This is a genomic window from Novosphingobium aeonii, assembly GCF_052279045.1.
Lineage (GTDB): Bacteria > Pseudomonadota > Alphaproteobacteria > Sphingomonadales > Sphingomonadaceae > Novosphingobium.
On sequence record NZ_CP176833.1, the window covers coordinates 1,341,381 to 1,399,051 of the forward strand.

Below are 57,671 nucleotides of genomic sequence, written 5' to 3' on the forward strand. Positions count from 1 at the left end.
GACGCGATCGTCGTTACCGGCGCCACCGAAACGACGGGCCTCAGCCTCTCCTCGCGCGAGACGCCGCAGTCGGTCACGGTCATCGACAGCGAGCGGATGCAGGAACAGGGGCTCTACGATATCTCCGAAGTGCTGGAGCAGATCGTCGGCATCCAGACGAACCGATCCAGCGCGCTGGGTACGGACGGCACGAACTACACCGCGCGCGGTTTCGAGGTGAAGAACTACCTGGTGGACGGCGTTGCGCGCCCGAGCAACCTCTACGGCTTCACCGAAGACACCGCCGACATGATCGCTTACGAGCGGATCGAGGTCATCCGCGGTTCCGCCGGCATGATGACCGGCACCGGCCAGCCTTCCGCCGCGATCAACATGATCCGCAAGCGCCCCGGTGAAACCACCCGCGCCAGCGTCTCGGCAACGCTCGGCTCGTGGGACATGTACCGGCTCGAAGGCGATCTTGGCGGCGCGGTGACATCCGATGGACACGTCCGCGCCCGCGTTGCCGGGGCATGGCAGGACAACCAGACCTTCATCGATCGCGAACACGCCAAGCGGCAGGCGCTCTATGGCGTGGTCGAAGCGGACCTCGGCCCGAACACGCTGCTGACCGCGGGGGTGGAATACCAGAACTTCCGCAACGAGGGCGCTTCACGCGGAGGCGTTCCGCTCTACTTCACGGACGGCACCCGGACGCACTTCTCGCGCTCCACCAACGGCGGCGCCAACTGGTCCGACTTCAGCCGCAAGAGCGTGAACCTGTTCGCCTCGGTGGCGCACGATTTCAGCCCGAACTGGCACCTGCAGGTCGATGCCGAGCACAAGTCCGGTTCCTACGACGAGACGATCGGATATTTCTTCGGCACCGCGATCGACAAGGACACCGGCCTTGGCGGCACGCTCTATTCCACCCGGTGGGCATCCGACCTCACGCTCGATGCGATATATGCCAACCTTCGCGGCACCTTCGAGGCATTCGGCCAGGAACAGCATGTCGCGCTGTCGCTCAGCCACGCGCAGTTCGACGACGACCAGACCCCCTACCCCGGCTGGTGGTATGGCGGCGACTACATGAAGTCGGTCAACGCCTTCGAATTCTTCGAGAACGGCGAGACCACCAAACCCGACCTGACGCCCACCGGCGACCTTGCCGGCAACCGCATCCGGACCAGCGCCGCCGCCGGTGTCGCCCGCCTCAAGCCGATCGCCCCGCTCTCCGTGATCGCGGGCGGCCGCCTCACCTGGTGGAAAGGCGACAGCTATGCCGAGGACACGTCCGGCATCCGCACCTGGACGCGGGAAACGGATGAAAAGGCCGTCTTCACGCCTTATGCGGGCCTCGTGCTGGACTTCAGCAAGACCATTTCGGCTTATGTAAGCTACGCGAGCGTCTTCGAACCGCAGACCCAGCGCACCGTCGACGGCGACGTGATCGCCCCGCTCGAAGGCAATACTTACGAAGCGGGCCTCAAGGCGGATTTCCTCGACGGCAAGCTGAGCGCCAGCGCGGCGGTCTTCCGCATGAAGCAGGACAACTATGCCATGGCCGATGGCCCCGGCATCTTTGCACCCGACGGCAGCGCCGCCTATCACGCGGTGTCGGGCATGAAGTCCACCGGCTTCGAACTGGAAGTGAACGGCGAGATACTGCCCGGCTGGCTGGTGGCGGGCGGCTTCGCCAATGCGAAGGCGAAGGACCGCGACGGCGTGCGCCAGTTGCCGCAAATCGCCAAGGACAGCTTCAAGATGTTCACCTCCTACCGCCTGCCAGGAAACCTGGAAGGATTGACCCTGGGCGGCAACTTGCGCTGGCAGGGCAAGACCACGGCGGAAGGTGAAGGGCCCAACGGCGAAGTCTACACGCAAGGCAGCCTTGCGGTCGTCGACCTGCTGGCTAGCTATCGCTTCTCGCAGCGCCTGTCGCTTGCGGTCCACCTCGATAACGTCTTCGACAAGACGTATTATTCGGGCCTGTTCCTCGGCAGCGCCCGCTACGGCATGCCGCGCAACGTCACGGTGACCCTGCGCGGCAAGCTGTAACCCGTAACCTGCAAGCGGGCGCGCGACTGTCCCGAAAGGAACAGGGACGCGCCCGCAAGAAGGCCTAACCGCGTTTCCTCAAAAGCGCATCGTCAACGATCCGGTGACAGAACGCGGTGCGCCCGGGTAGATCCACAAGGCGCTGTAGCTGCTCTGCGCGTAAGTCTGGTCGAGAATGTTGTCCACCTCGATCCGTGCCGTAAGCTGCCGCGTAATCGGGTAAGCAAGGCTTGCCTTGGCCTTGAGGTAGCCGTCCAGCCTCAAGTCGCCGCCATCGAGCGCCGCCGCGCGCGGGCCGACATAAGTGCCGCCCGCGCTCAGATCGAGGTCGCGTCCGGCCAGAGGCAGCTTCGCGAAAAGCTGCACGGTTCCGGAATGACGCGGAACGTTGAGCACGTCGCTGCCGGGAAACGCCGGATCGCGCGCCTCGGCATCGGTGTAGGCGTAGTTGCCGATCAGCCGGATGCGGGACGTAAGATCGATCTCGCCATCGAACTCCACCCCTCGCGAACGGATGCGGCCCACCGTGGCGAGATAGTTTGCATCGGCGGGATCGGCCGCCAGGATATTGCGCTTCGACACACTGAACCAGCTTACACCGGCGCGGAAGGCGGTAAACACCAGCTTTGCGCCGATCTCATAGCCCTTCCCCGTTTCCGGCGCGAAGGCGTTGCCGTCCCTGCCCACGCTGGAGTTGGGCCGGAAGCCCTCACCCCAGTTGGCGTGAAACGCAATGCGACGATCGGGCCGGAAACGCACACCTCCGCGAAACTCCAGCGGCTTGCGCTTCATCCTGCTGGACTGCCCGGTCAGCCGGTTGTCGATGCTCTGCGAAAGACGCTCGTAACGCATGCCCGCCACGAAACTGAGACTGTCGGTCGCCTCCCACATGTCCTGTGCGTAGATGGCGCTGGCCTGCCGGTGCTCCAGTGTCGAAGTGAAAGGCGTCAGCAATCCTGCCGCGCCGCCATAGACGGGGTTCCAGACATCGATCGGATAGGAATTGTCGGCAGTGGGGCGGAAGCGGGCCTGCCAGGTGTCGAAGTCAAGATCGTACCACGTCACCCCCAGGCTGGACCGATGCGTGCCGAATGCCTCGAACACACCGCGAAGCTCCGCCCGCGCGGACCGGTCTTCAAGATTCCAGTCACGCAAACGGCGCTGGCGGCGCACCGTACCATCGGCAAGCAGCGTCGAGGCTTCCGAGGAGAAGCCGTGGATGCGCGCATCGCGGTAGGCACCCCCGCCGACCAGCGACCAGCCCTGCCCCAGATCCTGCTCGACGGTGAGTTGATGCCGCCAGTTGGTCGATGAGACACGTCCGTCGCCAGGCTCGCCGAGAAAACGGTCACGCGGCACTGCCTCGGTATCTGTGCCGATAGCCGGGATGCCCCGGTCAAAGGGGGAGCGGAAGGCGATGTACTCGCCCTGGTAGATCAGGGTCGTGCCCGGCGCGAGGCGCCAACCGATCGAGGGCGCGAAGAGACGGCGGCGCAAATCCACATGGTCTCGGAAACCGTCGCTGTTCTCGATCGCGCCGACCAGCCGGATGGCAAGGTTTGCGGCAAGCAGCGATTCCACGTCGCCCTCCAGCCGCCAGGTGGCGAAGGAGCCCGCGCTCGCGGTCATCGTGCCGCCCTGCTCGAATTGCGGCTTCTTGGTCACCACGTTGACCACGCCGGCCGGGTCCACCGAACCGAACACCGCCCCCACCGGGCCTTTCAGCACCTCGATCCGCTCGACATTCGCGGGATCGCGCGGCGGGCCAAAGCCGCGATTGGCAAGAAAGCCGTCCACGAAATACTCCGCGCCCGTATCGGGCGTGCCTAGAAATCCGCGGATCGCGTAATTGTCCCGCAGCCCGCCGAGATTGTTCTGCTGGGAAATGCCGCTCACCAGTTCCAGCGCATCGGCGAGGCGGCGGACGCCGTAATCGTCAAGGATCGTCCGGTCGAGGGCAATGCTCGCCTGCGACATGCGCTCGGTCACGAGGTCTGAACCGTTTACCCGGTCGATCCGGCTGCGACCAAGCACCACGATCTCGTCCACCGAGGCGTGGTCGTGATCGCGATCCTCTTCCCGGGCACGCGTCTCTTCGCGATCGGTTTCGGCGGCAAGGACCGGGAGAGGCGCCGTGGCAGCACCAAGCATGAGAGCGGCACCAAGCACGTTGGAAACCGGACGATCGGGCATTTGCGGGGTCCGCATGGTCGAAGCGCTTTCTGACAAAGTGTTGCCCGCGGCCGATTTTCGGCGGGAGCAATTGCGTAATGATATATTGTCACATAAAGCCGGCGCCGAGCTACGCAAGATCAAAAAGGCCGAAATCGCCGTGCACAAATCGTCTACCCCATCGCGACGCCTGCGATGCCCGTCTCGCTCCCTGAGAGGGGCGGCAACGGGCGTGATCGGCCTGCTCCTTGCCATCGGCCCCGCAGCCGCGCAGGAGCGTCCTGCGCTCCCGCCGGTGCTGCCCTGGTCGGGGAAAAGCGAAAGGTCGATCGCCCGGATGGACGATCCCTGGATCACCCCCGCCGAATGGGCCGGCTTCCGGAAAACGCCCAGTCACGAGGAAACGCGGGCCTGGCTGGAGAAACTGGTCGCCGCCTCGCCGCTGCTGGCGCTGGAGAACTTCGGCAAGAGCGCCGAAGGCCGGGATCTCTATCACGTCCGCGCCAGCAGCGGCAGCAACAGGCCGGTCGTGCTGATACAGGCAGGCATCCACGCTGGCGAGATCGACGGCAAGGACGCCGGTCTCATGCTGCTGCGCGACATTGCGCTGCGCGGCAAGGCAGACCTGCTCGACAAGGTCGATCTTGTTTTCGTTCCGATATACAATGCCGACGGCCACGAGCGCGCCAGCCCGCGAAACTTCCCGCACCTGCGCGGCCCCGACAATCCGGGCACGGTCGCCACGGCGCAAGGTCTCAATCTCAATCGCGACTATGCCAAGGCCGATGCACCGGAAACGCAGGCGATGCTGTCTCTCTTGCGCCGGCTGGACCCAGTTCTCTACATTGACATGCACGTCTCGGAAGGCTTCGACCACGCCTATGACGTGACGTACACTTCGGCAGGCTGGGGGCGGCATTTCCAGTCGCAGGCGATAACAGAATGGCTGAACGGCCCGTTTCGCAGCGGCGTGGATGCCTTCCTGCGCGGGATGGGACACAACCCCCATTTCTATCCGAGCGCCAATGACGACCGCGATCTCGACAAGGGCCTGCGCATCGCCGCCGAAGGACCGCGCTATTCGACCGGCTATGGCGACTTCGCGCGCATACCGACGGTCCTTGTCGAAATGCACAACCTCAAGCCCTACCGCCAGCGGGTGCTGGGCGCCTATGCGATGATGGAAGCCGCACTGCGCCAGACCGCCCGGGACCTGCCGCACTTGCAGGGAGCCATTTCCCGCGACCGTGCCGAGCGTCCCGAAACGCTCGCCCTGCGCTGGCAGCGGGATGACAGTCCGCTGGAATGGATCACGTTTTCCGGCGTGGCGCACGAGACCTATCGCTCCCCGGCCACGGGCGAGATGGAACTGCGCTACCTCGCCAGGCCCCACCAACTGCGAATACCGGTGTTCGGGCAGAAGCCCGTGCTGACCGTCACCCTGCCCGAAGCCTGGTGGGTTCCTGCGGGCGCCACCGAAGTGATCCGGCGGCTAGACCTGCACGGCATCGCCTATGAACGCATCGAGGCTCCGCGCACCCTGGATCTCGACATGGTGCGGCTGATCCACGCCCGGCCCGGCCCGGTGAGCGAAGGACGCATGACGGTAGGCGGCGAGATGATTCACGAGACCCGCCGGGAAACGATGCCTTCAGGCTCCCTGCGCATTCCGCGGGATCAGCCGCGCGGGCTGCTTGCCGCCGAATTGCTGGAACCCGAAGCAGTGGATTCGTTTCTCGCCTGGGGCTTCTTTCCCGGCATTATCCAGATGCCGGATACACCTGACCGCCTTGCCAGCCTGTCCGTGGCGGAAGAACTGCTCCGAGCCGACCCCCAGGTTCGCGCCCAATTCGAGAGCAGGCTGGCGCAGGACGCGCAATTCGCGAACGATGCCGATGCCCGCCTTGCCTGGCTTGTTGCCCATACGCCGTTCGGCGACGACCGCGCAGGGCTCTATCCCATCGGACGCGAATTGTAGGCAGAGCGCCGTACCGTATCCGGGCGGCTGTCAGAGCATGCGATCCGCATCCTCCGGCAGGGGCAACCAGCACGTCTCCCGGCGGCCGAAGATCCGATAGCGGTTGCGCGCGATCAGGCGATAGGCGCGGTCCCGCACGAAACGAGGGACGAAGCGGGCCGCGCCGGCGATGCGCCACGGCCATCCCAATCCCGCGTAGATGGAAATGACGGCATCGCTGTCCCGAAGCACCTTCTTACCGTCGATCACCAGAATCGTGTCAGGGTCGAGAGGATCGACGCCGTGCTGCCGGAACAGCGCGGCCCCGATCTCGCCCTGCATCGGCGCCAGAAGGTACCGCCGCGCCCGGTCGTGCTTCAGGACGAACTGCGCATTGGCGGAGCAAAGTACGCAGTTCCCGTCGAACAGGATGATCGGGTGACCTTCAGGCATCGCGCCGTTCCATGCTGCCCGTGTAGCGAATGACACGGCCCAGCCAAGGAAGACTGACCGGCACGTCGAATATGTAGCGCCCCCGCTCCTCCCGCTCGCTGGCGTGGCAGCGAGGCCGCATCCAGGAAGGCAGGGCCAGGCCGAGAAACCGGAATTCCTCAAGGTCCAGCAGCAACCGTCCGTCCTTCACCGACAGCCGGAAAACATTTGTGGCCGGTCCCATCCGCTCCACCACGCGCCCGCCTTTGACGGAGAGATCACTTCGATAGCTGCGGCCAGCGAATGTCCGCAGCCAGTTCTCATGGCCCTCACTTCTCTCGAAGATCACCATAACCGGCACGCCCCGGCCCCGCGCAGGCAGATTCATCACTCGGCACAGCAGCCAAGCGGCGGGATTACGGCTGACCGTGATGTCGGCAAGCCCCTCCCAACGCTGTCTGTCGGAAGCGTCATGCGCCTCCTGCAGCAGCGGCGGCAGTGCATCCATCTCTTTTCCGAGCAACTGGCGAAACAACGGCGGGCTCACAACACGATCTCCGGTTTGGCTACCATCAGCCAGAAGATGACGATCACCCCGGCGAATGCCGGCCAGCCGAGCGCGAACCACCAGCGCGAGAGACGCAAGTAGCACGCCGGCAGCGCTTCGCCATCAGGGGTCTCGTCGGCGATCCGGCGCATCGCGATCTGGATGAAGACCACCGGTACCCAGCAGGCCCCCACAACGACATAGAGCGCCATGGCCAGCACCAGCCAGCCGCTCGTCAGCGGAAAGCCCGCGATCCGCGCCAGCCACACGCCCGTCACCGGTTGGACGATAACGGCGGGTGTCGTGAACAGCCAGTCTGCCAGAACCACATTGCGGTTCACCGCCCGACGCGCGGCCAGCGGTCCGCTCCGGTTCACCATCCAGCCGTGGAACGCGGTGCCGAGGCCGGTCCCGAACAGCAGCGTGGAACTGAGAATATGGATCAGCTTGAGAAGCAGGTAATCATCCACGGCGCATCTCCAGAACATGCACGACCAGCGAAAGGCCGAGCACGGCAAGGTTCTTGACGAGCGGCCCGAACGGGTCCGCCCAGAGTTCGGGGGCGATCGTGGTGAGGATCGCGGTATAGACGCCCATCAGCGCCACGCCCGCAAGCGCGGCACCGTGCCGCCGGGCCGCAATGGCCAGTCCCACCGCAATGTCGGCCAGCGATCCGGCCCAGAGCACGGCGAAAGCAGCCGCGCCGCCCAATCCCAGCTTTGCGAGCCAGGCATCGATCGCGAAGCCCGGCGCCGCTCCGATCGAGACCAGTCCCCCTGCGAGCCAGACCAGCGCCAGCAACCACCGCGCCACCGGGATCACCGGCGCCAGCCGGGCTGCCGCCACGTCGGCCGCCGTCGCCGGATGCAATGCAAGCATCTGCTCGACGGGGCTGGGCCTGCCCTCCGTCGCTTCAAGAAGGTGCGCCATCGGCGCGGTATTCCCCGCCTCCAGCATTGCCAGGCTCTCCGGTGTCGCCGGACCGATCCCGAGGCGAGCGGCCAGCGCCAGCAGATTGCGGGGGACAGCAAGCTGCGGCGCCCTGCCCCGGCCCAGCCAGCGCCGGATGACGGCGGTCAGTTCATCGGTGGTCATCGGCTCAGGCCCAACGGCATCGAGGCGATGATGCAGCGGGGCAGGCGCTCGAAGCAGACGCAGCAGGATATCGACGAGATCGTCGACATGGATCGGCTGCACCTGCCATTGCCCGGTTCCGAGACGCGGAACGATGGGCAAGGCGGCGAGCGCCGCGAACAACGCCATGCTCGCGCCCCCCCTGCCGAGCACCAGCGACGGCCGCACGACCGCCCAGCCCATCACTGTCCCATCCGCTCCGAGCCGCGCGAGATAATCGTCCGCCGCGCGCTTGCTGCGATGGTAAGGCGTGACGCCGGTGTGGTCAGCCCCCAGCGCCGAAACCTGGATCACCCTGCCGACCCCTGCCGCGAGAGCCGCGTCGAACAGCGCTGTGGCACCGTGTTCGTGCACGCCGGCATAGTCGGCTCCCCGTCCGATGATCCCGGCGCAGTTCACGATCGCGTCGACCCCGCGCAGCCTTTCGGCCCATTGCGCGCGATCGTCGCGGGCGAGATCGCAGGCGATGGTTTCCACACCTGCAAGCCTGCGCGACAGGCTCTTCGGTTCGCGCCCGGCAGCGACGACCTGCAGTCCTTCGACTACCAGCCGTCCTACCAGATGCCGCCCGATGAAGCCTCCGGCTCCGACGACGAGTACCCGCATCCCTTCCTCCTCAGGCGTCATGGAAAGCGTGGCGGGGGGTGCGGCTCCATACCGCGAAGCCCATGCCGACGAGCGCCAGAAGCACACCCATGAGAGCGCTCGTCATGGTGCCCTGCACAAGCTCGGTCGGATCGGTTGCGACGCCTCTCAGCGAAACGAACAGCAGCGGCGTGGCCACCATCATCACCACCGACCAGACTGCCCAGAACCGCGAGCGCTGCTCCGTCCCGCACAGTTCGGCCAGCAGGATCGAGAGCGGTCGCCACAGCACTACCGCAGCAAGCGTCGCGATCAGCGCAGTCAGCGCATAAGTCAGCAGAAGGGCGGCAATCGGTATCAACATGGCAGTTTCCTTCGGAATCGCCGCTCCGGCTTGGCGCGGCGTCGGCAACCCATTCGCAAGTGGCATGCCAATTGCTCGATCATTCCGTGAATGCCCGGAATCCGAGCTTTTTCGAGGGCCCGGCCCGCGCAGATGTTAACGACGTGAACGGAAAACGATGATAGAGCCGTCAACGATGGATACAGCGATCGGCATCACTGCCTACGTCGGCGCGCTCACGCTGACAGCGATTGCCAGCTTCCTGCTGGGAGGCTTCGTGCTGATGCGCGCCCGAAAGCTGCCGGGATCGTCACTGCTCGCCGCCTTCCTTGCCGGAGTGGGCATCTGGAGCATCGCGCAAGTGGCGCCGGCCGTCATCGGCCTGCGGGCCGGGCCGTTCACCGTCCCCCTCATCGCTCTCTCGCCCCTGCCCGCTGCTGCCTTCGTTCACCTTGTCTTTGCATTCGCGCTATGCGGATCGTTGCGCCCTGTCGCGCTGGCAAGCTATGCCCTGGCAAGCTTCGCCGCCTTGGTCGGGCTCCTCTTCGGGGTCGGCGAGGTCATACCCTGGCACGGGTTTGCGGGCTTCTTCGTCCCTTCGCCGGTGGGATGGGGTGTGCTGGGCGTGGCGGCCATCCTGTCGGTCGCGGGACATCTGCGGCTCCTCCGGGTCTGGCGGCGGCAGGCCGGGCTGCAGGGACAACAGGCCGGCGCCGTATTCGTCTCCAGCCTGCTTGGCCTCGCGGCTCTCTCCGGCTTTGCCTTTCCCGCGTTCGGGATCGATGCCTACCCATGGCCGGTACTGCTCCTGCCCCTCTATTCGGTTGCGCTCGTCTACGGCATCGTGCGCCACAACTTCATGCTGGCCGATGTCTGGGCACGCCGCGCCCTGGTCTGGCTGCTGCTCATCGCGGGGGCCGGAGGGGCAAGCGTGTTCATCGCCGCATTGCCGCTGGCCCTTGCGGATCGTCCGGTGGGTTTCCTCGCGACCTGGACCGCACTGGCCGCCACGCTCATGCTGGGACTGGCGATCCTCACTCCGCTCAAGCGCATGGCCGATCGCTTCGTCTTTCCCGGCGCGCGGATCGAAGAAGCGGACATCGCGGGATGGCGCGACCTTCTGGCACAGGCTTCCGACGAGACAGAACTGACGGCCATGGCCAATGAGCTGCTGCAACGACACCTTGCGCTTCCTGCAGGGGGGCCCGACCTTCGGATAGACGGGGATTCCGTCTCCCTGCGCGGTTGGGAAGATGCCCCCGCAGCCACCCGCCACGCTGCCGAGCGCTTCGCCGAGATTGCCGCCGAAAGCGCAAGGCGCCTGTCCTCCGCACGCCGCCTCGTCGATGCGGAACGCGAAGCGCGCCTTGCCGAACTGGGCGCTCTTGCGGCAACGGTGGCGCACGATCTGCGAAACCCGCTGGGCATCGTCCAGATGGCCGCCACAGCCGCACCGCCCGGCGTCCGCGCCGAAATCGGCGAGCAGGTGGCGCGGATGAACGCGCTCGTCACCGATATTCTCGACTATGCCCGCGCCTGGACGATCGCCCCCCGGCCGCTGCGTCTGAGTGAACTGCTCACCTCGTTCGGGGTGGATACCCAGGTGCCGCCGGACCTAGAAGTGATGGCGGACCGGATGGCCCTGGTCAGGGCACTGACGAACCTGATCGACAATGCCCGCGCCATGGGGACACAGGTATCGGTGATCGCCGAGGATGGTCGCGCCGTCACCATCGACGTCTGCGATGATGGCCCGGGCATCGCGCCCGAAATCGCGGCAAACCTGTTCCGCCCCTTCGTGTCTCGCCGTCCGGGAGGGACGGGCCTTGGCCTCGCCATCGTCCGGCGGATCATGGAGGCACACGGCGGCACCGTGACACTCGCCGACCGCCCCGGCTGGTCAACCTGCTTTCGCCTGACTTTCGAGAGAGCCCTATGATCCTGCTGGCCGATGACGAACCCGCATTCCAGCGCCTGACCGCCGGATGGCTGCGCTCGCTGGGACACGAGGTGATCACCGCAGGTGACGGCGACACGGCGCGGTCCGCCTTCGAGGCCCATGGAGCCGACGTGGTCCTGCTGGACCTCGCAATGCCGCCTCACCACGATCCCGAAGCCGGTCTCGCCCTGATCCGCCAATTCGCGCCCTCTCCGGTCGTGGTGATGACAGGCCACGCGGACCAGCCCCTCGCGCTCAAGGCGATCGAGGCGGGTGCATGGGATTTCCTCGCCAAGCCAGTCGACCCGGACATGCTCAAGGTCGTCGTCGAACGCGCGCTGGAACGCGCGCGTCTGGCCCGGGAACTCGCCGCGGCCCAGGCCCGCGAACATGCCGCCGAAGACATGGGCCTTATCGGCCAATCGCAGGCCATGGTGTCCTTGCGCGACCTGATCCGCCGCGTGGCCCCCACTGCCTTGCCGGTCATGGTGCTGGGGCCGAGCGGCACCGGCAAGGAACTCGTGGCGCGGGCGATACACGCTGCCTCGCCGCGCGCGGCGCGCACGCTGGTCCCGGTCCATTGCGGCGCGGTTCCGGCGGACCTGCTCGAAAGCGAATTGTTCGGCCACCTCAAGGGCAGCTTCACCGGGGCCCACGCCGACCGACCCGGGCTTGTCGAAACCGCGTCGCACGGAACCCTGTTCCTTGACGAAATCGGTGAGATGCCGGCGGCGATGCAGGTCAAGCTGCTGCGCTTTCTCGCCGATGGCAGCTACCAGCCGGTCGGCGCACGGGACGTTCGTCATGCGAATGTCCGGATAATTGCCGCCACGCACCGCGACCTTGCCGCCGCCGTGGCCGAGGGCAGCTTCCGCGAGGATCTCTACTACCGGTTGAAAGGCGTCGTCCTCAAGGTGCCGGCCCTTGAGGACCGAGCCGGAGACGTGGCGCTGCTGGCCAGGGTGTTCCTGCGGCGCATCGATGGTGCTCCCGCCCATTTTGCGCCCGGCGCACTGGAATGGCTGGAAGGCCATGGCTGGCCCGGAAACGTGCGCGAACTGCGTTCGGTAGTCGAATGCGCCGCCGCGCTGGCCCCCCAGAGCCCCGGTGGCAGGGTCATCGGCATCGCCGACCTCGCCTTCGCCATGGGAGAGGATGCCGCAACGGCCGTCGCCGAAAGCCCGCCGCCTTCCTCCCGCCAGTCGTTGCAGGAGGAAGTGATGGAACTGGAACGGCGGCGCATCACCGAAGCGCTGGAACGCACGGGCCACAATCACACGCATACCGCGCGTGAACTGGGCCTCTCCCGGGTAGGCCTGCTCAAGAAGATGGACCGGATGGCACTGCGCTAGGCGGCGAAGTTTCCACGCAGCCTAAGGCCGGCAACACTGTTGCGAACCGGTCGCAAATGCCCTAGCGGCTATCTCTCTGTAATGCATGAACGGGTGGCGAGTCTTGGCGGATCGGGCGCTGAAACGCCTGTATCTGACGCATAAGCGCTCGGTGCAGGATTATCTTACACGGAAGCTGCGAGACCCGGTTCTGGCCGCAGACCTCACTCAGGATGCTTTCGTGCGGATCGCGGAGAGCGGACGGCTGGATACGATCGGCAATGCCCGGTCCTATCTCTATCGCACCGCGCACAACCTCGCGATAGACCACGTCCGCAAGCCGGAACGGCGCTACACCGAACACGCGGATGACGAGCGTATTGCCAATGTCCCCGAAGACATCCCCGCGGTGGACGACACCGTCGCGGCCCGGCAAACGCTGGAACGCCTGCATGACGTAGTAGGCGAGTTACCGGAACGAACCCGGCATGTGTTCGTGCTGAACAAGATCGAGGGCCTCAGCTATGCCGAGACGGCAGACCGCCTCGGCATTTCGGAGAGTTCCGTGCAAAAGCACCTGCGTATGGCGCTGGCCCATGCGATCAAGCGCCTGAAGCTCCAATAGACATGGCGATGCAGCGAAATTTACTCCCGATGGACGCGCCGACCGTCCTCCATGGTGATCGCACGAAGCGATCATCCGTCAGGGGCGGGCGATCATGAACAGCGAAACACCTGCCGACGGGCAGCGGATCGACGATATCGCGGTGGAATGGATCATCCGGCTCGGCGGCGAACCTCTCGGCGAGCATGAAAAGCAGGCGCTCGATGCCTGGCTCCAGGCAGATCGTCGCCATGCGGCGGCCTTTGACCACGCCAGATCGACCTGGGCCAGTCTCGGCGCCCTTGCCGAACATCCCGGCCGCCTGCTGGAAGACTTGCCCCCCGCAGCTCGCGCGGTGGCTCCCAGCTTGCGGAACCGCGCCTTGCACCGGATCGTGAGCGCGGGTGCAATCGCCGCCTGCGCGGGCCTCCTCATCGGCACGGGCTCGCTGTGGTACGGCGATCCGCTGACCATGTTGCGGGCCGACTATCGCACCGGAACCGGAGAAACCCGGATGGTGACGCTGGCGGACGGATCGCGCGTGCAACTCGGCCCGGACAGCGCCATAGCCGCGCGGTTCAGCGGAACGGAACGCCGCGTCGATCTTCTGGCGGGGGTCGCAGCCTTTGCAGCCGTTCCGAAAGCACGGGCGGGGAATCGTCCCTTCATCGTGTCGGCCGCCAACGGCGAGGCACGCGCCCTGGGCACCCGCTTCATCGTGGACCGCGTTCCCGGATCGGTGAGCGTGACCGTGGCGCAGCACCAGGTCCGCGTTTCGGCGAGCGGCGGATCGACGGCCCGCGCGGCCGTCCTGTCGCCCGGACAGCAGGTCGAATATGGCGCAGGCGGTCTCAGAGCAGCGAGGCGGATCGACGTGGATCAGGCCCTGAGTTGGCAGCGCGGACGCCTGATCGTCAATGCGGCGCCGCTGGGAGATGCGGTCGCCCGGTTCAACCGTTACCGTCACGGCCGCATAGTGGTGGCGCGGTCCGCGCTGGCAACGCGCAAGGTCAGCGGCGTCTTCGATACCAACGACATCCAGGGCGCAGTGGCGACGATCGCAGGCGAGCTCAAACTCCGGACCATGCGGGTGGGTCCGCTCCTGACGCTTCTCTACTGAGGTTCTCTTTTTTCCGCGCCTGACGAATTTCTCGAATATTTTTACCGGACCTGCCCCACTCCCCCGTCCTTCCCCTTGAGAGACGCTAATGCATGTCATTCGCGCAATTCAATCTGGCAAGGGAATGATCGAATGGGGGTTGGTTACATGGGGACCGCAAACGGCGGGTACCGGGCCGCGAGTCTTGCAACGGCAAGCGTTCTGGCGCTGCTTGCCGGGGGCTTCGCGCTTCCCGTGGCAGCGGGTGCGCAGGCCCCGGTCGCTGCGCGGCAGGGACAGGTCGCGTTCGACATTCCGGCGCAGGACCTGAACAGAGCGCTGCTCACGCTTACCGACAAGGCCGGGCTCCAGATTTTCTACGACCTGGAAAAGGTCTCCGGAAAGCAGAGCACGGCCGTTCGCGGCAATTTCGCGCCGGCAGAGGCGCTCTCGCGGCTGCTGTCGGGAACCGGCCTGACGTTCCGCTTCCTCAACGGCAACCGGGTCCAGATCGAACCCGCGCCGAAATCGGGCGACGGCGCGGTGCAACTCGGTCCGGTCCGTGTCGAGGGCGCTGGAGACGCCGCAACCGGACTTGCCGCCAGTTCCGCATCGGACATGCTCTCGTCGGAAGGGTCGCGCTCCTATACGGCCCGCGGAGCCGTCACGTCCTCCAAACTGCCGCTGACGCTTCGGGAAACGCCGCAATCGGTCACGGTCATCACCCGCCAGCAGATCGAAGACCGCAACTTCATGACGATCGACGACGCGGTCGAGGCGGCAACCGGGATGTCCGCCACCACGGCCAACCTCGGTTCGAACACCTTCAACGCGCGCGGTTTCTCGGTCGGCGCAACCCAGATCGACGGTATCCCCGGCGCGGGCGGAACGACGGGCGGATACACGCCCAATTCCGCGATGTTCGACCGGATCGAAATCGTGCGAGGCGCGGCGGGGCTGGTCACGGGCACGGGCAACCCCGGCGGCGTCGTCAACCTCGTGCGCAAGCGTCCGCTGGAAGAACAGCGATACGGGCTCGTCCTTCACGCCGGCAGCTGGAACCAGTTTCGCGCCGAAGCGGACATCAGTGTCCCGGTAACCGACTGGCTTCGCGTGCGCGGGGTCGCGGCTTACGAGGACCGCAAGTTCTTCGTGGACCTGCAACACGCCAAGCGGCCGCTGTTCTACGGCATCGCCGAGGTCGATGCGACCTCGACCACGCTTGTGACCCTGGGCGCAAGCTATGAGGAGAACCGGACCGACAGCTTCTTCAACAGCGGCCTGCCGCTCTATTCCGACGGTACCGACCCCCATCTGCCGCGCTCCTCACGCGGGCTCGCTCCCGGATGGAACTTCTTCGATGTCGAGGCGAGCAACATCTTCGGCAGCGTCGAACAGCAACTCGGCGGCGCATGGAAAGCCAGGGTTTCGGCGAACAAGCAGCACTGGATGCAGGTCTACGTCTCGCCGAACATCAATGCCGCAATCGATCCCGTCACCGGAATCGGTCCGCGCCTGACCAGCAGCATCTCGAAGATCTACAACCCGCGCGACCGCCTGGGCTTCGACGGTCAGGTCAGCGGCGATGTCCGGCTGTTCGGCCGATCGCACGAGGTCATGCTGGGCGCGTCCTATGCCAGCGAGACTGTCAAGAAACCGAAGACGGCGGTGGGAACCGTCGTCCCGGTGGTGCAATCCATCTTCGATGCCGATCCCTGGGCGACGCCGGAACCGGACTTCCCCGAACCCACGCCCACCGGTCGGTACAGCAAGACCGAAGAGACTGGCATCTACGGCGTGGCCCGGCTGAACATCGCTGATCCGCTGAAGATCATCCTCGGCGGGCGACTGAGCACCTACAAGACCGATACGCGCGCCAACCTGACCTCGGCCCATGCGCTGACCAAGGAGAGCAACGTCTTCACCCCTTATGGCGGGATCATTCTCGACGTAAGCCGCAACTGGTCGGTCTATGCCAGTTACGCCGATATCTTCCGGGTCCAGAACACCCTCTACACCGCGGATGGCACGACGCTGGAGCCCGCTGTGGGCGCGAATTACGAGTTCGGCGTCAAGGGCGAGTTCTACGGCGGCAAGCTGAACACCTCTTTCGCGCTATTCCGCATCGTCGAGAGCAACCGCTCGCAGCAGGACCCGGACAACCCGGCACCCTGCGCCGGTTCGCCGACGGGGGATGCCTGTTATGTCGCCGATGGCAAAGTGCGCGGACAGGGCTTCGAAACCGAGATTTCAGGCGAAGTCGTTCCCGGTCTCCAGGTCATCGCAGGCTATACCTATACCGACACGAAATACCTGCGCGATCGCACTGCAACCGGCGCGCCAAGCGCAAACGAGGGGCTCGCGTTCAACACCACCACCCCGAAACACCTGCTTCGGGTCTGGTCGACCTATACCCTGCCGGGCAAGCTGGACCGGCTGACCGTGGGCGGCGGCGTCAACGCGCAGAGCCGCATCTACCGCCTGTCCGGCATCTACACGATCGAGCAGAAGGCCTATGCCCTCGTCAGTGCGCGGGTCGCGTTCGACGTCAACGAGCACGTGAAGCTCGCCGTCAATGCCAACAACGTGTTCGACAAGCGCTATTACCAGCGCATCGGCACGCTGGCCTCCGACAACCGCTATGGCGAACCCCGCTCGGTCCTGTTCAACGCCCGGTTCACCTACTGATGCCGGAACGCCGGTCATGCACCCCGGAGGCGGGACGATGAAGGAAGGCTTTCGCCAGTCGATGGCCTGGCTGCATACCTGGACCGGCCTGCTGGTCGGCTGGGTGCTGTTCTTCGTGTTCATGACCGGCACGACCGGCTACTTCGACGATGAGATCACCCGGTGGATGCAGCCGGAGCGACCGCTGGCCACGGTTTCCGCCTACGTGCCACAGGCCCAGGGCGTAGCGAGAGCCCAGGCATTTCTCGAAAGCAAGGCACCCGGCGCGCAGCGCTGGTCGATCGGCCTGCCGGGCGGACGCGGGGAAACGGCTTGGACCCTGTCCTGGCCCAAGGCCGGCGGAGACAGGGACAAGACGCGCCCGCAGCGAAGCACGCGCGGGGAACACGGCGAAAGAGGCGGCAGGAACCAGCGCCTGGTGTTCGACCCCCAGGCGGGAAGCGCGGTGCCGGTGTTGTCCGGCGCCATGGGCCGCGAGACCGGCGGCGGCGTCGGGCTCTATCGCCTCCACTACCAGCTTCATTACGTGTCCCACGCCAGCGCCATCCTGATCGTGGGGGCCTGCACGATGATGATGTTGCTCGCGGTGCTGAGCGGGGTCATTACCCACAAGAAGATCTTCAAGGATTTCTTTACCTTCCGCCCCGGGAAGGGTCAGCGCAGCTGGCTGGACATCCACAATGTCATCAGCGTTACCGCGCTGCCGTTCTTCCTGATGATCACGTATACGGGCCTCATGTTCTTCATGTACGCCTACATGCCGGCGGCCATGAACCTTGCCTATGGTTCCGACCGGCAGTGGGAGAACGACGGCTACACCAATCCGCTCAACCCGCGCGCCAATGGGCAGTTTCAGCCAGGCGCAGGCGGCGAACGGCGCGGACCGTCCATCCCCGCCAGCGGGATTCCCGCGCCGCTCGCCGATCTGTCCGATCTGGTCATGAAGGCGGAGGCGCGATGGGGCCGGGACCGGATCGAAAACGTCACCGTCACCCACCCGGGAGACCGCAATGCGCGCGTGGAGATCACGCGTGCCGCAATCGGCCTCACCACCGGCCGCGACGACCGTCTGACGTTCGACGGCATCACCGGCGCGCTGCTTCGCGGGCCGCCGGAGCGCGCACGGAGGACATGGCAGGTTCAGGACAGCATGATCGCCCTGCACGAAGGCCTGTTTGCCGGACCTGTCATGCGCTGGCTCTACTTCCTGTCCGGGCTGCTCGGCTGCGGCATGGTCGGCACCGGACTGGTGCTCTGGACGGTCAAGCGGCGGCAGAAACAGATCAGGGCCGGACGGACGGATTTCGGATTTCGCCTCGTCGAATGCCTCAACATCGCGGCGATCCTTGGCCTGCCGCTTGGCATCGCCGCCTATTTCTGGGCCAATCGCCTGCTGCCTGCCGCCATGCCCGAACGCGTGGCATGGGAGTTCCACAGCCTGTTCCTCGCGATCGGCGCGATGCTGTTCTGGGCCTCTGTCCGCAAATCCGGCAAGGCGTGGGCCGAAGGCCTGTGGACCTGCGCGGCCGCATACCTCCTGCTTCCGGTGCTGAACGCCCTCACCACCGAGCGTCATCTCGGCGTCACGCTGCCCTCCGGTGACTGGGCGCTGGCCGGCGTCGACCTGACCATGCTGGCCATCGGCATCGTGCTGGCAGCGACGGCGCGCCGCGTAAGCCACCGCCTGCCGGTAGCCCGCATCGCTCGACCTGCCGTCGAAGGCAAGGCCGCCCGACCGGAGGCAGCGTGAATGGACTGCATGAAAATGAGCGAGCGAGTGAAAGAAGTCGCATCGAGAGCCTCGACCCGGCACCGCCTGTCCGTCGCAAGCCGCGTAGCGGCAGCCGTCCCCGGCGCATACACCCTGACGGCGATCATGGTGATGCTGGCCGCCCAGATGCTGCTACGCGCGGGTATCGGCCCAGCGGAAGCTGTGCTGGCCGCCACCATTCCCGCCTTTCTCGTCTATGCGGCGATGGTCTGTGCGGTTTTCCACGCCAGAAGCGCCGCGCGGGCCTGGGCATGGCTGGCAGGCGCTGCAGCCCCCATCGGCGCACTGTTGTGGATCATGACCGGGCCGGTGCTGCGATGATGCCCGTTGCAAGCCTGCTTCTCTGCCTTGCGGCCTTCGCGGTACTGGCAATGTCCCTGCCGCGCCACCACCGGGACGTGCTCGGCACGACGCCTGCCCCACGGCGCGAACGCAGCCTGAAAGGGCTTGGTTGGGCGCTGCTCTCCTTGTCACCCGTGCCCTTGACGATAGGCACGGGGATATCGATCGGCATCGCCTTCTGGTTCGGCACGACCACGCTCGCGGCCCTGCTGATTGCCATCATACTCGCCTATCGCCCGCGCCTCCTCGTGCCCGTCGGTGTTTCGTCGGTCCCGCTGGCCCTTGCCGCTTTCTGCCTTTCCCGGGGACTGTGATGCCAACGATCCGAAATCCACATGAAAGCTGGCAGGGTGGCAGCCGGACCAAGGGCCTGCTGATGACCATCATGGTCTACGTCGTCCTGCTCGGCCTGTTCTTCGCCCAGTGGCACGCACGCACCCGGCCCGTACCGCCGGTCAGCCTGAGCGCATTCAACGTGGCTCCCCCGGCCTCGCCGCCGGAACAGCCGCGCGAAGTGCCGCCCGGCCCCGAACAGGTCGAGGCGAAGGAAAAGCCCGCGATCGACGCGGTTCCCGATCTGCCGCCGCCCGAAATCCAGATCCCGGCGCCTCGCCCGCTGCCTGCCGAGAAGCCTGCCGATGTTTCGGATCCCGCGCCCCCTGTGGAAAGGACCACCGCCCCAGAAGTGCGCCCCGCGCCGCCGGCCCAGCAGGCGAGCAACGATAAAGCCGCCTGGGAAGGCCTGATTCTGGCAGCGTTGAACAAGGTCAAACGCTATCCGCGAGAAGCACAGTTCCGCCGCCAGCAGGGCGTTCCCTATATTCGCTTCGCGATCGACCGGAACGGCAAGGTGCTGTCATCCGCGCTCGAACGATCATCGGGCATGAGATCGCTCGACGAGGAAGCCGTGTCGCTCCCGAAGCGCGCCCAGCCCCTGCCCAAACCTCCCGAGGAAAGGAAAGGTGCCACCATCGAACTCGTTGTCCCGGTGGAGTTCTTCCTGGCCCGATGAGCATCGCGACCGGCCATAGTTGACTCAGTCAACATTATGGCGATACCTGCGTTCATGGGCAACACAATCGAAACCGTTCGCACCTTCAATCGCTTTTTCACCCGCCACGTCGGCGCCATCGACGAGCGCTTCCTGGGCACGGAGACGAACCTTCCCGAAGCCCGCCTGCTGTTCGAGATCGCCCGCCGCGAACCCGTTCTGGCAAACCAGCTTCAGGACGCGCTCCGCCTCGATCGCGGGTATCTGAGCAGGATGCTCGGCCGGTTCGAGGAACGGGGCTGGATCGCGCGACACCGCACGGAAGCCGATGCGCGCGCTCGCCCGATAAGCCTGACCGCTTCCGGCCGCGCCGCGTTCGACCTGATCGACGAAAAGCAGCGCTCGGCGATCGGGGAGGATCTGGAGCGGCTGAGCACGATGGAACAGGGCGATCTCGCCGTGGCGCTCTCCCATGCCCGGCTGCTGCTGGACGACAAGGCAGCGGACACGTTCACGATACGGCCGTTCCGCACCGGGGAAGTGAGCCAGATCGCGGCACGGCAGTCGGTTCTCTATGCGCAGAGCCACGGCTGGAAGCATCAGTTCGAAAGCCTGGTCGTTGACACCGCCGCGGCTTTCCTGCGCAATTTCAAGCCGGGGCGCGAGCAATGCTGGGTCGCTGATATTGACGGAGTCATGGCCGGAGCCGTCTTCCTGACCGATGAAGGCAGCGGCATTGCGCGGTTGCGCCTGCTCCATGTCGAACCGTTCGCGCGGCGACGCGGCATCGGCGATGCGCTGGTGCGCGGATGCATCGGGTTCGCGCGGGAGAAGGGCTATTCGCGGATCAACCTCTGGACCCAGACCAGCCTGGAATCCGCTCGGCGCATATACGCCCGGCTTGGATTCACCTGCATCTCCACCGAGGTGCATCATGAATTCGGCGAACCCGTGCAGGGGGAGGCCTGGATGCTGGAGCTAGCCAATCCTGCGAATCCCGAGCACATAATTTCCAAATGAGTTGAATTTCTCTAATTAGAGAATATTATCCACCCACCATGTCGAGTCTCGTTCCGTGCGCAGGACGCGCGAAGCGAGGCTCGGTACAACTGGAAGGGGATGACGCAAGCCAAGCCGCGCGCCCGCTTCAAGGGGGTGTTACTTGATGATCCGCTTCCCACACCATTCCGCGCTTACCGGCCTTGCCCTGCTGCTGGCCACGCCGGCTTTCGCGGCTGCGCCGCCGATTACGGGACCGGCAGACCTCGGCACTGCAGTCTCGGCACAAGTCGCCTGCGCAGGGATTTTTGTGTCCGGCCGCGCCGAAGCCGATGTCCTGCGCGACGATGTTCGCGCGCTCGCACCCTTCACGCAGGGCATCTCGCTGGCGGTCGACCGCGAGGCAAGAACGGTAACGGCAAGCACCAGCGGCGGCGCGCCGCGCACGGCCTTCTATCGCCCGGCGGCAGGCTGCACCTTGCTCACCGGGAACCTTTCGCCCGCCGCGCTCGATGCCCAGACGGCCAGGCTGGGTGCGGCATGGACCGGCACTGAAGGACCATGGCCGCAGCCCAAGACCGCGCCCGCGAAGATGGTCGGCGGCGCGCTGGAAAGCGCCGTTGCCGCCGCATTCGACGGCGCGAACACCGGCGGCTATCCCGACACCCGGGCCGTCGTCGTGATCCAGCACGGCCGCATCCTCGCCGAGCGCTATGCACCGGGGTTCGACCGCAACACCCGCTTCCTCGGATGGTCGGCCACGAAAAGCGTCATGGGCACGCTGGTCGGCATCCTGGTCGATGAAGGCAAGCTCCGCCTCGACGCGCCGGCCCCCATCGCGGAATGGCAGAAGCCCGGCGATCCCCGCGCCGCCATCACCTTGCGCCAGTTGCTCAACATGACCAGCGGCCTGGCCTTCGAGGAGCCCTATCGGCCTGGCAGCGATTCCATTCGCATGTTGTTCCAGGCCGGAAACATGGCATCCGTCGCCCTCGCCCGCCCCGCCGAACATGCTCCGGGATCGAACTGGAGCTATTCCTCCGGCACCAGCAACATCCTCTCCGAAATCGTCTTCCGCGCCACCGGCGGCACGCTGGAAGGCATGACGCGCTTCGCCCGCGAGCGTCTGTTCGATCGGGCCGGAATGACCAGCTTCCTGATCGAACCGGACGAAAGCGGCGTGATGGTCGGCAGTTCCTATGGCTATGCTACCGCGCGCGATTGGGCCCGGTTCGGCCTGCTTTACCTGAACGACGGAAAGGCGAACGGCAAGCGGCTGCTATCCCGCGACTGGGTCCGGTTCGCCAGAACGCCTTCGGATGGCGCGCGCCAATTCTACGCCGGGCAGTTCTGGCTCAACCGCAGCGACGAGAACGGCCCGAAAAGCACCTATTTCAGGAACCTTCCCGGCGATGCCTTCATGGCGATGGGCCACAACAGCCAGATGATCATGGTGATCCCCTCACGCGATACCGTGATCGTCCGGCTGGGCTGGACGCCAGAAGGGCAGTCTTTCGATTACGACAAGTATCTGGCTCCGATCGTGGCGGCGTTGCCCGCCTCCGGATTGGCCGTGTCCGCGCGATGACCTGACGCCGCCCGCGTTCCGCGCGGGCAAGTTCGCCCCGATCCAGCCCCGCCACTCCCTGCGACGTGCCCGGACTATCCGGGCGCGAACGGTTTGTCGCGCCTGCATGGCCCGGCGGGACGGCGTGGTTTTCGAAATCATGGAGACTATCTGATGCATCCCCTCAAGCTCGGCGTTTCGGTTGAAACGCTCCGCCTCGCCGAACCCTTCCGCATCTCCGGCCGCGAGATCGACAGCGCCGACGTAATCGTCATCACTCTCGACGACGGCCGACATCAAGGCCGGGGCGAGGCCACCGGCGTCTACTATATGGGGGACGAGATTCCGCAAATGCTGGCCGCACTCGAACAGGCGCGCGCAGCCATTGAGGCGCATCCCGGACGCGAAGCGCTGCGCTCGATCCTGCCGGCAGGCGGCGCACGCAATGCCGTGGATGCTGCGTTGTGGGATCTGGAAGCACAGCGATCGGGCATGCCTGCATGGCAGCTGGCCGGGCTTGCCAGGCCCGCTCCGTTGCAGACGACCTTCACCATAGGCGCCGACGAACCGGCGGAAATGGCCGTGCGCGCAAAGGCCTATACCCATGCGCGCGCCATCAAGGTCAAGCTCACCGGAGAGTTGCCGCTCGATATCGCCCGGATCAGGGCGATCCGGGAGGTGCGGCCTGACGTCTGGCTCGGTGTCGATGCAAACCAGGGATTTTCCATCGGGGACATGGACGCGCTGGTTGCGGCAATGGTGGAGGCGCGGGTCTCCCTGATCGAACAGCCTCTCGCCCGCGGGCGAGAGGCAGACCTCGACGGGTATCGTTCGCCGATCCCGATCGCGGCGGACGAAAGCGCGCTGACCCTCGCGGATGTGCCGGGGCTGAAAGGCAGGTTCGACGTGATCAACATCAAGCTGGACAAGTGCGGAGGCCTGACAGAGGGCCTGCTGATGGCCGCCGCCGCGCGCGAGGCGGGGCTTGGCGTCATGGTCGGCTGCATGGTCTGTACCAGCCTCGGAACCGCGCCGGGTTTCCTGCTGGGGCAACTCTGCGACCTGGTCGATCTCGATGGCCCCCTGTTCCTGAAGCAGGACCGCCAGCCCGGCGCCATTTACGAAGACGGCACGATCCGATGCGACGAGGCCGTCTGGGGCGGCGTGCGATGACGCCGCCCTTCTGGAGCCATCAATTTCTCTGAAATGACATTTATGTCTCATTTAGGATTGCAATGTCCTTTATGAGGTGTTCATATCCATGCAGTGAATCGAAGGGTTCGGTCGCGCACATCAAACAATGGCGGACACGCGCATACCGGCTCGCCGGATGCACCCTTCGACACGTCCAAAAAGGGGGTTTGAGCATGAGGTCCGGAAAATTGATCTGGCTTGCCGGCACCGCGTTGGCGGGACTGGCAGGTGCATCGCCGTCGTGGGCGGAAGAAGCGCGACAGGACGGCCAGTCGGATATCATCGTCACGGGTTCGCGCATCCAGCGCCAGGGCTTCGATGCCCCCACACCCACGACCGTGCTCAGCGCCGAGGAGCTGCGGCAGGGCGACCGGCCCAGCCTGGCGCAGGCACTCAACGACATTCCGCAATTCCGCCCGACCCAGACCCCGGAAACGACCACCGCCAACGCCACGTCCGCCGCCTCTCCCGCCGACTTGCGCGGGCTGGGGCCGGTCCGCACGCTCACACTGCTGGACGGCCACCGCTTCACCGGCAGCGCGGACCTCAACAGCGTGCCGCAGAACCTCGTCAAGCGCGTCGATGTCGTGACCGGAGGCGCTTCGGCCGCATGGGGTTCGGGCGCTGTCGCCGGGGTCGTCAACCTCATCCTCGACGACGACCTGACCGGCGTGAAGATGGGCATGAACCAGGGCATATCCTCGCGCGGGGACGGTTACCGCTATGGCGGCGACATTGCCTGGGGGACGAAATTCGCGGGCGGGCGCGGGCACGTCATGGTCGGCGGTGAATATCTCGAGAGCAAGGGCGCGTTCGACCGCGCCTCGCGGCCCAACCTCAACGCCGGGCTGTTCCAGCGCGCCGATGGTCAGCTCGTGCTTGCAAACGACGTCAACCTGACTGTGCTCAACCGCGGCGGTTCGATCCTGGGCCTCACCGCGGCGCCCTACAACCTGGTGTTCAATCCTGACGGTTCGATCGGACCACTTCCGCTCGGCAGCGAGACTTACGGCCAGCAGACGACAGGCGGCGGCGGGCAGAGCCTCTACGACTACATGGCCGTCAGCGCGCCCTACAAGCGAACGAACCTTTTCGCTCGCGCCAACTACGATCTGACCGACGACCTGACGGTCTGGATCAACGGCAGCTACAACCGGATGGCGGCGAACTACGCCTTCTTCCCGGAAACCTCGGTTTCGGTGGTGATGCCCGACAACGCCTTCCTCACCGACACCGCCAGGGCGCAACTCTCCGCCGCGGGCGTATCCACGCCCTTCGTGCTCGGCCGCATCCTTGATGACGTCGGCAAGGACCGCATGCTGACTTTCGGCTATACCCGCCGCAACCTGGAAGGCGCGATAGGTCTCGATGGAAAGTTCGGCAACGGATGGAGCTACCGGGCCTATTACGACCACGGCGAACTGCGCAGCACGCAGACGCTTTCCAACCAGCGCATTACCGCGAACTTCGCCAAGGCCATCGATGCGGTTCTGGTGAACGGCACCGCGACCTGCCGGGTCAATGCCGATTCTGCGACCGCCAACGACGATGCAGCCTGCGTGCCGATCGATATCCTCGGCAACGGCAAGATCACCGAGGCCGGCGTCGCCTATGCCTTCGGTGCCGCTTCGCAGATCACCACGACGAAACTCGATACGGCGGGCGTCAGCCTGGGCGGACAGCCGTTCTCGACCTGGGCAGGCCCGGTGGATATCGCGCTGGGGGCGGATTTCCGCTGGGAGAAATTCGTCACGAATTCAACCGATGCCCTGTCTCTGGCTGGCGCATTCTCGACACTGAACTATGCCGCGACGAACGGCAGGTTCGATGTGCGGGAGTTCTTCGGCGAGATCAACGTGCCGCTGCTCGACCTGGCCGAAACCGCCCGGCTCGAAGTCAACGGCGCGGCACGCTATTCCGACTACAGCACCAGCGGCGGAATCTGGAGCTGGAAGACCGGCGGCACGCTGCGGCTGATGAACGACCTGCTGCTGCGCGCGGTCTATTCGCGCGATATCCGCTCGCCCAGCATCAGCGAGTACTACCTGAACCGGGCCACCAACATCAGTTCCGCGCTCGATCCCTACAACGGTAACACGGTGGCGCAGAACGTCGTCAGCTATACCGGCGGCGATCCCAGCCTTCAGCCCGAAGTCGCGCGCACGCTGACCCTGGGCGGTTCCTATTCCCCCCGCTTCGCACCGGGACTGCGGCTCTCGCTGGATTATTATCACATCAAGATCGACGATGTGATCGTGACCCTCCAGACGCAGGACGTGCTCAATCTCTGCGCCGCGCAGCATCCTGACGATGCCCTGTGCGGCGGGCTGATCACCCGCAACGCCAATGGCAGCCTGGCATCGGTACAGCGCAGCTTCCGCAATCTCGCGCAATACAGGACCAAGGGCCTCGACATGGAGGCCGCCTATCAGGTGCCGCTGGGCGATGGCCGCGTGACCCTGCGCGCGCTCGCGACCCATGTCATGGAACTACTGATCGACGACGGCGTCTCCGTGACCGATCGCGCCGGCATCGTCGGAGGCGATACCACGTTCTCGACACCGAAGTGGCGCGTGACCACATCGGCAGGCTATGACGACGACCGTTTCGGCGCCGACCTTCGCCTGCGCTATGTCAGCGGCGGTCGATATACCAATGTCACCGGCCCGAACGGCGAACTGCCTCTGGGCAACCGGATCGCCAGCCGCGCCTACGTCGATCTCGGATTGCGCTTCAAGGTCGGAACCTTCACGCTTTTCGGCAACATAAACAACCTGTTCGACCGCGATCCGCCGAGAACGCAATACAGCAATCCCAACTATGACGTGATCGGCCGCTATTTCTCCGGCGGAGTGCGACTGAACTTCTGAAACAGGGCGCGAGCCAACGAAGCGACAACCAAGGGGCGCAAGATCGTGCGAATGATGAAGTATCTGGCCGCCGGCGCACTCGCGCTTGCAGGCGGCGTGACCATGGCCGAAACCGCGCGGGTCGCGCCGCCGGTCGAAACGGCGCCCGTCGGCGGCTCACGCATCGATGGCGGGCACGTCCTCACGCGAGCGGACGCTGACGCCTGGCTCGACGGTTTCATGCCCTATGCACTCGCACGGGGAGATCTGGCAGGCGCGGTCGTCGTCGTCGTGAAAGACGGCGCCGTGCTGACCCAGCGCGGCTTCGGTTTTGCCGACATCGCCTCGCGCAGGCCGGTAGATCCGGCAAGAACCCTGTTCAGGCCCGGCTCCGTGTCAAAGCTCTACACCTGGACCGCCGTGATGCAGCAGGTCGAAGCCGGACGGCTGGATCTCGACGCGGACATCAACCGCTATCTCGACTTCAGGATTCCGCCCTTCGAAGGGAAGCCGATCACCCTGCGCAACCTGATGACCCACACTTCGGGCTTCGAAGAGGCAGGGCGCGGCCAGATCCTCGCGGACGATGCGATCCTGCCGCTCGAAACCGTCATCAAGCGCTGGACGCCGCACCGGGTCTATGCTCCCGGATCGACGCCTGCCTACTCGAACTACGGCGCGGCGCTGGCCGGGTACATCGTGCAGCGCGTGTCGGGAATGCCGTTCGAAGACTATATCGAGCAGAACATCTTCCGGCGCCTCGGCATGAAGTACGCCACGTTCCGCGAACCGCTGCCTGCCGCGCTCAAGCCCTTCATGGCGACAGGCTACGACCTGGCATCGGGCGATCCCAAGCGGTTCGAGACCGTATCGATGACACCGCCCGGCGCCGCCTCCATCAGCGGCGGCGAGATGGCGAAGTTCATGATCGCACACCTCGATCAGGGCGGCCCCCTGCTCCGGCCCGCAACGGCGAAACTGATGCATTCGCCCGCCAACGAACCCCTGCCCGGCATCAACCGCATGATGCTCGGCTTCTACGAACAGAAGATCAACGGCCGCAGCGCCATCGCCCATGCCGGCGACCTGCAATGGTTCCATTCGAACCTTGTGCTGTTTCCCACAGAGCGTGTCGGCATCTTCGTTTCCCTGAACGCCATGGGCAAGGACGCGGCGGCCGGGGTTGTCCGCAATGCCGTGGTCAGGCAATTCGCCGATCGCTACTTCCCGGCACCGCCCGCGCCGGCGCCCAGAGATCTCCCGACCTCCCGACAGGACGCGGCACTTGTTGCAGGCACTTATGCGACGACCCGCACCCCGGTGGACAACTGGGCCGCGATGATCGGCTTCGCAACCCAGATCAGGGTCGGCACGGACAGGGACGGCAAGCTCTCGGTCCCGGCGTTCAAGTCCATCGGCGGCGCGCCCCGCCACTGGATCGAAGTGGCCCCCTTCGTCTGGCAGGCCGCCGAAGACGGCGAACGCTTTGCCGCGCGGGTGGAAAACGGCAAGGTCACGCGCGTATTCTACGAACCGGTCGCGCCGTTCATGGTCTGGGACCTGGTTCCCTGGTATCGCGACAGCGCATGGCTTCTGCCGCTTTCCGGCGCCGCGCTGGCGATCATCCTGCTCACCGCCCTCGCCTGGCCGATCGGCGCCATCGCCCGCAAGCGCCATGGCGCAAAGCAGACGCTGGCAGGCCGCGACCTCATCGCCTGCCGGGCCGTCGCAATCGGTGCGTGGCTGGTTCCGCTTCTGCTCGGAAGCTGGGGCTTCGTGATCGCCCGCGTGACCAAACTCGTCACCCCCGGTGCACTGATCCTGTTCAACCAGATCGTCGGTGCACCGCTGTTCCTCGGTTTTGCCGCGCTCACCGCCTGGAACCTGCTCCTCGTGTGGAAAGGGAAGCGGGGCTGGTTCCCGAAAACGTGGAGCGTGCTGCTCCTCCTTTCCGCGCTGACCATTCTCTGGCTGGCCGTGGCGATCCACCTGATAAGCTTCGGCGCCGACTGGTAAGGTCATGCACGGAAAACCTGCACCCACGGCGGCGACGCGCAACTGGTTCGGCCAGCCGCCGGGGCTGACCGTCCTGTTCCTCACCAACATGTGGGAGCAGTTCTCCTACTTCGGCATGCGCGCACTGCTGGTCTACTACATGACCCGGCAACTCATGCTGAGCCAGGGGCAGGCCTCGTTCGTCTACGGCGCCTATACGGCCTGCGCCTATTTCACACCCATCGTGGGCGGGATGATCGCGGACCGCTGGCTGGGCAAGCGCCGCGCAGTCACGCTGGGTGCCACGATCATGGCGACCGGGCATTTCATGATGGCGTTCGAGCCGCTGTTCTACGTGGCGCTGGCAACGATCGCGCTGGGCAACGGCCTGTTCCTGCCCAGCCTGCCCAGCCAGATCAACGACCTCTATGCACCCGGCGATCCCCGGCGCGGCTGGGCCTACAACGTCTATTACCTCGGTATCAATATCGGCGGCTTTCTGGCGCCATTGATCTGCGGCACGCTGGGCGAGATCTACGGCTGGCACTACGGCTTCGGCGCGGCCGGGATCGGTATGTTCGTGGGCCTGCTCATCTACCTCGCAGGCCAGCGCCACCTGCCGCCCGAGCGGTCACCGCAAGCCGGAGCAGACGAGAGCGAGACCGTAACCGGGCCGGCCGACTATCGCCGCACATGGTTGGTCCTGGCCGCCGTGGGCCTTTGCGTGACCGTATTTCGCGGCGCCTACGAACAGGTAGGCAATACCGTTGCGCTCTGGGCCGACAGCGGGATCGACCGTCGCCTCGGCAGCCTGACCATTCCGATGACATGGTTCCAGTCGCTCAATCCCCTGCTGGTCATGATGCTGACGCCGCCGTTACTCTCGATGTGGCGGCGGCGGGCAGAGCACGGCCGAGACACAGCGCCAGCACGGCGCATGATGCAGGGCGCGTTGATCGTCGCCATGGCCTATGCCCTGCTCGCGGCCGTTGCCTGGCAGGCGGGCAGCGGGAAGGCGGACTGGCTTTGGCTGGTGCTGTTCTTCGCGCTGTTCACGGCGGGCGAACTGTTCATCCTGCCGACCGGCCTCGGCCTGTTCGCGCGCCTCGCCCCGCCGCGCCTCGGGGCGACCACCGTGGCGGCTTGGTACCTCGCGATCTTCGCCGGCAGCCTTGGCGCAGGTCTGGTGGGAACGCTGTGGAGCCGCATGGGCCATGGCACCTACTTTGCCCTGCTCGCCGTGATCGCCGTGATCGCCGCAGTGCTGCTTCGCCTGCTCGACCCGGCCGTTCGCCGCGTCGCAGAGGAACACCGCACGGGAGGCCGGACGGATGCATGAGAGTATGTCCCGAATAGACCCAGGACATCGACAGGCGCCCCCTCGTCATCCCCCGGCCTGTCTCCTGTTCCCCAGCGATACGGCCGGTACCATCGAGGCTTGCAACCACCAACTCGGCGCATAAACTGAGGGCGCTGGAATATGCCTATGTTTCAAGGCCAATCGACGCAACTTAGGCCTTTTTTGTAAGTGCCGAAGCAACGCCCCGAATAGCGCCGCTCATGAGTTTACGGCCCAAGCCGGCGGCTCATTCCTTGCGCGAGGCCCGCTTTTTCTGCGCCGTTTCATCGCCGGAAGCCGTTTTGCGCTGCGCCTCGTGGATCAGGCTGGACAAGTCCTCCTCGGCGCTGGACATGACACTGACGATCGTCGTCTCCTTGTGCCCCGGCGCGCAGACATAGGCGTGGCCCATGCCGGAATCGATATAGATCGATTCTCCCGCCTTCAGTTCCAGCGGCTCGTAGAACTCGGTGTGGACAGTGATCGCACCATCGACGACGAAGATGAACTCCTCGCCCGAATGTCGCAGCAATTGGCCGAATTCGCCAAGAGACTGCGCATGGATGCGGGAGATCACCGGGACCATCCGTTTCTGGCGCAGTTCGGTGCAGAGGTAGTAGTATTCGTAGTTGGGCGTATCGACCCGCACGGCCCGGTCCAGCGTTCCCACGCTGCGACGCCCCATGATCGTTGCCGGCGCGCCTTCTCCCTCAGCGAAGAGGTCTGCGATGCTGATGTTCAGCCGCTCGCCCAATTGCTGGAGCTTGTCGTAAGTCAGCGAGAGGCGGTCGTGCTCCACCTTGGACAGGGTAGAAACGGGAATGCCGCAAAGCTCGCTCATTTCCTTGAGAGTCCAGCCATTCCGCGTGCGCAAGTCGGCGATTACCGCGCCCAAGCTTCTACGACCGCCTGCCATCCAAATCGCTCCCGCTCAAAAGCCCATCTAGGCGCATTTTGTCATAATTGGAAATTACCCCTTATCATCCGCCAGCAGTATTAGACAACGGAGAGGTTGCCGACCGGACATGCATATCCGGGGGGCGCACCTATCCAGTCTTGCACGCGGCATTGACCGTAAAGGCCATTTCCGCGCAACGTCCTGCTCTTTTCCAAGGGGGGATGGGTTGGACCGCTGGCAGGCCATGAAGATCTTCGTCAGGGTGGCGGAAGCAGAAAGCTTTGCGGAGGCCGCCCGGCAGTTGCGCATCAGCCCACCCGCGGTCACGCGGGCGATATCCAGCCTGGAAGACCAGATCGGGGTCAGGCTGCTCACGCGGACGACACGCTCGGTAAAGATGACCGAGGCAGGACGGCGATACTTCGAAGACTGCCGCCGCATCCTTGCCGACATTGCCGATGCCGAAGCCTCCGCCGCCGGTTCGCACGGCAATCCCACGGGCGCGCTCATCGTCACCGGGCCGGTCATGTTCGGGCGGATGCACGTGCTGCCCATCCTGCTCGAATATCTCGACCGCTTTCCAAGCGTGACCGGGCAGACCCTGTTCGTGGACCGCCCGGTGAACATCGTGGAGGAAGGCATCGATGTCGCGATCAGGATCGGCAACCTTCCGGACTCGGGCCTGAGCGCCACGCGGGTCGGTTGGGTCCGCCGGACGATCTGCGGAGCCCCGTCCTATTTCGAAAGGCATGGCGTCCCCCGCTCCCCGGCCGATCTTGCGCATCACCGGGTCATCATGCCGACCGGTGCCTGGGTATCCCCCGAATGGCACTTCGGTGCGGATAGCCGCACGAGTGTCACCGTCCACCCGCGCCTGCTCTGCAACACTAACGAAGCCGCCATTTCGGCGGCAGAACAGGGATGGGGAATTACCCGCGTGCTGTCCTACCAGGTCGCTCCGGCACTGGCGGCAGGCCGTTTGCAACCGGTACTCGAAGACCATCTGGAAAGCCCGATCCCCGTTCACGTCGTTCATGCCGCAGGGCGACACGCCACCGCCAAAGTGCGGGCCTTCGTCGATCTCGCAGTCGAGAGACTGCGCGGCAACAGCCTTCTTCTCTGATCCGATTGTTCCGAATAATGAAATAATTACTTCCAAATCCAGCGAATTAACGCGGGTGATCGCAGCAATTACATTTTCCACCAGAGGCTGACGCAGATCGCGCAGCGGCACTGAACAAGGTGGAAGACATGACCAAGCGACTGATCCTTTCCCTGATGCTGGCGACTGCCGGTATCGCCGCGCCGGCAAGCGCGATGGCTGCCCCCACGCGGGATATCGCGGCGACGAGCATCGCGCCTGCAACCGTCCACTACCGCTCGGCGACCATCGACGGGGTGAAGATGGCCTACCGGGAAGCCGGTCCAGCCGATGGACCGGTCGTGCTGTTGCTGCACGGTTTCCCCACCAGCTCGCACATGTTCCGCAACCTCATCCCGCTGCTCGCCGATCGCTACCATGTGATCGCGCCTGACTATCCCGGCTTCGGACAGAGCGATGCGCCCGATCACGAGCAGTTCACCTACAGCTTCGGCCATTACGCCGAGATGGTGGATGCGCTGATGGGGCAGCTCGGTGCGCAGCGCTATGCCATGTACGTCATGGATTATGGCGCGCCGGTCGGCTACCGGCTGGCGATCAAGCATCCCGAGCGGGTCAGCGGGCTGATCATCCAGAACGGCAATGCCTATGACGAAGGGCTCGGCGCCTTCTGGGACCCGATCAAGGCCTATTGGAAGAGCGGATCGGCCAAGGACCGCGCAGCGCAGGCCTGGCTGGTGACGCAGAAAGCGACCATATTCCAGTACACCGACGGCGTCAGCGACCTGTCGCGCATCAGCCCGGACAACTGGGTGCACGACCAGGCCCTGCTCGACCGCCCGGGCAACAAGGATATCCAGCTCGACCTGTTCTACGACTATCGCACCAATGTGCCGCTCTATCCGCAGTTCCAGCAGTTCTTCCGCGAGCGCAAGCCGCCGACGCTGATCGTCTGGGGCAAGAACGACACGATCTTCCCCGAGCCGGGCGCCCATCCCTACTTGCGCGATCTGCCCGAGGCGGAACTCCACCTTTTCGACACCGGGCATTTCGCTCTCGAGGACAAGCTGGACGAGATGGCCCCGCTCATCCGCAACTTCCTCGACCGCAAGGTTGCGCCCCGCTGACCGCCCTCACATCGGAGACACATCATGTCTTACGGATTTCTGGATATAGCCATGACGCCCAGCGTCCGCGCGGCCCAGGCGGAAATGGGTGCCGACCGGCAGTGGGCCCACTTCGAAGGCGACCGCGAATTCGACCGCTTCACCAGGAACGAGGCCGCCTTCATCGCCGCGCGCGACAGCTTCTACATGGGATCGGTGTCGGAAGACGGCTGGCCCTATGTCCAGCATCGCGGCGGCCCCGCCGGGTTCCTCAAGATGGTGGACGAACGGACGCTGGCATTCGCCGACTATCGCGGCAACCGCCAGTATATCAGCACGGGCAATCTCGCCGCGAACGACCGGGCCTGCCTGATCCTGATGGACTACCCCAGGCGCATGAGACTCAAGATCTACGCGCACGTCGAAAAGCTGTCGCTTGACGCGGATGCGGCGCTGACCGATCTCGTGCTGGACCCCGGCTACAAGGCGCGGCCGGAACGGATTTTCCGGCTGCGGCTGGAAGCGTTCGACTGGAATTGCCCGCAGCACATCACCCCGCGCTTTACCGAACAGGAAATCGAACAGGCGCTGAGGCCGCTGCATGAGCGCATGGCCGAGCTGGAAGCGGAGAATGCCGCCCTGCGCGGCAGGCTCGAAGAGCAAGGAGAAGCATAATGGACGATACCCTCGCACAACCCCGCCCGCCGCTGCCGCCTTTCACGCTCGAAACCGCGACAGAAAAGGTACGCCTTGCCGAAGACGGCTGGAACAGCCGTGACCCCGGCAAGGTCGCGCTGGCTTATACGCCCGACAGCGTGTGGCGCAATCGCGCCGAATTCGTGAACGGCCGCGCGGCCATTGTCGCGTTCCTGGCCCGCAAGTGGCAGCGTGAGCTCGACTATCGGCTCATCAAGGAACTATGGGCCTTTCGCGATAATCGCATCGCCGTGCGCTTCGCCTATGAATGGCATGACGACAGCGGCAACTGGTTTCGGTCCTACGGCAACGAGAATTGGGAGTTCGGCGAAGGCGGGCTGATGCAAAAGCGCTTCGCCTGCATCAACGACGCTCCGATCTCCGAGGCCGACCGCCGGTTCCGCTGGCCGCTCGGCAGGCGGCCGGATGAACACATGAGCCTTGCCGAACTCGGCATGTGACCCGTTTTCCTAGCGGCACGTCACATTGCCGCGGTCCAGCTCCCTGCCCAGCAATGCACCGCCGCCCGCAGCGGCCAGCGATTCAAGCGTCCGGCCGCCGGCCAGCTTGGCGAGGATCGCACCGCCCACGGCGCCCACGACCAGACCCGTAGTGCCATCACTGCGGCGGCAGTAGGCGCGGCCGTCACGGCCCCTGAACACGGTATCGCGGCGCGAGAGGCGGCGTTCGCCGGTCTTCACCGGGGCATAGGCCCTGGACGGCTCCCAGTCGCGGCGATCGCCGTGCCAACCGCGATCGAGGTTCTCCGTGCGGCCGTGCCGGGCATCATCCTGCGGGTTCCAGCCCTGCGCCTGCGCGCCGGGCGCTGCGAAACCCAGTCCGAGCATGGCGGCGCACGAAAGGATCTTGAATCGGTTCATCGCATAATCCTGAAAATCGAAGCGCCGGGGTGAAGGTGCACGAGCGGGCCGCGCGAGCACGGCCCTCTCCGTTGCGAACCGTCCAGACCTTCCGGGCGGACCTTGGTCCGCTGCGACCCGGAAGGCTCGGGGGTGGAGCGGGGAGCAAGGCCTCGGACTATCGCTGACGTGCTCATGCACCTTCACCCCAAAGACACCGCCGGAGAGCTTCATCCTCACGGAAAAATCCATACCCCCCGACTTTTCCCGCGAGCCGGGGAGCGGACGGGGTTCAATTCCGGCCGAAACGATAGGTCAGAGAGAAGAAGCCGGACGGCTGGGTTCGATGCGCCACCAGCGGGCTGTCCTTCGCGTCACCCAGCAGCGTGACGAGCCCGCCCGAAGCGCTGGCGGCAATGCGATCGGTCAATCGATAAATCACGGTGACCGTCGCGGCGGCATCCTTGAAACCGCTGCCGGCGCGATAGGCCTCGACCCCGGAAGCCTGGGACTCACGCTCGGTGATGCCGAAATAGCGGTCGTTGTGCTTGCGATCGCCCCAGGTGGTGACGACTGCCGGGATCACGGCCACCCGCCGGGACAGGTTCACGGGATAGGCCAGGCTGGCATCGGCAACGACGCCGCGAGTGCCGCCCACGAAACCCTGGGTTCCGCCCAGCGTGGCGACGAAACCGCCTGCCCTGACCCTGGCGAAGATCCTCGCCCCCGCGCCGTAATCCACCCCGCGCACGCCCTCCGGCACATCGCGCCGCCGATAGCCGGGCATCATCGCGATGCTGGCCCCGATGCTGACGTCCCGCGTTTCGATCGCCGTGGCGCCGATCCCGTCCCTGAGGTTCGCGAAGAAGCGGCCGGAGGCGATGTCGAGAGCGGGCAGCGGCAGCACGCGGTACTTGTCGGCCCCCTGATAGACCGGCACCACGGCAGCGCCCATCCCGACGATGATGTGATCGGCACTGTAGGGCGGCGGGCTTTCGTTATCCTGCGCCAGCGCGGGCACGGCCGACAGGGCCGCGGAAAGGCCGGCGGCCAGGCCGAGTGAACGGATTTCCAGAATCATCAGAGACTTCCATCATGAACTTGCGACAAACGTGTTCGGGCGCGCCGTTTCGGCGGTCCCCTGACTTAGATGCCGCGCCCTTGGCATTCCTCACCGGAAAGTTCCTTCCCCGGCGAGGGCATGGCCCCTGCACGCATTACGGGATGATTGGAAAACGGTTGTGGGGCAATCTGCGCGGCGCTAGGCTCGTCGCCATTGAGCCTCCGGGAACGACCCACAACATCATGGAAAACAACGGTCTGATCGAGGCCTTTCTGGCCTTGCGGGCCGCCCTGATGCGTCATCTTGCGATCCAGGGGGCCACGCCCGACGAGGCGGAGGATATCCTTCAGGACATAAGCCTCAAGATATCCGACCGGCAACCTGACGGCGTGGAACAGCCCAGGGCCTACCTCTACAGGATGGTCCAGAACCACTTCATCCTGCATCGGCGCAGCGCCGGCCGCAGGGCGCGCCGGGACGAGGCATGGGTCGGCGCGAATACCGGCGATCCGCCCGAGATCGACGAGACGCCCTCGGTCGAGACCAGGATGATCGCCCGCGAACAACTGGCCATGCTCCAGGCAACGCTGGACCGCCTGCCCGAACGCACGCGGACGATCTTCCGCCGCTTTCGCATAGATGGCGTCCCCCAACGCCATATCGCGGCCGAAACCGGGATCAGCGTCAGCGCCGTCGAGAAGCATCTGGCGCGCGCCTATGAAGCCATCGCCGCAAAAAGACGCCGCATGGATGAGGCGGCGGCAGGGTCACGGCATCTCAGGAACGAGGAGACCCTTCGTGGAAAGTGAGATGGACGAAACGGTTCGGCACAAGGCGATCGCATGGTTCGTCCGTCTGAAGGATGGCGGCGACGACGATTGGTTCGCGTTCGAAGCCTGGCTTGCCGAAGACCCGGCCCATGTCGCCGCGTTTCACCGGATCGAGGATATCGATCTGGACCTCGATCCGGTGATAGGCGACGTCGATTTCCGGGAAGCGGCGAACGACGACGACGAGCCGCCCGTTGCCTCTCCCTCGCGCCGCCGATGGCTGGTGGGCGGCGCCATCGCCGTAGCCCTGGCACTCGCCCTGGCCATGGCGCCGCGGCTGACCTCGGACCGGTACGACGTCTATTCCCGGCCTGGCGAAATCCGGGTCGTCACGCTGGATGCGGGCACGCGCGTCACGCTCAATGGCGACAGCCGGATGACGTTCGACAGGAAGGATGCCCGCTTTGCGGCCCTGGCCTCGGGCGAAGCCCTTTTCGAGGTTCGCCACGATCCTGCCCGTCCGTTCCGGCTGGAAGTGGGCGGCAAGATCGTCGAGGACGCGGGGACGGTGTTCAACGTCGCCTACGAAAAAGATGCGATCCGGGTGGCGGTGGCGGAAGGCAAGGTCGTCTACGATCCCGGTTCGGCGCAGACGGCTCTCGGCGCCGGGGAAGCCCTCGAAGCGACTGGCGGACAAGGGAAAATCACCGTATCCCCGGCCGACAGCGCCGTGATCGGTACCTGGCGAAAGGGGCAGCTGACCTATTCCGGCGCCCCGCTCTCGCTTATCGCCAGCGATCTTTCCCGTGCGCTGGGGGTGAAGATCCGGGCCGATGCCTCGGTCGCGTCGCGCCCCTATTTCGGCACCATCGCCGTGCGGCGCGGCGATCCTTCGCAGCTCGGCGATCTCATGACGGCGCTCGATGTCGTCGCCGTGCCCGAAGGAAACGGCAAGGTAATGAAACCCAGGGGCGATGATCGACGCTAGAAGCCGCCGCATTCACCTTGCGGCGGCCCTCCTTGCCGCAGCCGCCCCGGCCCCGGGCAAGGCCGAGACTTTCCGGGTTCCGGCAGGACCATTGGAAGATGTGATGGCCGCGCTGGGGCAGCAGGCCGGGGCGACGGTGATCCTCGCCGATCGCGACCTTGCCCGCGTCCGCTCGCCGGGTGTGGACGCCAGCCTGCCCCTGCCTGCCGCGCTCAGGCGGGCCCTGCGGGGAACCGGCGGCGAGGCCGTGTTCATCGCCCCCCGGACCGTGCGGATCACGAAAGGCAGGATGCCCGAAGCGGCCAAGCCGCCCGCCTCACCGGTCGCACCCGAACCTGCCGGAAACGACGACCCGGAGCCGCCGCAAGACATCCTCGTCACCGCCAGCAAACAGGGCATGTCGCTTGGCACCTACCCCGGATCGGTGAAGGTCGTACGGATAGACGGCGGCTGGTTCTCCTCACAGGCGGCCGACGGCAGTTCCGCGATCACCCGGATGACCCCGCTGCTCGGTTCGACCAACCTCGGCAACGGGCGAAACAAGCTGTTCATTCGCGGAATCGCCGACAGCAGCTTCAGCGGCCCGACCCAGGCGACGACGGGCGAATACCTTGGCGACGTGCGGCTGACCTACAATGGCCCCGACCCCGACCTCAACCTCTACGACATGCAGAAGTTCGAGGTGCTCGTCGGCCCGCAGGGCACGCTTTACGGGCCAAGCGCGCTGGGCGGCATCCTCCGCCTCGTTCCGAACGCCCCCGACATGGCCGACCTTTACGGCAGCGCGAGCATGGGGATAGGCGCCACCCGGCACGGCGCGGCCAGCACCGATGCGGCCGGGATGATCAATGTCCCGCTGAACGACCATGCGGCGGTGCGCTGGGTGGTATTCGCGGGGCGCGCCGGCGGCTATATCGATGCGCCGGCACAGGGCCGGAACAATATCAACGACACCGCCAGCTACGGGCAACGGCTCACCGCACGCTTCGAGAACGTCGGGGCATGGACCATCGAGGTCGGCAACGTGTTCCAGAACTTCAAAAGCGGCGACGGGCAATACGTGCTCCGGCAGGACCCGCCGTTCACCCGCTCGGGATCGGTGCCCCAGCCGTTCCGGAACAATTACCGCCTGCTGTTCGTCACCGCACGCCGCCCGGTCGGCAATGCCGAACTGACCACGGTGACTTCGCTGGCGCGGCAGGACCTCTCGACCGTTTTCGATGCGACGGGCTATGTCGGCGCGCCTGCGGTGACACGGCTGGGCGAGGAGCAGCAGGTAACGCTGATCTCCCACGAGACACGCCTTGCCGGGGGCGGTTCCCGTTCTCCCTGGATCGCGGGCCTGGCGATGACGCGGAGCGCGAACCGCCGGTCACTGGCCATCGGCGGCGCGGATAGCTGGGACCGGAGCGCCGGGCTGCAGGACGACCAGTTCGAAGGCGCGATCTTCGCACAAGCCTCGTATCCCCTGCTGCCTTCGCTCACGGCAACCGCGGGCTCGCGGCTGACGATCGCACGCAGCAGCCGCAGGGGTATCAACGTCGAGCCTGAGGCCGGGGAAATAGGCGGCAGCACCGGCACGACGCAAAGGTTCTCGGGCACGCTGGGGCTGGTGTGGGAGGCCGGTCCGGCACTTTCGATATTCGCCGATTATCGCCACGGATATCGCCCCGGGGGCTTCGGCTTCACATTGCAGAACAACGGCACCGACGATGCCGTGCTGACGAAGAGGTATCTTCCCGACGATCTCAGGATGTTCGAACTCGGGTTCCGGTGGGGCCAATACGACGGCAGCCCCTTGCGTCTGGAAGCCACCCTGTTTTCCGTTGACTGGCACAACATCCAGGCGGATCTCGTGGGGCCATATGCGATCCCCTACACGACGAACATCGGCAGGGGCCTGGTGCACGGGCTCGATGTCGAACTGGCGGTTCGGCCGGTTTCCTCGATCACCCTGACCGCCTCCGCCTTCCTGAACCGAAGCCGCCTGCGCGAACCGGCCGGCGGGTTCGCCACAAACGGTATCGACGCGCAGGCCTCGCTCCCCAATGTGCCCAGCCGGGGCGGCCGTATCTCGGCCTCATGGGAAACGACCTGGGCATCGCGGACCGGGCTAAGGCTGGAAGCGGCGTTCCGCTATGTCGGCCCCTCGCGGCTTGGCGTCGGCTCCTACCTCGACATTCCCCAGGGCGATTATCTGGCCGGCGACCTTGCCGCACGCCTTGACCACGACAGGCTGGGCCTGTCGCTGACGATCGCCAATGTCACGGATTCGCACGGCAACACCTTCAGTTATGGCAACCCGTTCGGCGTCGGGCAACGAGACCAGATCACGCCGCTGCGCCCCCGCACGATCAGGATCGGAATGACCCGCGCATTCTAGGCTTACGACCTCGGCGGCGTGGACGAGTTCCGCTTCGCCCGATTAGCGTGATGGTGTTCGGCCGTAACCATGCTAGAGGCCTCGAAATGCTTCACAACAACAGGCTTGCCGGTTCGGTCATCGTTGACGGGCTTCAATATGACTGGGAACTCCGACGCGAGCCGCAGTGGAGCGATTTCGACGGCTGGAGGGGCATGACCGTGTCCCTGCTACAGAAGAACACCCAGCGCGGCGCACTGCTGGAATTCCCGCCGCCGAAGCGCCTTCTCAAAGGCCTGCAACGGGGTCGTCTCCAGATCAGCGACGCGATCGTCACACGGGGAATCCGCGCTGCCCTGATGGCCGGATGGGAGCCGGAATCCCGAGGAAAACCGATGGTCTTCGTGGTCGACGCCGACGGGAACTAGGGTAGCTTTTTTGCGCGGCGCCCGTTAATCCGGTTCATGGAACAGGCCCTTCTCGTCATCGACATACAGCCAAGCTTCAACCCGCCCCAATGGCTGGTCGAAGGCGCAGCGCAACTCGCGCGCACCATGCGCTCCGTGGCGACGGTCGAGCGGCATGACGAAACCGTCACGCCGTTCTGGAAACAGTTGGGATGGAAACCGGCGCCCGATGATCAATCGCTGGTCGAAACCGGCAGACTATTCGCAAAGCACGGCTACTCGCCGCCGCCGGAACTGATCCGCCATCTGAAAGACGAAGGGGTCGAGCGCGTGCTGGTGTGCGGCATCCAGGCGGATACCTGCTGCCTTGCCGCGGGCTTCATGTTGTTCGACGCCGGCCTGCATCCCACGATGCTGAAGTGGCTGACGGTCGGATCCTCGCTGGACCGGTCCGCCGCGCTGGGAGCCCGGCTTTGGCGGCACCACTTCGGCCAAGGCTCGGTACTGGAATCGCCACAGGAACTCGAAGCCCTGATGCACGGCTAGCGCCGCGCGGCCCGCCATTGCCGGATGGTCATGCCGTTTCCTGAGGACCGGCGATACCTGAATGGCAATATGGGCCATCGCGGGGTCGGCGTGGAGCCGTGCCCCGGATCACGTCCCGGGTGCCGGTGTTCTTCTATATCTCGTTGATATCATAGAATTTTTCCTGAGCGGTGCAGCAGGTTTTTCATCCCCCTGGGCAGCGATCACTGATAGCGCAGGGTCTTCTCGAAACCCTCGTTGGCCTTGGTCATCCTGGCCAGCTTTCGCAGTTGCCCGCGAACATGCCGCTCGAACCGGGCATCGTCGTAGATGCCAGTGACCCGGTACTCGTCCTGAGCGATCAGTTCCTTCAGACGCAGCGCAAACGCGGCCTGCTCGTTCGTGCAATCCGCCCCCTTCAGGGCACGGCAGACCCATTCCTCGGCAGCAGCCTTGTCATAGTCGTCCTGCGCCTCGTAGCCGCGCCTGTCCGCCGCAGCCTGATCCAGCTTCGAAGCCTCGAACCGGCGCTCCAGCCATTTGCGGACCTGTTCGCCATCCCATGCCTTCGACGGACTGTTCATCATATTCTCCAAACCTCGCCCGCCATAGCGCAAACCGATGGCACAAGCGAAGCCCGCAAGCCGCAAATCCGCATGAACTGCGCGGCCGGGGTCAGTTCCCCGGAACCGGCCCAGCATCGCTGCCCGACAGCAGCACGCCATTGAACAGGAACTTGAAGGTTGCGAAAGGCTGGCCTCGCTGGGTCACTTCCGGGCCCATCAGGAAGACCCGCCCCTTGCCGAGCCCGGCCTCGACGATGCCCGCCCCGCCGTTGAGCAGCTTCTGGCCCCAGGCCCAGCCGGAAACGAGCGGGTCGTCCTTGTCGAACCAGCTCACCTTGCGCACGGCGGGCCCGTCGGCGCGGAACACCGGGTTGTTGTTATAGAAGAGGTTGACCGTGGGCGCGACACCGAAGGCCAGAGGATCGCCGCTGTCGACTTGCGCGCTCAGGATCGATCCCGGGACGTAGAACGTATTGGCGGACACCCTCTTCGGCTTGCCGTCGCTCCCGCGCGGGGCAAGCAGGTTCGTGACGGGAACGCCGATCTGCTCGCCCATGCGCGTGGCATTGCCTACCGCGATGACGGTTCCGCCCGCCCTTGCGAAAGTGGCGACTTGCGGGAAGGTCTTCTCCGGCGTGATCGTGCCGAGCATCTTGCGATAGGCTGTCGGGATGGTTTCGGCATCGGGCTGCGGGCGCACGGGGCCTTCCTCCCGGCCGAGCACGTCGCTCTGGAAGACGAGCACATCGTATTTCGCTTTCAGCCCACCCTTGTCGAGCGCCTGTGGGTAGACCAGCTCGTAAGGGAATTCGTACTGCTCGAAAATCCAGCGCGTCCAGCCCGAGGCCATCGAGCCGCCGTATATATCGACGAGCCCGATCTTCACCGGCCTGATCGCAACCGCCTCTCCCCCTGGCCTGGCCGCGACGGCATGGGCATCGAGCCCGAGCGGGGCGACAGCGGCGGAGACGATGGCCTTCGCGCCGGCCGATGCGGGAATCCACAAGGCACCCGGGGCGAGCGTCTGCCCGTCCACGCTCAGGCCCTCCTTCATCCAGAACACCGGCAACCCTGCCTTCAGCAGGCGATTGGTGAGCGTGAAGCTGTTGTTCACCCCGTGATCGACGATCCAGCCCGCCCCGCCCGAGCCCAGCACCCGGCCCGGTGGCGGTGCGGCGATCTCTTCCGGCACGAGCGGGAACGCGGGCGGCGGCGCATCGAGCACGCGGTCGAACGCGACGTTCATCTGCAGGGCCAGGGTATAGCCGGTGATGTCATAGGGCTTGATCGGCGGGCCGCCGGCATAGGCGAAGTCCTGCGGATGGTCCTGCGGCTCGAACATGTCGAGCACGTGCGGACGGAACGCCTGATCGCTGCGCACGACATAGCTGCCCGCAGGATAGCTCCTGCCCTCGAAGGTGAAGGCGGACGGCGCCTGCTGCACCTCGATCCCGGTCTTGATGAGCGCATTGAGGAAACGCACCGTCGTCGGCATGTCCTGCTGCCGGTCCGCCGGTATGATGTAGGCGCGCGGCGCGCGTTTGTCGGGGGCGTTGAGCACGGTCTTGTAAAGGCTGGCGGGCACGACCTTCTCATTGCCCCAGCCGTAGCTGCCGATCTCGTCCGCCCCCGGCGGCGGCATCGTCCTGGCTGCTTCCCGTACTACATCCAGCCGCCGGGGGGTGACGACCCAACTGTCCGTGCTGCCCTTGGCGATCTGGTTCCGGCCCATGACATAGCGGTTGTACTGGATCGTTTCCCGATAGCGCGAGGCATAGTCGAGTATCGCCCGGTCCATCTCCTTCACGTAGTCCAGCGATTGCTGGAAGTGCCAGTCCTGCGGGGCGATCGGCAGAACCTCGTCCTGCCTTGGCAACTGGTTTTCGGGAACCAGCGGGATCTTCATCGGGGTGGGATTGCCGATGATCTCGGTCAGGATGCCGATCTGGTTGTGGAAGTAGCCGATGGTGCGGATGCCGCCGTTGAACCAGGTCGAATAGGGCGCGGCGGAACGCATCGCCGAACCGCCCATGCCCTTCGCCACCAACCGCGCATGCATCATCTGGCCGACCACGTCGGTCTGGTTGATGACGAGCGGTTCGTTGTTGAAGTTGTAGGGATCGCGGAACGGCGGAATGAACACCACCGCGCCCAGCGGCCCTGTCTGGTGCTGGTTGTAGAGGATCTGCGGGAACCACTCGCGATAGCCGGCGCGGTTCATGTTGGTCGTCTCGGGCTGGGTCGAGGCGAAGCTGTCGCGGTTGTTATCGTGGCCGATGTACTTCTGGTAAAGCACCGGAATCGAGTCCGTCGTCAGCTTGTGCGGATCGGCCATGTACCAGTCGGCGACGAGTTCCAGCCCGTCCGGGTTGGCGAAGACGAACAGCATGATGTCGTCGCCCAGCAGGCGCAGCGTCTCGGGATCGTTGCGCGTCAGCATCTCGTGGATGATCTGGACATGGCTCTGCGCGTTGACGATCTCGCTGGCGTGGAGCCCGGCGTCCATCCACACCATCGCCTTGCCCTCTGCGGCAAGCGTCTTCGCCGCTTCGTCGTCAAGGCCCTTGGCCAGCGCCAGCTGCTGCGCGATGCGGCGGTACTTGTCGAGGTTGCGGATGTTGTCCGGCGCGGAGACGACCGCCATGTACTGCTCGCGCCCCTCGGCAGTCTTGCCAATGGATACAAGCTTGATGCGATCGCTTTCCCGGGCGACCTGCATGAGCCAGGCGGAAATCCTGGTGTAGTCGGCCAGGAAGTAGTCGGCGCCCACCGTTCCGCCCACGACTTTCTCGGGCGCGGTGACGGCAGCACTCGTCGGCGCCGCATCCTGAGCCAGAACCGGCCCCGAAAGCACGAGCGGGAGCGAAAGACACGTGGCGGCAAGCAACAGGTTGCGACGGGACATGGCGTTACTCCGGATCGGTGAGCAGGCAAGGGGCGGCGGCGCTTCGAGAAGCGCGGCCCGAGCGGGTTTCGAAATCTGCGCGAATGAGGGAAAAAGCCGGGGCGGGCCTCTGGAAAAGGCCCGCCCCGTCAGGATGGGTCAGCGTGCTTCGGCGAGGGCCAGGACCGTTGCCAGACCGTCCGCCATGTTCTTCAGGTCCTCGGGCGGGTTCATCTTCATGCCCTCCTCCAGCGAGTGGGCGCGGAAAGTCTCGAACCCGGAACCGAGCGTCACCGCCTCGATCCCCATGCTCATCGGGATGTTGCTGTCCGTTGACCCGGCGCCGTATCGCGGCTCCACCCCCGAACCCCGGGCGACGGCAGCGGCGATCTTCACGATCCGGGCGTCCTGCGCGGTGGTACCGACCGGGCGGTCCCCGATCAGCTTGGCGTCATAGGATATCTTGCCCTTCGCAACCGAGCGCGCGGCATTCTCCGCATCCACTGCAGGCTGCAACAAGGCCAGGAACTGCTTTTCCTCCGCATCCAGTTCAGGTTTTCCGTTGGATCGCATGTCGATGGTCATGGCGGTGGCGAAGGGGATCGAGTTGACCGAAGTGCCGCCCTCCAGGATGCCGACGTTGTAGACGGTCTTGGGCTCCACCGGCGCCTTGATCTTGCCGAACGCGACCATGGCATTGGCCATCGCGAAGGCTGGGCTGACGATCCCGAAGTCCCCCATCGAATGCCCGCCGGGACCGTTGAACGTCACCTTGTAGCGGCGCGACCCGGTGCCGGCATTGGTGATACGGCCGGGCTCGCCCGGCTCGAACGAGATGAAGTACTTGATCCTGTCCTTGTACTTGCCCTTCTGGAACAGATAGCGCGATCCGCGCAGGTCGCCGGGCCCTTCCTCGCCCACGTTGCCCATGAACAGGATGTCGGCCCTGGTGGCGTAGTCGGCGTGCTTCATCGCGCGAATGAAGGCGAGCAGGACCGGCAGGCTGGAGGTATCGTCGCCGATACCGGGTGCGTAAAGACCATTGCCCTCGCGCCGCACTTTCACGTTCGTGCCGCCGGGGAACACGGTATCGAGATGCGCGGTGACGACGATCAGCGGACCGCCACCCGTCCCCTTGCGCAGACCCATGACATTCCCGACCTCGTCACGCTCCACGTCGGCCAGGCCCTCGGCCTTGAGCATCGCCATGTAGGCGGCGCCGCGCGCGTCCTCCTTGAACGGCGGAGCTTCGATCTCGGTCAGGGTAATGATGTCCTGGATGATCCTGTGGTAGTCGGCCTCGAGCGAGGCCCTGGCCTTGGCGAATTTCGCCCCGCCGAGCAGCGTGGCGGCAGCCTTGTCCTCCGCGGTGGCCGCGTGAGCCCCCGGTGTGGCCAGCGCGAGCGCGGCAGTTGCCGCCAGCAATGTGATACGCATCCCAAGTCCCCTGGATTAGAAGTTGCTGTATATCGTCGCGCCCATCGTGCGCGGTGCGGTGGTCGCCCAGTAGTCGGGCACGCCCGACGCGCTGGAGATCGTGTTCACGCCGATCTTGTCGAACAGGTTGCGCACATAGAGGAACATGCCCAGCCGGTCGTTCTGCACGCCGACGCGCAGGTTCACCATCGAATATTTCCCGAACTCCCGGTAGAGCGCATTGGTAGGCCGGATCTGCGAGGTCATCTTGCCGGTATAGGTCCAGTCGGCGCGCAGCAGCCCCGTGAAGTCGTTGAAGGCCGGGAAGCTGTATTCGGCGCCGGCGCTGGCCGTGGTGCGCGGGATCAGCGGCAGGATATCGCCCTTCCGGCCCGCGGCCGTCACCTCGGCGCTGATCTGGTCGGCGGTCAGGCGCGGCTTGAGATAATGGAACGCGGCATTGAGGTAGAGGCCGGAGAACGGCGTTGCGCTCGCTTCCACCTCGACGCCTTCGATGCGTGCCGAACCGACGTTGCCGATATAGGAGAAGTTGCCGTAAGTCGCCTGGACCGAGGTTTGCAGGTTGTTCCAGTCGATCCGGTAACCGTCGATATTGAAGGTCAGCCTGCGACCGAACCACTGGGTCTTGAAGCCAGCCTCATAGTTCCACAGGGAATCCGCCGCGTAAGTCTGCGCCGATTCCGGGATGCCCGGCGTCAGGTTCGCGCCGCCGGGGCGGAACCCCTGCGAAGCGGTAGCGTAGAACATGATGTCCGGCGTGATCTTCAGGTCGACGTTGAACTTCTTGATAAGGCCATTGGCGTCGGCAGTAACTTCCCGATAGGCGCTGGGCGCCTGGCCGTTGAAGTAGTTGTAGCCCAGGTTCTCGCCGCCGACGGTCTTCTTGTAGTCGTAATATCGCAGGCCCGCCGTCACCGTCAGCGGCTCGAAGATCCGGTAGCTGATTTCGCCATAGACGGCGGACTGCTTCACTTCGTCCGTCACATAGCGCGAGCCGAGATCGACGACCGGCTGCTGCGGCTCGCCCGTGGCGGGGATGCCCGCGAACACCAGCGTGTCGACGCGGTCGTTGCGGTCCTCCCGGAACAGGCCGACGGTATAGCTGAACGGCCCCTTCCCGCTGGAGCTGAGCCGCAGCTCATTCACGAAGTTGCGCACGAAACGCGGCTGGTAATTGCCGATCGGCTGCTGTGCGGCCGCCCAGTTCTGGTAGTCCTGCCGTAGCTGCGCCGATGTCAGCCCGCCGGCATCGGCCGCGCATGTGCCGGAGCTGGTCGTCGCCCCGGCGCTCGTGCCTTGCAGCAGCGAGCCTGCGTATGTGTTCTGGAACAGGCCGCAGTAGCGGTTGGAAGCGGCGATGCTGGCATAGTTGTCCGAATTGTCGTTGGTCTGCCGCACATCCCAGCGATAGAACGAATTGTTCAGCGCCAGGGTGCCCACAGGCGTTTCCCACTTCGTTTCCAGCGCATAGAGCTGCAACTTGTCGTAGGCCGGCGAAGCCACCTTCTGCGCCGAGATGAACGCGCCCTCCGAGGGTGCCCACTGCGAAGTCCCGCCGAACTTCTGCGTTTGCAGGATCGTCATGAAGTTCATGCTCAGGTTGCCGGTGGGCTGGAAGCCCAACTGGAAACGCCCGCCTTCGAGCACCGAGCGGTTGAGGTCCTTGCGGCCGATCGTCGGATCGTCGACATAGCCCGGATTCTGCTGGCGATAGAGCACCAGCCGTGCGGCCAGCATGTCGCTCACGATAGGTACGTTGACCGCGCCTTTCAGCGAATAGCCGAACTCGCCGTGCTCTACCGCTTCGGCTCCCATCTCGGCAGCGCCCTCGTACTTGGCGAGATCGGGCTTCTTGAAGATCACCCGCAGCGTCCCGCCCATCGAACCCGACCCGTACAGCGTTCCCTGCGGCCCGCGCAGCACCTCCACCCGCTCCACGTCGAAGAGGTTGAGGTTGGGCGTTACGCCCGAAGGATCGGAACTGGTGCCCGACGGTCCGGTCAGCGGCGTCTCGCCATAGTAGAGGCCGACCGTGCTTTCGCCGGCAGTCTGGATGCCGCGGATCGAGATGCGCGTGCGGCCGGATTCGCCGGCGATGAGGTTGAGGCCGGGAACCTGCCGCACAATGTCGGCAATGCCGGTGGCGCCGAGGTTCTGAAGCGACTTTTCCGATAGCGCCGTGATGGCGATCGGAGTGTCCTGCACGCGCGAGGCGCGGCGCAGGGCGGTGACGACGATATCGCCCACCCCTTCGGGCGCAGCCTGCTGGGGCGCCGCGGCATCCGCCCCCTGCGCCTTGGCAACACCCGGCAGCGCCAGGGCGGAAACAGATAGGAAAAATGCAGCGCGACCGTAGTGAGTGGCCATGATTGCCCCCTGTTGCAGCCGATCCATGCCCGCCCGCGCCGTCGCCGGTAATGGGCGATCTTCTGCGCGGAACGGACTGGATCCGGTTCGTTGTCGAGGTTTCCCCTCCCGACACAGGGAAGCTGACGGCACCCACCTGTCACGAAGCTGTCATTGCATGCTGCGCTGCAAAAAGAATCTTGCCCATCGCGACAGGTTGATGACAGGTTCGGTTCACAGAGTGCCGAATCAAACGGAAGAAAGTTGCGCCGGATCAGGGCCGGCGCCCATGACAACAAGACGGCCAACCGGAAGAGGATGCTGCAACTCGTACGAGGGAGTGAGTTGTTGCGTATATTGATCGTGGAAGACGACGAGCGTCTGGCGCGTGGGATGGATGCCTCGATGAGTGCGGCGGGATTTGTCGTCGACGTTGTCGGCAGCGGCGAGGAAGCGCTCGATGTGCTGGCCGCCGAAACCTACAACGCGACCATCCTCGACCTCGGCCTGCCGGACCTGGACGGGCTGGAGGTGCTCCAGTCGCTGCGGCGAAGCGGCAATGCCACGCCGGTCCTCATCCTCACCGCGCGCGACGCCGTGAGCGACCGCATCGCCGGGCTGGACCGGGGCGCGGACGATTATCTGTCCAAGCCGTTCCATCCGCGCGAACTGGAATCGCGCCTTCGCGCGCTGATCCGGCGCAGCCAGGGCACGGCGGACCCGGTGCTGCGCGTCGGCGGCCTCAGCCTCGACCGTTCGACCCGCGTGGTCGAACTCAGGAGCGCCGTGGTGGACCTGCGGCGGCGCGAACTGGCCGTCCTGGAAACCCTGATGGGCCGCCCCGGCAAGGTCGTCACCAAGCAGCGGCTCAATTCCGAGGTATTCAACTTCGCCGATGCGGTCGCGCCCAACGCACTGGAAGTCTACGTGGGCCGTCTGCGCCGCAAGCTCATGCCGGACGGCCCGACCATTCGCACGATCCGCGGCCTCGGCTACATGTTGGAGGCCTGATGGCCTCTCTGCGATCCCGTCTCACCGCAGCGGTCATGGTGCCGCTGCTGGCTCTGGCGGTGACCTTCGGCGGCATAACCTGCTGGATGATCCAGCGTTCCGGGGCGATGACCTCCGATCGCATCCTCGTCGGTTCGGTACGCGTCCTCAGCCGGGCCACCGATGCAGACGATACCTTGCGCGATCGGTTGCTGCCGCTTGCGGTCCATCTGCTGCAACGCCGCTCCGCCCCCATCACTCACTACAGCATCTGGGACGGCGACCGGCTGCTTGCCGGGGAACGCGACCTGGCGCCCCCGCCTCAGTACGATACCCGCACCGGCAGCACGACCAGACGCCTGCCCGCCGCCAGCTTCCCGCGCACGTACCGCAATACCCCGCTCACCGGCGGCTATGTCGACCCGCGCGATGCCGGCGGCGTGATCCAGCCCGCCTACCTTCGTGACGGCCGCCTGCGCGACAAGCCCGTGCGCATCGCCACCGAAATCCGCCGCCTCCACCGCAACGGTCGCGCGGTGGTGGTTCAGGTGGCCGACTTCGTGGACGATCGCTGGGCCTACCAGCAGACCTACTTCCTGCGCGTGCTGGGCGCGGGCGTGCTGATCGCGATGACGGCGGTGCTGCTGTTCTACTGGGCGATCACATGGGGGCTCAGGCCCTTCGCCTCACTTGCCGGGCAGATCGAGACCGCGCGCCGCGAACCACCGCCGCAGTTCCGGCTCAGGCTGGAGGAGAACGCCCCGCGCGAAGCCCGTTTGCTGGCGAATTCGTTCAACGCCCTCCTTGCCCGCACCGAGCGCGCCGTGGATTCGCTGCGCCAGTTCACTGCCAATGCCTCGCACCAGATGCGCACCCCGCTCGCGGTGGTCCGCATCCATCTCGACGTGCTGGAACGCTACGGCCCCGGTTCGCCGCGCGGGGCGACCGCGCTTCAGGATATCGGCAATGCCGTGCTGTCGCTGGAGCGCCTGCTGATGCAGCTCATCGCGCTTGCCCGCACCGAGGAACAGGGCATTGCCGAGGACGCGAGCTTCGATCTTGCCGCCGTCGCCGCCGATCTCGTCGCGGCCCGGGCCGCGCAGCCGGGAGCAGCCAGTCTCGACATCGGCTTCGAGGGGGCTGATGACGGCCCTCTCCGCGCAGCCGGCCATCCCGTGCTCGCGGCCGAGATGATCGGCAACCTGCTGGACAACGCCGTGCGCTACAACCGCCCCGACGGCACCGTTACCGTGCGCGTGCTGCGCCGCGCGGGGCGCGCCCGCGTCGAGGTGGAGGACGATGGCCCCGGCATTGCCCGGCAGGACCGGGAGCGCGTGTTCGAACGCTTCTATCGCGCGCCGACAGAGAACGGGGCGACCGGCAGCGGCCTTGGCCTTTCCATCGTGCGCGCCCTTGCGGAGCGCATGGGCGCGCATGTCCAGCTTGAACCGGGAGCGGGCGGACGCGGCGTACTGGCGAGCATAGACTTCGCGCGCGCGCCGGCATCCGCAGCCACCGAAATCGAACAGGAAGCGCAACACTTCGCCCTCGCGACAGCTTGCTGACAGGGTTTTCGCTCCAGCATCAGCGCCATGAGCCAAGCGCTTCCGGGCGCGGCAACAGGATCACCGATGTCCGCAAAACCTCCTTCGATCAACCCGATGATCGAGACAGCCAACCCGTCCCTCCCGCCCTCCGGCATCCGGCCGCGCAACCGGTTCAAACCGCATCTGCAGGTGTGGCTGCTGGGCGGCTTACTCCTCGGCATGGGCGGCGGCACGCTGGCCGGGCTGTTCGCCGGAGATTCGCCCGCCACGGCGCTGCTGATGCACTGGTTCGTCAAGCCGGTGGAGCAGGCGTTCCTTTTCGCGCTGTTCCTGCTGATCGTGCCGCTGCTCATATCCGCGATCGTCAGCGGCATAGCGCGAATCCGCAACATGGCGGGAATGCGGCAACTCCTGGTGTCGACGCTGGCGCACATGCTGGCCGCGTCCGTCGCCGCCGCGCTCATCGGGCTGGCCATGGCCAACCTCTTTCGCCCGGGCGACGTGGTGCCCGCCGAGATCGGCCAGCAACTTCTGGCGGCAAGCCATGCCCCCGCTTCGCCGGGCATGATCGACACGCTGTTCTCCTACGCCGCGGTCGAGCGGCCCATAAAGATCGTCATCATCGCATCGGTACTGGCCGGCATGGTCCTGACCTTCCTGCGCACGCGGCGGACCGGCCACGTTCTGGCGACCAGCGAGCGGGTGTTCGATGCCGGTATGCACGTGCTCGCCCATGTGGCGCGGCTCGCGCCCGTTGCGGTCGCCTGCTTCATGTTCGACCTGACGCTCGTGTTCGGCTGGCACTTGCTGCTGTACCTCAGCGCCTATGTAGCGGTGGTAGTGGCGGCGCTCCTGCTGCAGATCGCACTGACATTCTTCGCCGTGGTCTGGATGCGCGGCGAAGTGACGCCGCTGGCGTTCCTGCGCGGCGTGCAGGAGCCTGCCGTCATCGCCTTCTGCACATCCTCCTCCAACGCCACCCTGCCGAGCGCGCTGCGGGCCGCCGAGCTTGACTTGCGCCTGCCGCCGCGCGTCGCCCGGCTGGTGCTGGGCACCGGAACCATCGCGAACCAGGGCGGCACCGCGATCTACACGGCCGTGACGGTCCTTTTCATCGCCCAGTTCTTCGGCATGGACCTTTCGCTCGGACGGCAGGGCCTTGTACTGGCGGTCGCCGCCCTGGCGGGCATGGGCACGATCGGCGTCCCTGCCGGCTCGCTGCCGACCGTCGCCGCCGTCCTCGCGCTCACCGGCCTCCCGGCCGAAGGTATCGGTCTTGTCATCGGAGTGGACCGGCTGCTCGACATGTTTCGCACGATGGTCAACGTGGTGGGAGACATCGCCATCGCCACCGCAGTGTCGCACGACCGGCGCAAGCGCAGCCTGCCGAAGATGTAGCAGACTGGCGCGTTCTTCTGTTGACGGAATGGATTTCCAAGCCCCTTATCTTGCGGCTCTTCCCCGGAACCAAAGCATCCCATCCCACTCGAAAGGAATTTCGTAATGGCTCGCTTCACTGGAAAGAAGGCGCTCGTCATCGGCGGCAGCCGCGGCATCGGCGCCTCGATCGTCCAACGCCTGGCCGGGGAAGGCGCATCGGTGACATTCACTTACGCCGGATCGCGGGACGCGGCCGAGGCACTGGCCGCGGAAACCGGCTCCACCGCCGTACGATCCGACGCTTCCGACCGCGATGCGCTGATCGCCACTGTCAGCGAGGCGGGCGCGATCGACATCCTCGTCGTCAGCGCCGGTCTTCTGGTCATCGGCGATCCGCTCGAACTCGATCCCGACGCCATCGACCGCATGATCGACGTGAATGTACGAGCGCCCTACTTCGCCTCGGTCGAGGCGGCGCGGTCCATGCCCGAAGGCGGGCGCATCATCGTGATCGGTTCGACCAACGGAGACCGCATGCCGTTTGCCGGAGGCGCGGCCTATGCGCTCACCAAGTCGGCGATCCAGGGCATGGCGCGCGGTCTTGCCCGCGATTTCGGCCCGCGCGGCATTACCGTCAACGTCGTCCAGCCCGGCCCGGTCGACACCGAGATGAACCCTGCCGACGGCGGCATGGCAGAGGCTCTCCACGGCTTCATGGCGCTGCCCCGCCACGGCAAGCCGGACGAAATCGCGAACCTCGTCGCATGGCTGGCGAGCGAGGAAGCCGGTTTCGTCACCGCCGGGCTCTACACAATCGACGGCGGCTTCGCGGCCTGACCCAAGAGGCGCGGTGCTTTCAGGTGCCGCGCCTGCCGCGATTTGCCGCCTTATTGCGTGAAAAATTCCACCGGAACCGTAAGCCTCTGCGGATCGGGTCTGTCCGCGGGTATCGCAGGCAAGGGCTGAGCCCGGCGGATCGTGGCAAGGGCTGCGCCGTCCAGCAAAGCCGAACCGGACGATCGGCCGATTCTCGCCGAAAGCACGCGCCCCTCGCGGTTCATGGTGAACTGGACATAGGCGATCCCCTGCTCTCCGCGAGATCGCGCCGTCGCCGGATAGCGGCGATATCTTTCCATATGGGAGAGCAGCAAGGCTTCCCACGTCACCTTCGCGTCATTCGCCGCCCGTTCGGCAGGCGGTGCGGGAAGCGATCGCGGGGCGGTGGTTTCCGGAACGCCCTCCGCCACCGAGGCAGGTTCGGCCGGGGGCCGGGCCGGCGATGAGGGGACCGAAGGATCGCTTTCCGGCTCCAGCGGCGGCGGGGCCTCACTGCTTTCCGGTTGTGCCTGCGCTTTCTGCTCCACCTGCCTCGGACCTTCCGGCACTTGCATGTCCGGCTCGGGCGGAGCGGCGGGAGGCTTGAATTCGAGCAGCAGCGGCCGGGAGGATTCCGCCGCCGCGGGAACGATCCGCCAGGACACGGAACCGAGCGCCAGCGCGGCAAGGATCAGGAAAGTCGTGCTGCCAAGCCCCATGCACCGGGTCAGCCGGTCCGGCGGCAGGTCCGCATAGCGCGTTCGCCCCGGCGTGCGGTAAGATTCCTCCGCCGGCGCGCAGGCTCTTTCGCCGCGCGGCTCCCGGTGGCCGCAGTCGTCCCGTATCTCAGGCGAAGCTGGCATCGGCTAGGGCCTGCACCCGGGCGAAGGCGGCATTGGCTCCGGCAATGGTGCGCGCCTCTTCCCCTTCGGAGAGTTCAACGGTATTCAGCGCGGCCGTGAAGGCGCGCCAATGTGCGGCGGGGCCCTCCGGCGCGGGCGCAAGATGGCGTGCCCCGTGCGTATCCGACAGCCCCAGCCTTGCCGCCTCCTTGCGCAGCAGCGCCGCCCCCATGTTCGAGCCCTCGGCAACATAGAGCCAGCCCAGCGCGGTGGGCACGTCCGGCTCTGCAGCGGGCAGGAAGACCGGCGGCGCCTCTGCCCGGGGGAGCGGAACCTTCAGGTCATCCAGGTCCGCCGCGATCAGCGCCAGCCGCCGCCGCCCGTCCAGCCCCGGCAGCAGCACGCGCAGCCGGGGGACATCGTAAAGCGCATCGATATCGCGGTGGAAGCCATACTGCATCGTCGCGAAGCGAATGTAACCGTCGAGGCTGGCGAAAGAGGCCGCTTCCATGATCGAATGATCCAGCCTGTCATGCGTGGCATGGGTTGCGCCTTTGAGCCGGGCGGCGCGGGTATCTTCAAGGGTTCTGGTGGTCACGGGCATGTCCTTCTATCAGAAGCGGTAGCTGACGCCGAGGCGGATATTGTGAAGGTCCGCGTCCGAGCGCACCTTGCGGCCGTTGGCGATATTCGAGCTGCCCGGGCCGTTGACATATTCCCAGGATACGGTCCCGTCGTCGTGCCAGGTGACGTCGAAGTCGCTATAGGCGATGCTCACGCCTTCGCGGGCCTTTGCGAAGCTGAAGGTCTTCCGCTCGAAGCGGGCGTAACTGTATTCCGCGCGGACCGACCAGTGATCGCCGATCGCCCGCTCCACCCCGCCGCCCAGCACGAACCCTTGCCGGTTCTTGCGATCCTCTTCGGCGAAGAGATGCTCCAGCGCGCTGCCGATGCCGCGATTCTGCGCGTCGACGGAACGATACTGGTTGCGGGTCTGCGTTTCGCGCAGCCAGCCGATGCCGCCGGTGCCGTAGATCAGCGTGCGGCCGAGCGAATAGCCCAGCTTGCCGCGCAGGGTGATCATCCGATCCCAGTTGTAGCGCGTGTCCGATTCGAGCTGGTGGTTGTTGCGCAACCACTGGGTCGCGGTGCTTTCCTCCGAAACCGGCACGCCCGACCAACTGCCGAGGTTGCCCGCCGAAATGTCAGCCTCCACGCCCAGCACGAGGTTGCCGGGCAACTGGTAGTTGTAACCGGCATGAAGCCCGCCCAGCACGTTGCGCATCTTCTGGTCGATGCGGCTGCCGTTCTCGATGTCGGCGGCTTGGCCCATGCTGTCGGTCACGCTGCCGCCGGTCTTGCCGAGGCCGTAGCCGAAGTCGGCGCCGATATAAGGCCCGGTCCAGTCGGCAGCATCCTCGTTGGCCCATCCGCTGAACCAGTTCGCCGGCCACAGCGCCGTTTTCGAGCCGAGCTTTCCGGTAAGGCCGATACGGAAGGTCCGTCCCGGCGCCGGGATATAGCCCAGGCTCATGGCCTCGGTGTAATAGCGGTCGGTGACGTTATCGAGGCTCCAGTCGAGCGAGAGCGCGTCCGTCACCTTGAACTGCCCGGTCAGGTCCAGCAGCACATAGGGGTTCCACGCGATCGCCGAGATCAGCGGCATGTAGCCGCTCTGCGGGACTTGCGCGCCGACCGCGCGCTTGCCCGTGTAAGTCAGGCGCCCGCCCAGCATGGCGCGCTCGGCCAGGAACTTCTGACTGACCGCGAGATTGGCCGACCACCGGGGCGGGATGTAGTTTGTGGCATAGTCCGAGGCGAGCGAGCTTTCCACGCAGCCCGTGGCCGCGTCCTTGCAAAAGGCGATATGATCGTAATAGGTCGCTCCCGCATCCACCGAGAGGCCGCCGGTACGGTAGCTCAGGCTGCCTTCCACGCCCCGGAACTGCGCGCGGTCGATGTTGAACATCTGCATCGCGAAGAACGCCGAAATGTATCGCCGGGCGATATAGCCGTCGATGTCGTTGTCGAACCATGCCAGCTTGACGCCCAGTTCGTCACCGTCCGCAAGAACGCCCTTGCGCGAGTAGTTCATGCCCGCTTCCCAGTTATGGGCCTCTTCCTTGTGCAGGTCGGGGTTGGCGATCATGAAGAAGCCGGTGGTCGCCTCCATCAGCGAGGGCAGACGCGCGGCCTGCTTGTAGCTGGCGAAGAGCTGCAGCCCGTCCACCGGCATGAGCGTGGCACCCAGCGAGAAACTCACCGCGTCCTCGCTGCGATCGAAGATATCGGTGTGGTAAGTGGTGCCAGACTGTTCGTCCTGCAACTTGTACTTCTGGTAGCGCAGGCCCGCATCGAGGCGCAGCCAGGTCATGGGCTCCAGCGCAGCCTGCCCGAACACGCTCGTTTCCCGCCGCGTGCCTTCACGCCCGGGTGCGAGCGAACCGTTGTTATTCCAGCCATCCACTGGGCCGGTCCGCTCCCGCAGGAACGAGGCGCCATAGTCGGCCGAGAGCAGGCCCAGCGGCGTCAACACGCGTGAACCGTTGCCGATGTCCACGCCAAGCCCGTTCACGAAGCGGCGCGTCTGGTCGGTCTGGAGCAACGAGGCCGCGCTTTCGCGAAGGTTCGATATCCAGCCATTCAGCTTCAGGTCCACCAGGTCGGTCGCCGGGTTCCAGCGATAGCGCGCGGTCACGCGGTCGAGGCCGGTGTGCGAGAGCGGATAGGTTTGCAGGACCGTGCCGGAGGCGGAGCCCGTGGAACCGGGATAATTCTCGCCGAAGTCGCTCCAGTAACCGCCGTAGCCCAGTTCGAGCACATGGTCTGCGGCCGGGCGCAAGGTGGCCTTGAGCAGCACCGATTCCGCATCGGTAGAGGTGTTGAGCACTTCCTCGCCGCCAACGAAAGGCGTCGAGCCGTAGCGGTCGTAGAACTGCACCGCACGCTCGCAGAGCGAGGCGAGGCTGCCGGAAGCTGCCCCTGCGGCGCAGAACGCAGAAGGCGTGCCGGTCGCCTCGGGCGCATGCTTGCCGTTGGCGCCGGCATGGTAGTTACCGGTGCGCCGTAACGAATAGCCCGCCACCAGGTCCACGAAATCGCCCTTGCGCGCGAAGACCAGACTGCCGGCGCCGCCCGTGGGCGAGAAGAAACCTGGCCGGTTGCGTTCCCGCGTGGCCGCCAGCGTATCGCCGTTGTAGGACGAGGGCGCCAGCAGCGAGCGAGTCATGTTCGAGCCGGGCTCGGTGCTGTTGTTCGACAGCGAGGCCTTGATGCGAAGGCCCACGGTCTCGCCTTCGGGAACGATGTCGTCGGCGGAAAGAGTCGTCATGCTGACCGACCCACCGATGCCGCCGGCAATCGGATTGCCCATTGAGGGGCCCTTCTCGATAGCGACGTGGCTGATGAAATCGGGGTCCACGAAACTGCGATTGCTGGTGCCCTGATATCCGCGATAGACCGTCGTGCCGTTGATCGCGCCGTCCACTGTCACCGGCACACGGCCCTGCCCCTGAAGGCCGCGGATGTTCACGTCCAGTCCGCCGCTGGTGCGCGCCTCTCCGGAGATCACGCCGGTCGCGCCGCGCAGCATGTCGGCTGGCGACTGGCCGGGATAGGCCTCCAGCGTCTCGCGGGTGATGACGGTGACCGAGCCGGGCGTGGAATAGACGGTGCCTGCCGTACCATCCCATCCGGCCACCCTGCCATTGCCGCCGCTAGCACCGTCGCCGTTTCCCCCACCAGCCGATCCCGAGGCGCCCTCGACACGCAGCGTGCCGAGCTGGACCACACCGGCCTCCGCCTGAAGCGCCCGCTCGACCGTGAAGGTGTTGGCGCTCGTCCGCCGTGCGGTCAGGCCGCTCCCGGCGAGCAGGCGCGAAAGCGCAGCGGCCGGGTTGTGGCGCCCCTTGATGCCCCCGCTGGTGCGGCCTGCCACGAGCGCACTGTCGTAGACGAGTTCGACCCCGCTCTGCTCCGCGAAATCGTTCAGCGCATCGGCGAGGCTGCCCGCCGCAACGTCATAGCTGCGGGCGGACTGCGCCGCCGCAGGCGTGCTCGCGGCAAAGACGCCGGAGAGACCGGCCGAAGCCAGCAGCACGGCCTGGACCAGTGTCCGCATTTCGCCCTTGCGCGCACGGCGCGCTTTGGAATTGTCCATCGTCATTGC

Annotated in this window: 46 protein-coding genes (1 of these 46 only partly in view); 30 read left to right on the top strand and 16 right to left on the bottom strand. The window is 65.6% G+C overall.

From position 1 onward, the window contains the following. On the top strand, window positions 1-2,040 hold the 3' portion of the coding sequence (locus tag ACLIMP_RS21245; RefSeq protein WP_443478276.1) for a TonB-dependent siderophore receptor. Its footprint begins 144 nt before the window's first position; 2,040 of the gene's 2,184 nt are visible here — the last part of the coding sequence; the start codon falls outside the window, past its left edge; the stop codon is at window positions 2,038-2,040. A 78-nt stretch (window positions 2,041-2,118) separates the two neighbouring features. Here ACLIMP_RS21245 and ACLIMP_RS21250 read toward each other — a convergent pair whose 3' ends face one another. Beyond that, window positions 2,119-4,248: a TonB-dependent siderophore receptor gene (locus ACLIMP_RS21250; protein WP_443478277.1), complete on the bottom strand. Its 2,130-nt coding sequence runs from the start codon at window positions 4,246-4,248 to the stop codon at window positions 2,119-2,121. 196 nt (window positions 4,249-4,444) lie between these two features. Here ACLIMP_RS21250 and ACLIMP_RS21255 point away from each other — a divergent pair, with 196 nt between their 5' ends. Continuing rightward, a complete protein-coding gene (locus ACLIMP_RS21255; RefSeq protein ID WP_324699744.1) occupies window positions 4,445-6,190 on the top strand; it encodes a M14 family metallopeptidase in 1,746 nt (581 codons plus the stop codon). 30 nt (window positions 6,191-6,220) lie between these two features. On the opposite strand, the gene ACLIMP_RS21260 is transcribed toward ACLIMP_RS21255, so the two are convergent. Genes ACLIMP_RS21260 through ACLIMP_RS21280 form a run of 5 tightly spaced genes read right to left on the bottom strand, consistent with a single transcriptional unit; the run spans window position 6,221 to window position 9,231 of the window. After that, window positions 6,221-6,622, bottom strand: a complete 402-nt coding sequence (locus tag ACLIMP_RS21260) for a thiol-disulfide oxidoreductase DCC family protein (protein ID WP_185999872.1) — start codon at window positions 6,620-6,622, stop codon at window positions 6,221-6,223. Then, window positions 6,615-7,148, bottom strand: a complete 534-nt coding sequence (locus tag ACLIMP_RS21265; protein ID WP_324699745.1) for a DUF4166 domain-containing protein — start codon at window positions 7,146-7,148, stop codon at window positions 6,615-6,617. Before ACLIMP_RS21265 ends, ACLIMP_RS21260 begins: the two co-directional genes overlap by 8 nt. After that, window positions 7,145-7,618 carry a DUF2269 family protein gene (locus tag ACLIMP_RS21270; protein ID WP_054436377.1) on the bottom strand — a complete coding sequence of 158 codons (474 nt, stop codon included), beginning with the start codon at window positions 7,616-7,618 and terminating at the stop codon, window positions 7,145-7,147. The genes ACLIMP_RS21265 and ACLIMP_RS21270 overlap by 4 nt, the downstream gene beginning before the upstream one ends. Further along, a complete protein-coding gene (locus ACLIMP_RS21275) occupies window positions 7,611-8,888 on the bottom strand; it encodes an SDR family oxidoreductase (RefSeq protein WP_324699746.1) in 1,278 nt (425 codons plus the stop codon). The genes ACLIMP_RS21270 and ACLIMP_RS21275 overlap by 8 nt, the downstream gene beginning before the upstream one ends. A gap of 10 nt (window positions 8,889-8,898) precedes the next feature. After that, window positions 8,899-9,231, bottom strand: coding sequence for a hypothetical protein (locus ACLIMP_RS21280; RefSeq protein WP_185999875.1), 333 nt, complete (start codon window positions 9,229-9,231; stop codon window positions 8,899-8,901). A 175-nt stretch (window positions 9,232-9,406) separates the two neighbouring features. Between ACLIMP_RS21280 and ACLIMP_RS21285 the strand changes: the two genes are divergently transcribed. From ACLIMP_RS21285 to ACLIMP_RS21355, 15 genes are all read left to right on the top strand, one after another. After that, a complete protein-coding gene (locus tag ACLIMP_RS21285; protein ID WP_324699747.1) occupies window positions 9,407-11,149 on the top strand; it encodes a sensor histidine kinase in 1,743 nt (580 codons plus the stop codon). Continuing rightward, a complete protein-coding gene (locus tag ACLIMP_RS21290; RefSeq protein ID WP_324699748.1) occupies window positions 11,146-12,501 on the top strand; it encodes a sigma-54-dependent transcriptional regulator in 1,356 nt (451 codons plus the stop codon). Before ACLIMP_RS21285 ends, ACLIMP_RS21290 begins: the two co-directional genes overlap by 4 nt. A gap of 85 nt (window positions 12,502-12,586) precedes the next feature. Next, window positions 12,587-13,105, top strand: a complete 519-nt coding sequence (locus ACLIMP_RS21295) for an RNA polymerase sigma factor (protein ID WP_443478278.1) — start codon at window positions 12,587-12,589, stop codon at window positions 13,103-13,105. A gap of 94 nt (window positions 13,106-13,199) precedes the next feature. Beyond that, complete coding sequence (locus tag ACLIMP_RS21300; RefSeq protein WP_443478279.1) at window positions 13,200-14,204, top strand: FecR family protein; 1,005 nt, start codon at window positions 13,200-13,202, stop codon at window positions 14,202-14,204. A gap of 147 nt (window positions 14,205-14,351) precedes the next feature. After that, window positions 14,352-16,871: a TonB-dependent siderophore receptor gene (locus ACLIMP_RS21305; protein WP_443478280.1), complete on the top strand. Its 2,520-nt coding sequence runs from the start codon at window positions 14,352-14,354 to the stop codon at window positions 16,869-16,871. Window positions 16,872-16,908: 37 nt separating this feature from the next. Further along, complete coding sequence (locus tag ACLIMP_RS21310; protein ID WP_443478281.1) at window positions 16,909-18,621, top strand: PepSY-associated TM helix domain-containing protein; 1,713 nt, start codon at window positions 16,909-16,911, stop codon at window positions 18,619-18,621. Window positions 18,622-18,648: 27 nt separating this feature from the next. Further along, window positions 18,649-18,963: a hypothetical protein gene (locus ACLIMP_RS21315; RefSeq protein WP_324699752.1), complete on the top strand. Its 315-nt coding sequence runs from the start codon at window positions 18,649-18,651 to the stop codon at window positions 18,961-18,963. After that, the gene (locus ACLIMP_RS21320; RefSeq protein ID WP_185999882.1) at window positions 18,960-19,298 is read left to right on the top strand and encodes a DUF3325 domain-containing protein; all 339 of its coding nucleotides are present in this window, start codon (window positions 18,960-18,962) and stop codon (window positions 19,296-19,298) included. The genes ACLIMP_RS21315 and ACLIMP_RS21320 overlap by 4 nt, the downstream gene beginning before the upstream one ends. Then, window positions 19,298-19,996, top strand: coding sequence for an energy transducer TonB family protein (locus ACLIMP_RS21325; RefSeq protein WP_324699753.1), 699 nt, complete (start codon window positions 19,298-19,300; stop codon window positions 19,994-19,996). The genes ACLIMP_RS21320 and ACLIMP_RS21325 overlap by 1 nt, the downstream gene beginning before the upstream one ends. Before the next feature lie 54 nt (window positions 19,997-20,050). Continuing rightward, entirely contained in the window at window positions 20,051-20,995 is a 945-nt protein-coding gene (locus ACLIMP_RS21330) for a bifunctional helix-turn-helix transcriptional regulator/GNAT family N-acetyltransferase (protein WP_324699754.1), read from the top strand. A gap of 145 nt (window positions 20,996-21,140) precedes the next feature. Continuing rightward, on the top strand, window positions 21,141-22,562 hold the full coding sequence (locus ACLIMP_RS21335; protein WP_443478282.1) for a serine hydrolase domain-containing protein: 1,422 nt from the start codon (window positions 21,141-21,143) through the stop codon (window positions 22,560-22,562). Window positions 22,563-22,715: 153 nt separating this feature from the next. Beyond that, window positions 22,716-23,714 (top strand): dipeptide epimerase, encoded by a 999-nt coding sequence (locus ACLIMP_RS21340; protein ID WP_132469209.1) that lies wholly within the window; start codon window positions 22,716-22,718, stop codon window positions 23,712-23,714. Between the two features lie 194 nt (window positions 23,715-23,908). Continuing rightward, on the top strand, window positions 23,909-26,605 hold the full coding sequence (locus ACLIMP_RS21345) for a TonB-dependent receptor domain-containing protein (protein ID WP_324699756.1): 2,697 nt from the start codon (window positions 23,909-23,911) through the stop codon (window positions 26,603-26,605). 51 nt (window positions 26,606-26,656) lie between these two features. Continuing rightward, window positions 26,657-28,600: a serine hydrolase domain-containing protein gene (locus ACLIMP_RS21350; protein WP_443478283.1), complete on the top strand. Its 1,944-nt coding sequence runs from the start codon at window positions 26,657-26,659 to the stop codon at window positions 28,598-28,600. A 4-nt stretch (window positions 28,601-28,604) separates the two neighbouring features. Further along, complete coding sequence (locus ACLIMP_RS21355) at window positions 28,605-29,918, top strand: peptide MFS transporter (protein WP_185999888.1); 1,314 nt, start codon at window positions 28,605-28,607, stop codon at window positions 29,916-29,918. Between the two features lie 247 nt (window positions 29,919-30,165). Here ACLIMP_RS21355 and ACLIMP_RS21360 read toward each other — a convergent pair whose 3' ends face one another. Then, window positions 30,166-30,834: a helix-turn-helix domain-containing protein gene (locus ACLIMP_RS21360; protein ID WP_054435981.1), complete on the bottom strand. Its 669-nt coding sequence runs from the start codon at window positions 30,832-30,834 to the stop codon at window positions 30,166-30,168. Window positions 30,835-31,042: 208 nt separating this feature from the next. Between ACLIMP_RS21360 and ACLIMP_RS21365 the strand changes: the two genes are divergently transcribed. The 4 genes from ACLIMP_RS21365 (at window position 31,043) to ACLIMP_RS21380 (ending at window position 34,181) form a co-directional block, all read left to right on the top strand. Then, window positions 31,043-31,939, top strand: coding sequence for a LysR family transcriptional regulator (locus ACLIMP_RS21365; RefSeq protein WP_443478284.1), 897 nt, complete (start codon window positions 31,043-31,045; stop codon window positions 31,937-31,939). A 128-nt stretch (window positions 31,940-32,067) separates the two neighbouring features. After that, window positions 32,068-33,045 (top strand): alpha/beta fold hydrolase, encoded by a 978-nt coding sequence (locus ACLIMP_RS21370; protein WP_324699759.1) that lies wholly within the window; start codon window positions 32,068-32,070, stop codon window positions 33,043-33,045. Between the two features lie 24 nt (window positions 33,046-33,069). Next, window positions 33,070-33,699: a pyridoxamine 5'-phosphate oxidase family protein gene (locus tag ACLIMP_RS21375; RefSeq protein ID WP_054435979.1), complete on the top strand. Its 630-nt coding sequence runs from the start codon at window positions 33,070-33,072 to the stop codon at window positions 33,697-33,699. Further along, entirely contained in the window at window positions 33,699-34,181 is a 483-nt protein-coding gene (locus ACLIMP_RS21380) for a nuclear transport factor 2 family protein (protein ID WP_443478285.1), read from the top strand. The genes ACLIMP_RS21375 and ACLIMP_RS21380 overlap by 1 nt, the downstream gene beginning before the upstream one ends. 9 nt (window positions 34,182-34,190) lie before the next feature. On the opposite strand, the gene ACLIMP_RS21385 is transcribed toward ACLIMP_RS21380, so the two are convergent. Continuing rightward, window positions 34,191-34,601, bottom strand: a complete 411-nt coding sequence (locus ACLIMP_RS21385) for a hypothetical protein (protein ID WP_324699762.1) — start codon at window positions 34,599-34,601, stop codon at window positions 34,191-34,193. Between the two features lie 271 nt (window positions 34,602-34,872). After that, window positions 34,873-35,661, bottom strand: a complete 789-nt coding sequence (locus ACLIMP_RS21390) for a MipA/OmpV family protein (protein WP_443478286.1) — start codon at window positions 35,659-35,661, stop codon at window positions 34,873-34,875. A 224-nt stretch (window positions 35,662-35,885) separates the two neighbouring features. On the opposite strand from ACLIMP_RS21390, the gene ACLIMP_RS21395 reads away from it, so the two are divergent. From ACLIMP_RS21395 to ACLIMP_RS21415, 5 genes are all read left to right on the top strand, one after another. Then, complete coding sequence (locus ACLIMP_RS21395; RefSeq protein WP_443478287.1) at window positions 35,886-36,452, top strand: RNA polymerase sigma factor; 567 nt, start codon at window positions 35,886-35,888, stop codon at window positions 36,450-36,452. A 1-nt stretch (window position 36,453) separates the two neighbouring features. After that, on the top strand, window positions 36,454-37,401 hold the full coding sequence (locus ACLIMP_RS21400) for a FecR family protein (RefSeq protein WP_443478288.1): 948 nt from the start codon (window positions 36,454-36,456) through the stop codon (window positions 37,399-37,401). Continuing rightward, on the top strand, window positions 37,388-39,784 hold the full coding sequence (locus ACLIMP_RS21405) for a TonB-dependent receptor (protein WP_443478289.1): 2,397 nt from the start codon (window positions 37,388-37,390) through the stop codon (window positions 39,782-39,784). Before ACLIMP_RS21400 ends, ACLIMP_RS21405 begins: the two co-directional genes overlap by 14 nt. Before the next feature lie 86 nt (window positions 39,785-39,870). Further along, complete coding sequence (locus tag ACLIMP_RS21410) at window positions 39,871-40,191, top strand: hypothetical protein (protein ID WP_054435988.1); 321 nt, start codon at window positions 39,871-39,873, stop codon at window positions 40,189-40,191. A gap of 36 nt (window positions 40,192-40,227) precedes the next feature. Further along, window positions 40,228-40,716, top strand: coding sequence for a cysteine hydrolase family protein (locus ACLIMP_RS21415; RefSeq protein WP_443478290.1), 489 nt, complete (start codon window positions 40,228-40,230; stop codon window positions 40,714-40,716). Between the two features lie 203 nt (window positions 40,717-40,919). Here ACLIMP_RS21415 and ACLIMP_RS21420 read toward each other — a convergent pair whose 3' ends face one another. The 4 genes from ACLIMP_RS21420 to ACLIMP_RS21435 all read right to left on the bottom strand — a co-directional run bounded on the left by ACLIMP_RS21420 (window position 40,920) and on the right by ACLIMP_RS21435 (window position 47,949). Continuing rightward, window positions 40,920-41,279, bottom strand: a complete 360-nt coding sequence (locus tag ACLIMP_RS21420) for a hypothetical protein (RefSeq protein ID WP_443478291.1) — start codon at window positions 41,277-41,279, stop codon at window positions 40,920-40,922. A gap of 91 nt (window positions 41,280-41,370) precedes the next feature. Continuing rightward, window positions 41,371-44,166 (bottom strand): M14 family metallopeptidase, encoded by a 2,796-nt coding sequence (locus ACLIMP_RS21425; RefSeq protein WP_443478292.1) that lies wholly within the window; start codon window positions 44,164-44,166, stop codon window positions 41,371-41,373. A 138-nt stretch (window positions 44,167-44,304) separates the two neighbouring features. Next, window positions 44,305-45,582: a M20/M25/M40 family metallo-hydrolase gene (locus tag ACLIMP_RS21430; RefSeq protein WP_443478293.1), complete on the bottom strand. Its 1,278-nt coding sequence runs from the start codon at window positions 45,580-45,582 to the stop codon at window positions 44,305-44,307. 15 nt (window positions 45,583-45,597) lie between these two features. Next, window positions 45,598-47,949, bottom strand: coding sequence for a TonB-dependent receptor (locus tag ACLIMP_RS21435; RefSeq protein ID WP_443478294.1), 2,352 nt, complete (start codon window positions 47,947-47,949; stop codon window positions 45,598-45,600). Between the two features lie 327 nt (window positions 47,950-48,276). Here ACLIMP_RS21435 and ACLIMP_RS21440 point away from each other — a divergent pair, with 327 nt between their 5' ends. From ACLIMP_RS21440 to bdcA, 4 genes are all read left to right on the top strand, one after another. Beyond that, a complete protein-coding gene (locus ACLIMP_RS21440) occupies window positions 48,277-48,939 on the top strand; it encodes a response regulator (protein ID WP_185999901.1) in 663 nt (220 codons plus the stop codon). Next, entirely contained in the window at window positions 48,939-50,483 is a 1,545-nt protein-coding gene (locus ACLIMP_RS21445; RefSeq protein ID WP_443478295.1) for a sensor histidine kinase, read from the top strand. Before ACLIMP_RS21440 ends, ACLIMP_RS21445 begins: the two co-directional genes overlap by 1 nt. A gap of 66 nt (window positions 50,484-50,549) precedes the next feature. Beyond that, entirely contained in the window at window positions 50,550-51,863 is a 1,314-nt protein-coding gene (locus ACLIMP_RS21450) for a dicarboxylate/amino acid:cation symporter (RefSeq protein ID WP_443478296.1), read from the top strand. 105 nt (window positions 51,864-51,968) lie between these two features. Beyond that, window positions 51,969-52,682: an SDR family oxidoreductase gene (gene bdcA / locus ACLIMP_RS21455; RefSeq protein WP_443478297.1), complete on the top strand. Its 714-nt coding sequence runs from the start codon at window positions 51,969-51,971 to the stop codon at window positions 52,680-52,682. Window positions 52,683-52,732: 50 nt separating this feature from the next. Here the strand turns inward: bdcA and ACLIMP_RS21460 are convergent, their stop codons facing one another. From ACLIMP_RS21460 to ACLIMP_RS21470, 3 genes are read right to left on the bottom strand one after another with little or no spacing between them, the layout of a single operon-like run. Beyond that, complete coding sequence (locus tag ACLIMP_RS21460) at window positions 52,733-53,524, bottom strand: energy transducer TonB family protein (RefSeq protein ID WP_443478298.1); 792 nt, start codon at window positions 53,522-53,524, stop codon at window positions 52,733-52,735. Then, window positions 53,508-54,107 (bottom strand): biliverdin-producing heme oxygenase, encoded by a 600-nt coding sequence (locus ACLIMP_RS21465; RefSeq protein ID WP_443478299.1) that lies wholly within the window; start codon window positions 54,105-54,107, stop codon window positions 53,508-53,510. Before ACLIMP_RS21465 ends, ACLIMP_RS21460 begins: the two co-directional genes overlap by 17 nt. 9 nt (window positions 54,108-54,116) lie before the next feature. Beyond that, a complete protein-coding gene (locus tag ACLIMP_RS21470) occupies window positions 54,117-57,662 on the bottom strand; it encodes a TonB-dependent receptor domain-containing protein (RefSeq protein WP_443478300.1) in 3,546 nt (1,181 codons plus the stop codon). Window positions 57,663-57,671: the final 9 nt, after the last annotated feature.

Excerpts from the sequence above, each read along its gene's own strand:
- ACLIMP_RS21250 (WP_443478277.1), bottom strand. The coding sequence starts at position 4,248 with ATGCGGACCCCGCAAATGCCCGATCGTCCGGTTTCCAACGTGCTTGGT.
- ACLIMP_RS21260 (WP_185999872.1), bottom strand. The coding sequence starts at position 6,622 with ATGCCTGAAGGTCACCCGATCATCCTGTTCGACGGGAACTGCGTACTT.
- ACLIMP_RS21275 (WP_324699746.1), bottom strand. The coding sequence starts at position 8,888 with ATGCGGGTACTCGTCGTCGGAGCCGGAGGCTTCATCGGGCGGCATCTG.
- ACLIMP_RS21280 (WP_185999875.1), bottom strand. The coding sequence starts at position 9,231 with ATGTTGATACCGATTGCCGCCCTTCTGCTGACTTATGCGCTGACTGCG.
- ACLIMP_RS21285 (WP_324699747.1), top strand. The coding sequence starts at position 9,407 with ATGGATACAGCGATCGGCATCACTGCCTACGTCGGCGCGCTCACGCTG.
- ACLIMP_RS21290 (WP_324699748.1), top strand. The coding sequence starts at position 11,146 with ATGATCCTGCTGGCCGATGACGAACCCGCATTCCAGCGCCTGACCGCC.
- ACLIMP_RS21295 (WP_443478278.1), top strand. The coding sequence starts at position 12,587 with ATGAACGGGTGGCGAGTCTTGGCGGATCGGGCGCTGAAACGCCTGTAT.
- ACLIMP_RS21300 (WP_443478279.1), top strand. The coding sequence starts at position 13,200 with ATGAACAGCGAAACACCTGCCGACGGGCAGCGGATCGACGATATCGCG.
- ACLIMP_RS21305 (WP_443478280.1), top strand. The coding sequence starts at position 14,352 with ATGGGGACCGCAAACGGCGGGTACCGGGCCGCGAGTCTTGCAACGGCA.
- ACLIMP_RS21310 (WP_443478281.1), top strand. The coding sequence starts at position 16,909 with ATGAAGGAAGGCTTTCGCCAGTCGATGGCCTGGCTGCATACCTGGACC.
- ACLIMP_RS21320 (WP_185999882.1), top strand. The coding sequence starts at position 18,960 with ATGATGCCCGTTGCAAGCCTGCTTCTCTGCCTTGCGGCCTTCGCGGTA.
- ACLIMP_RS21325 (WP_324699753.1), top strand. The coding sequence starts at position 19,298 with ATGCCAACGATCCGAAATCCACATGAAAGCTGGCAGGGTGGCAGCCGG.
- ACLIMP_RS21330 (WP_324699754.1), top strand. The coding sequence starts at position 20,051 with ATGGGCAACACAATCGAAACCGTTCGCACCTTCAATCGCTTTTTCACC.
- ACLIMP_RS21335 (WP_443478282.1), top strand. The coding sequence starts at position 21,141 with ATGATCCGCTTCCCACACCATTCCGCGCTTACCGGCCTTGCCCTGCTG.
- ACLIMP_RS21340 (WP_132469209.1), top strand. The coding sequence starts at position 22,716 with ATGCATCCCCTCAAGCTCGGCGTTTCGGTTGAAACGCTCCGCCTCGCC.
- ACLIMP_RS21345 (WP_324699756.1), top strand. The coding sequence starts at position 23,909 with ATGAGGTCCGGAAAATTGATCTGGCTTGCCGGCACCGCGTTGGCGGGA.
- ACLIMP_RS21350 (WP_443478283.1), top strand. The coding sequence starts at position 26,657 with ATGATGAAGTATCTGGCCGCCGGCGCACTCGCGCTTGCAGGCGGCGTG.
- ACLIMP_RS21355 (WP_185999888.1), top strand. The coding sequence starts at position 28,605 with ATGCACGGAAAACCTGCACCCACGGCGGCGACGCGCAACTGGTTCGGC.
- ACLIMP_RS21360 (WP_054435981.1), bottom strand. The coding sequence starts at position 30,834 with ATGGCAGGCGGTCGTAGAAGCTTGGGCGCGGTAATCGCCGACTTGCGC.
- ACLIMP_RS21370 (WP_324699759.1), top strand. The coding sequence starts at position 32,068 with ATGACCAAGCGACTGATCCTTTCCCTGATGCTGGCGACTGCCGGTATC.
- ACLIMP_RS21375 (WP_054435979.1), top strand. The coding sequence starts at position 33,070 with ATGTCTTACGGATTTCTGGATATAGCCATGACGCCCAGCGTCCGCGCG.
- ACLIMP_RS21380 (WP_443478285.1), top strand. The coding sequence starts at position 33,699 with ATGGACGATACCCTCGCACAACCCCGCCCGCCGCTGCCGCCTTTCACG.
- ACLIMP_RS21385 (WP_324699762.1), bottom strand. The coding sequence starts at position 34,601 with ATGAACCGATTCAAGATCCTTTCGTGCGCCGCCATGCTCGGACTGGGT.
- ACLIMP_RS21390 (WP_443478286.1), bottom strand. The coding sequence starts at position 35,661 with ATGATTCTGGAAATCCGTTCACTCGGCCTGGCCGCCGGCCTTTCCGCG.
- ACLIMP_RS21395 (WP_443478287.1), top strand. The coding sequence starts at position 35,886 with ATGGAAAACAACGGTCTGATCGAGGCCTTTCTGGCCTTGCGGGCCGCC.
- ACLIMP_RS21400 (WP_443478288.1), top strand. The coding sequence starts at position 36,454 with ATGGACGAAACGGTTCGGCACAAGGCGATCGCATGGTTCGTCCGTCTG.
- ACLIMP_RS21405 (WP_443478289.1), top strand. The coding sequence starts at position 37,388 with ATGATCGACGCTAGAAGCCGCCGCATTCACCTTGCGGCGGCCCTCCTT.
- ACLIMP_RS21410 (WP_054435988.1), top strand. The coding sequence starts at position 39,871 with ATGCTTCACAACAACAGGCTTGCCGGTTCGGTCATCGTTGACGGGCTT.
- ACLIMP_RS21415 (WP_443478290.1), top strand. The coding sequence starts at position 40,228 with ATGGAACAGGCCCTTCTCGTCATCGACATACAGCCAAGCTTCAACCCG.
- ACLIMP_RS21420 (WP_443478291.1), bottom strand. The coding sequence starts at position 41,279 with ATGAACAGTCCGTCGAAGGCATGGGATGGCGAACAGGTCCGCAAATGG.
- ACLIMP_RS21425 (WP_443478292.1), bottom strand. The coding sequence starts at position 44,166 with ATGTCCCGTCGCAACCTGTTGCTTGCCGCCACGTGTCTTTCGCTCCCG.
- ACLIMP_RS21430 (WP_443478293.1), bottom strand. The coding sequence starts at position 45,582 with ATGCGTATCACATTGCTGGCGGCAACTGCCGCGCTCGCGCTGGCCACA.
- ACLIMP_RS21435 (WP_443478294.1), bottom strand. The coding sequence starts at position 47,949 with ATGGCCACTCACTACGGTCGCGCTGCATTTTTCCTATCTGTTTCCGCC.
- ACLIMP_RS21445 (WP_443478295.1), top strand. The coding sequence starts at position 48,939 with ATGGCCTCTCTGCGATCCCGTCTCACCGCAGCGGTCATGGTGCCGCTG.
- ACLIMP_RS21450 (WP_443478296.1), top strand. The coding sequence starts at position 50,550 with ATGTCCGCAAAACCTCCTTCGATCAACCCGATGATCGAGACAGCCAAC.
- bdcA (WP_443478297.1), top strand. The coding sequence starts at position 51,969 with ATGGCTCGCTTCACTGGAAAGAAGGCGCTCGTCATCGGCGGCAGCCGC.
- ACLIMP_RS21460 (WP_443478298.1), bottom strand. The coding sequence starts at position 53,524 with ATGCCAGCTTCGCCTGAGATACGGGACGACTGCGGCCACCGGGAGCCG.
- ACLIMP_RS21465 (WP_443478299.1), bottom strand. The coding sequence starts at position 54,107 with ATGCCCGTGACCACCAGAACCCTTGAAGATACCCGCGCCGCCCGGCTC.
- ACLIMP_RS21470 (WP_443478300.1), bottom strand. The coding sequence starts at position 57,662 with ATGGACAATTCCAAAGCGCGCCGTGCGCGCAAGGGCGAAATGCGGACA.